The organism is Geodermatophilus sp. SYSU D00663, from assembly GCF_054050655.1.
Genome location: NZ_JBJGZT010000016.1, coordinates 1 through 57671, shown reverse-complemented (window position 1 = coordinate 57671; position 57671 = coordinate 1). Strand labels below are relative to the sequence as shown.

51 protein-coding genes (1 of these 51 running past the window's edge) are annotated in these 57671 nt (G+C 75.4%); 13 read left to right on the top strand and 38 right to left on the bottom strand.

Features of this window, described 5'->3' with window-relative positions; all coding sequences use genetic code 11:
* From ACI79Z_RS13975 to ACI79Z_RS13965, 3 genes are all read right to left on the bottom strand, one after another.
* On the bottom strand, positions 1-110 hold the 5' end (the start) of the coding sequence (locus ACI79Z_RS13975; RefSeq protein ID WP_387992902.1) for a helix-turn-helix domain-containing protein. 118 nt of this gene lie to the left of the window's left edge; 110 of the gene's 228 nt are visible here — the first part of the coding sequence; it begins with the start codon at positions 108-110; its stop codon lies beyond the left edge, outside the window.
* A gap of 194 nt (positions 111-304) precedes the next feature.
* Entirely contained in the window at positions 305-487 is a 183-nt protein-coding gene (locus ACI79Z_RS13970) for a hypothetical protein (protein WP_387992904.1), read from the bottom strand.
* A gap of 56 nt (positions 488-543) precedes the next feature.
* Positions 544-2145 (bottom strand): ABC-F family ATP-binding cassette domain-containing protein, encoded by a 1602-nt coding sequence (locus tag ACI79Z_RS13965; protein ID WP_456902961.1) that lies wholly within the window; start codon positions 2143-2145, stop codon positions 544-546.
* Positions 2146-2275: 130 nt separating this feature from the next.
* Between ACI79Z_RS13965 and ACI79Z_RS13960 the strand changes: the two genes are divergently transcribed.
* Together ACI79Z_RS13960 and ACI79Z_RS13955 are read left to right on the top strand one after the other, a co-directional pair.
* Positions 2276-4417, top strand: a complete 2142-nt coding sequence (locus ACI79Z_RS13960) for an SCO7613 C-terminal domain-containing membrane protein (RefSeq protein ID WP_456902960.1) — start codon at positions 2276-2278, stop codon at positions 4415-4417.
* A 47-nt stretch (positions 4418-4464) separates the two neighbouring features.
* Positions 4465-6297 (top strand): SCO7613 C-terminal domain-containing membrane protein, encoded by a 1833-nt coding sequence (locus tag ACI79Z_RS13955; protein WP_456902959.1) that lies wholly within the window; start codon positions 4465-4467, stop codon positions 6295-6297.
* 14 nt (positions 6298-6311) lie between these two features.
* On the opposite strand, the gene ACI79Z_RS13950 is transcribed toward ACI79Z_RS13955, so the two are convergent.
* The 10 genes from ACI79Z_RS13950 to ACI79Z_RS13905 form a co-directional block, all read right to left on the bottom strand.
* Positions 6312-7502: a site-2 protease family protein gene (locus ACI79Z_RS13950; protein WP_387992915.1), complete on the bottom strand. Its 1191-nt coding sequence runs from the start codon at positions 7500-7502 to the stop codon at positions 6312-6314.
* Positions 7503-7939: 437 nt separating this feature from the next.
* Positions 7940-8320 (bottom strand): metal-sulfur cluster assembly factor, encoded by a 381-nt coding sequence (locus ACI79Z_RS13945; RefSeq protein ID WP_387992918.1) that lies wholly within the window; start codon positions 8318-8320, stop codon positions 7940-7942.
* Positions 8317-8784 carry a Fe-S cluster assembly sulfur transfer protein SufU gene (sufU, locus tag ACI79Z_RS13940; RefSeq protein WP_387992921.1) on the bottom strand — a complete coding sequence of 156 codons (468 nt, stop codon included), beginning with the start codon at positions 8782-8784 and terminating at the stop codon, positions 8317-8319. The genes ACI79Z_RS13945 and sufU overlap by 4 nt, the downstream gene beginning before the upstream one ends.
* On the bottom strand, positions 8784-10109 hold the full coding sequence (locus ACI79Z_RS13935; RefSeq protein ID WP_456902958.1) for a cysteine desulfurase: 1326 nt from the start codon (positions 10107-10109) through the stop codon (positions 8784-8786). The genes sufU and ACI79Z_RS13935 overlap by 1 nt, the downstream gene beginning before the upstream one ends.
* Positions 10106-10879 carry a Fe-S cluster assembly ATPase SufC gene (gene sufC / locus ACI79Z_RS13930; protein ID WP_387992927.1) on the bottom strand — a complete coding sequence of 258 codons (774 nt, stop codon included), beginning with the start codon at positions 10877-10879 and terminating at the stop codon, positions 10106-10108. The genes ACI79Z_RS13935 and sufC overlap by 4 nt, the downstream gene beginning before the upstream one ends.
* Positions 10880-10894: 15 nt before the next feature.
* Positions 10895-11248: a non-heme iron oxygenase ferredoxin subunit gene (locus ACI79Z_RS13925; RefSeq protein WP_387992930.1), complete on the bottom strand. Its 354-nt coding sequence runs from the start codon at positions 11246-11248 to the stop codon at positions 10895-10897.
* A gap of 3 nt (positions 11249-11251) precedes the next feature.
* A complete protein-coding gene (gene sufD, locus ACI79Z_RS13920) occupies positions 11252-12571 on the bottom strand; it encodes a Fe-S cluster assembly protein SufD (RefSeq protein WP_387992932.1) in 1320 nt (439 codons plus the stop codon).
* A complete protein-coding gene (gene sufB, locus ACI79Z_RS13915) occupies positions 12571-14013 on the bottom strand; it encodes a Fe-S cluster assembly protein SufB (protein WP_387992934.1) in 1443 nt (480 codons plus the stop codon). Before sufB ends, sufD begins: the two co-directional genes overlap by 1 nt.
* Positions 14010-14840: a helix-turn-helix transcriptional regulator gene (locus ACI79Z_RS13910; RefSeq protein ID WP_387992936.1), complete on the bottom strand. Its 831-nt coding sequence runs from the start codon at positions 14838-14840 to the stop codon at positions 14010-14012. Before ACI79Z_RS13910 ends, sufB begins: the two co-directional genes overlap by 4 nt.
* A gap of 106 nt (positions 14841-14946) precedes the next feature.
* Positions 14947-17475, bottom strand: coding sequence for an ATP-dependent Clp protease ATP-binding subunit (locus ACI79Z_RS13905; protein WP_456902957.1), 2529 nt, complete (start codon positions 17473-17475; stop codon positions 14947-14949).
* Positions 17476-17685: 210 nt separating this feature from the next.
* Between ACI79Z_RS13905 and ACI79Z_RS13900 the strand changes: the two genes are divergently transcribed.
* Positions 17686-18630 (top strand): COX15/CtaA family protein, encoded by a 945-nt coding sequence (locus tag ACI79Z_RS13900; protein ID WP_387992942.1) that lies wholly within the window; start codon positions 17686-17688, stop codon positions 18628-18630.
* 120 nt (positions 18631-18750) lie between these two features.
* Here ACI79Z_RS13900 and ACI79Z_RS13895 read toward each other — a convergent pair whose 3' ends face one another.
* Together ACI79Z_RS13895 and ACI79Z_RS13890 are read right to left on the bottom strand one after the other, a co-directional pair.
* Complete coding sequence (locus tag ACI79Z_RS13895) at positions 18751-19740, bottom strand: ScyD/ScyE family protein (protein WP_387992945.1); 990 nt, start codon at positions 19738-19740, stop codon at positions 18751-18753.
* Between the two features lie 332 nt (positions 19741-20072).
* Complete coding sequence (locus ACI79Z_RS13890; protein WP_387992948.1) at positions 20073-20987, bottom strand: heme o synthase; 915 nt, start codon at positions 20985-20987, stop codon at positions 20073-20075.
* 329 nt (positions 20988-21316) lie between these two features.
* Between ACI79Z_RS13890 and tkt the strand changes: the two genes are divergently transcribed.
* Genes tkt through pgl form a run of 6 tightly spaced genes read left to right on the top strand, consistent with a single transcriptional unit; the run spans position 21317 to position 29847 of the window.
* Positions 21317-23542, top strand: coding sequence for a transketolase (tkt, locus tag ACI79Z_RS13885; RefSeq protein WP_456902956.1), 2226 nt, complete (start codon positions 21317-21319; stop codon positions 23540-23542).
* Between the two features lie 32 nt (positions 23543-23574).
* Positions 23575-24678 (top strand): transaldolase, encoded by a 1104-nt coding sequence (gene tal / locus ACI79Z_RS13880; RefSeq protein WP_387992953.1) that lies wholly within the window; start codon positions 23575-23577, stop codon positions 24676-24678.
* Positions 24675-26285, top strand: a complete 1611-nt coding sequence (locus ACI79Z_RS13875; RefSeq protein WP_456902955.1) for a glucose-6-phosphate isomerase — start codon at positions 24675-24677, stop codon at positions 26283-26285. The genes tal and ACI79Z_RS13875 overlap by 4 nt, the downstream gene beginning before the upstream one ends.
* Positions 26286-26310: 25 nt before the next feature.
* A complete protein-coding gene (zwf, locus tag ACI79Z_RS13870) occupies positions 26311-27828 on the top strand; it encodes a glucose-6-phosphate dehydrogenase (protein ID WP_387992959.1) in 1518 nt (505 codons plus the stop codon).
* A 25-nt stretch (positions 27829-27853) separates the two neighbouring features.
* Positions 27854-29023 carry a glucose-6-phosphate dehydrogenase assembly protein OpcA gene (locus ACI79Z_RS13865; RefSeq protein ID WP_456902954.1) on the top strand — a complete coding sequence of 390 codons (1170 nt, stop codon included), beginning with the start codon at positions 27854-27856 and terminating at the stop codon, positions 29021-29023.
* Positions 29020-29847: a 6-phosphogluconolactonase gene (gene pgl / locus ACI79Z_RS13860; protein ID WP_456902953.1), complete on the top strand. Its 828-nt coding sequence runs from the start codon at positions 29020-29022 to the stop codon at positions 29845-29847. The genes ACI79Z_RS13865 and pgl overlap by 4 nt, the downstream gene beginning before the upstream one ends.
* 244 nt (positions 29848-30091) lie before the next feature.
* On the opposite strand, the gene ACI79Z_RS13855 is transcribed toward pgl, so the two are convergent.
* From ACI79Z_RS13855 to ACI79Z_RS13760, 20 genes are all read right to left on the bottom strand, one after another.
* Entirely contained in the window at positions 30092-30472 is a 381-nt protein-coding gene (locus ACI79Z_RS13855) for an RNA polymerase-binding protein RbpA (protein WP_456902952.1), read from the bottom strand.
* Between the two features lie 86 nt (positions 30473-30558).
* Complete coding sequence (secG, locus tag ACI79Z_RS13850) at positions 30559-30792, bottom strand: preprotein translocase subunit SecG (RefSeq protein WP_387992967.1); 234 nt, start codon at positions 30790-30792, stop codon at positions 30559-30561.
* A gap of 35 nt (positions 30793-30827) precedes the next feature.
* Complete coding sequence (locus ACI79Z_RS13845) at positions 30828-32636, bottom strand: ABC transporter substrate-binding protein (RefSeq protein WP_456902951.1); 1809 nt, start codon at positions 32634-32636, stop codon at positions 30828-30830.
* A 25-nt stretch (positions 32637-32661) separates the two neighbouring features.
* The gene (gene tpiA / locus ACI79Z_RS13840) at positions 32662-33471 is read right to left on the bottom strand and encodes a triose-phosphate isomerase (protein WP_387992973.1); all 810 of its coding nucleotides are present in this window, start codon (positions 33469-33471) and stop codon (positions 32662-32664) included.
* A gap of 11 nt (positions 33472-33482) precedes the next feature.
* Positions 33483-34676 carry a phosphoglycerate kinase gene (locus ACI79Z_RS13835; RefSeq protein ID WP_387992976.1) on the bottom strand — a complete coding sequence of 398 codons (1194 nt, stop codon included), beginning with the start codon at positions 34674-34676 and terminating at the stop codon, positions 33483-33485.
* Positions 34676-35683, bottom strand: a complete 1008-nt coding sequence (gene gap / locus ACI79Z_RS13830; protein WP_456902950.1) for a type I glyceraldehyde-3-phosphate dehydrogenase — start codon at positions 35681-35683, stop codon at positions 34676-34678. Before gap ends, ACI79Z_RS13835 begins: the two co-directional genes overlap by 1 nt.
* Positions 35684-35794: 111 nt before the next feature.
* Positions 35795-37468, bottom strand: a complete 1674-nt coding sequence (locus ACI79Z_RS13825; RefSeq protein WP_456902949.1) for a histidine kinase N-terminal 7TM domain-containing diguanylate cyclase — start codon at positions 37466-37468, stop codon at positions 35795-35797.
* Positions 37469-37641: 173 nt separating this feature from the next.
* Positions 37642-38631 (bottom strand): DNA-binding protein WhiA, encoded by a 990-nt coding sequence (gene whiA, locus ACI79Z_RS13820; protein WP_456902948.1) that lies wholly within the window; start codon positions 38629-38631, stop codon positions 37642-37644.
* 97 nt (positions 38632-38728) lie between these two features.
* Positions 38729-39703, bottom strand: a complete 975-nt coding sequence (locus tag ACI79Z_RS13815; protein ID WP_387992984.1) for a gluconeogenesis factor YvcK family protein — start codon at positions 39701-39703, stop codon at positions 38729-38731.
* Positions 39703-40668 (bottom strand): RNase adapter RapZ, encoded by a 966-nt coding sequence (gene rapZ, locus ACI79Z_RS13810; protein WP_387992987.1) that lies wholly within the window; start codon positions 40666-40668, stop codon positions 39703-39705. Before rapZ ends, ACI79Z_RS13815 begins: the two co-directional genes overlap by 1 nt.
* Positions 40665-42773 carry an excinuclease ABC subunit UvrC gene (gene uvrC / locus ACI79Z_RS13805; protein ID WP_456902947.1) on the bottom strand — a complete coding sequence of 703 codons (2109 nt, stop codon included), beginning with the start codon at positions 42771-42773 and terminating at the stop codon, positions 40665-40667. Before uvrC ends, rapZ begins: the two co-directional genes overlap by 4 nt.
* A 69-nt stretch (positions 42774-42842) precedes the next feature.
* Positions 42843-43772: an alpha/beta fold hydrolase gene (locus tag ACI79Z_RS13800; RefSeq protein ID WP_456902946.1), complete on the bottom strand. Its 930-nt coding sequence runs from the start codon at positions 43770-43772 to the stop codon at positions 42843-42845.
* Positions 43773-43847: 75 nt separating this feature from the next.
* Positions 43848-44126, bottom strand: coding sequence for a hypothetical protein (locus ACI79Z_RS13795; RefSeq protein WP_387992996.1), 279 nt, complete (start codon positions 44124-44126; stop codon positions 43848-43850).
* A gap of 89 nt (positions 44127-44215) precedes the next feature.
* The gene (locus ACI79Z_RS13790; RefSeq protein WP_387992998.1) at positions 44216-44632 is read right to left on the bottom strand and encodes a universal stress protein; all 417 of its coding nucleotides are present in this window, start codon (positions 44630-44632) and stop codon (positions 44216-44218) included.
* Positions 44629-46212 carry a tripartite tricarboxylate transporter permease gene (locus tag ACI79Z_RS13785; protein ID WP_456902945.1) on the bottom strand — a complete coding sequence of 528 codons (1584 nt, stop codon included), beginning with the start codon at positions 46210-46212 and terminating at the stop codon, positions 44629-44631. Before ACI79Z_RS13785 ends, ACI79Z_RS13790 begins: the two co-directional genes overlap by 4 nt.
* Positions 46212-46772, bottom strand: coding sequence for a tripartite tricarboxylate transporter TctB family protein (locus ACI79Z_RS13780; protein WP_387993003.1), 561 nt, complete (start codon positions 46770-46772; stop codon positions 46212-46214). The genes ACI79Z_RS13785 and ACI79Z_RS13780 overlap by 1 nt, the downstream gene beginning before the upstream one ends.
* A 23-nt stretch (positions 46773-46795) precedes the next feature.
* Positions 46796-47791, bottom strand: coding sequence for a Bug family tripartite tricarboxylate transporter substrate binding protein (locus ACI79Z_RS13775; protein WP_456902944.1), 996 nt, complete (start codon positions 47789-47791; stop codon positions 46796-46798).
* Positions 47792-47963: 172 nt separating this feature from the next.
* Complete coding sequence (locus ACI79Z_RS13770) at positions 47964-48386, bottom strand: VOC family protein (protein WP_387993008.1); 423 nt, start codon at positions 48384-48386, stop codon at positions 47964-47966.
* A 10-nt stretch (positions 48387-48396) separates the two neighbouring features.
* Complete coding sequence (locus ACI79Z_RS13765; protein ID WP_387993011.1) at positions 48397-48831, bottom strand: helix-turn-helix domain-containing protein; 435 nt, start codon at positions 48829-48831, stop codon at positions 48397-48399.
* A gap of 101 nt (positions 48832-48932) precedes the next feature.
* A complete protein-coding gene (locus tag ACI79Z_RS13760; protein WP_387993014.1) occupies positions 48933-49079 on the bottom strand; it encodes a hypothetical protein in 147 nt (48 codons plus the stop codon).
* A gap of 624 nt (positions 49080-49703) precedes the next feature.
* Between ACI79Z_RS13760 and ACI79Z_RS13755 the strand changes: the two genes are divergently transcribed.
* Both ACI79Z_RS13755 and ACI79Z_RS13750 read left to right on the top strand, forming a co-directional pair.
* A complete protein-coding gene (locus ACI79Z_RS13755; RefSeq protein WP_387993017.1) occupies positions 49704-50591 on the top strand; it encodes an alpha/beta fold hydrolase in 888 nt (295 codons plus the stop codon).
* 25 nt (positions 50592-50616) lie between these two features.
* A complete protein-coding gene (locus ACI79Z_RS13750; protein WP_387993020.1) occupies positions 50617-51186 on the top strand; it encodes a copper resistance CopC family protein in 570 nt (189 codons plus the stop codon).
* Between the two features lie 18 nt (positions 51187-51204).
* On the opposite strand, the gene ACI79Z_RS13745 is transcribed toward ACI79Z_RS13750, so the two are convergent.
* The 3 genes from ACI79Z_RS13745 to ACI79Z_RS13735 all read right to left on the bottom strand — a co-directional run bounded on the left by ACI79Z_RS13745 (position 51205) and on the right by ACI79Z_RS13735 (position 56481).
* Complete coding sequence (locus ACI79Z_RS13745; RefSeq protein ID WP_456902943.1) at positions 51205-52011, bottom strand: MBL fold metallo-hydrolase; 807 nt, start codon at positions 52009-52011, stop codon at positions 51205-51207.
* A 10-nt stretch (positions 52012-52021) separates the two neighbouring features.
* Positions 52022-54919 (bottom strand): excinuclease ABC subunit UvrA, encoded by a 2898-nt coding sequence (gene uvrA / locus ACI79Z_RS13740; RefSeq protein ID WP_456902942.1) that lies wholly within the window; start codon positions 54917-54919, stop codon positions 52022-52024.
* A gap of 137 nt (positions 54920-55056) precedes the next feature.
* Positions 55057-56481 (bottom strand): amidase, encoded by a 1425-nt coding sequence (locus ACI79Z_RS13735; RefSeq protein ID WP_456902941.1) that lies wholly within the window; start codon positions 56479-56481, stop codon positions 55057-55059.
* Between the two features lie 48 nt (positions 56482-56529).
* Between ACI79Z_RS13735 and ACI79Z_RS13730 the strand changes: the two genes are divergently transcribed.
* Both ACI79Z_RS13730 and ACI79Z_RS13725 read left to right on the top strand, forming a co-directional pair.
* The gene (locus ACI79Z_RS13730; RefSeq protein ID WP_387993032.1) at positions 56530-57189 is read left to right on the top strand and encodes an MBL fold metallo-hydrolase; all 660 of its coding nucleotides are present in this window, start codon (positions 56530-56532) and stop codon (positions 57187-57189) included.
* A gap of 77 nt (positions 57190-57266) precedes the next feature.
* The gene (locus tag ACI79Z_RS13725) at positions 57267-57509 is read left to right on the top strand and encodes a hypothetical protein (RefSeq protein ID WP_387993035.1); all 243 of its coding nucleotides are present in this window, start codon (positions 57267-57269) and stop codon (positions 57507-57509) included.
* Positions 57510-57671 lie beyond the last annotated feature (162 nt).

The following is a 57671-nucleotide window of genomic DNA, read 5'->3' as shown; positions in this document are numbered from 1 at the left end:
CGGATGCTCTCCCCGCCGTCGTACCGCTTCTTCAGCTCGTCCGCCAGGGTGGTGCGGTCCCCACCGGTGATGCGCTTGCCCTTGCCGAGGTCCGTGCTCGAGTCGGCCATGACTCCCCTCCGTCGCAGCCGCCGGGACCGGCGAGGGGTGCCGGCCCGGTCGGGTGCTGGCTCGCGTGGTGCCGCCGTCCCCGTGACGCCGGCCTCCCGCACCGATGATCACCCAGCCCGCGCGGCTCGGCCACGCGAATGACAACTTCCCGGCGAGCCGTCCCGCGGCGGGCGCGGAGGGCCGGCCCGGACGGTCACCCGCCGGGCAGGTGCCCGCGCAGCCGGCGCGGGGCGCGGCTCGGCCACGCCCCGGTGAGCGCCTCCTCGAGGTCCTCGACCGACGCCGCCTCGACGTCCGCGAGCACCCTCGGGTGGGTGCCGTGGCCGGCGACGGTGGTGGACGCCCGCGGCTGCGCCGCGACGAGGACGTCCACCACGCCGGCACCGGGCAGGTCCAGCGCTGCGCCGCCCGTCGTCCCGGCCGCCAGGAGCGCTACGCGAGCTCCACGAGGTCGGCGAGGTCCTCGCTCCAGGCGTCCTCGGTGCCGTCGGGCAGCAGGATGACCTTGTCCGGGTCGAGCGCGCGGACCGCGCCCTCGTCGTGTGTGACCAGCACGATGGCGCCGGTGTAGGTGCGCAGCGCGTCGAGCACCTGCTCGCGGCTGGCCGGGTCGAGGTTGTTGGTCGGCTCGTCGAGCAGCAGCACGTTGGCGCCGGAGACGACGAGCGTGGCCATCGCCAGCCGGGTCTTCTCCCCGCCGGACAGCGTGCCGGCGCGCTGGTCGGCGGCGTCGCCGGAGAAGAGGAAGGCGCCGAGGATGCGCCGCAGCTCGGTGTCGGTGCTCTGCGGCGCGGCCGCGCGCATGTTCTCCAGCAGCGAGCGGTCGTGGTCGAGCGTCTCGTGCTCCTGCGCGTAGTAGCCGATCCGCAGCCCGTGGCCCGGCAGCACCTCGCCGGTGTCGGGGACCTCGGTGCCGGCCAGCATCCGCAGCAGCGTCGTCTTCCCCGCCCCGTTCAGCCCGAGGACGACGACCCGCGCGCCCCGGTCGACGGCGAGGTCGACGTCGGTGAACACCTCGAGCGAGCCGTAGCTCTTGGACAGCCCCTCCGCGGTGAGCGGGGTCCGCCCGCACGGCGCCGGCGTCGGGAACCGCAGCTTGGCCACCCGGTCCTGGACGCGGACCTCCTCCAGCCCGGCGGCCAGCCGCGCGGCGCGCTTGTCCATGCTCTGCGCGGCCCTGGCCTTGGTGGCCTTGGCGCGCATCTTGTCCGCCTGCGCGGTCAGCGCGTCGATCTTGCGCTCGGTGTTGGCCCGCTCCTGCTTGCGGCGCCGCTCGTCGGTCTCCCGCTGGGCGAGGTAGGGCTTCCAGCCGAGGTTGTAGACGTCGACGGTGGCCCGGTTGGCGTCCAGGTGCCACACCTTGTTGACGACGGCGTCGAGCAGCTCGACGTCGTGGCTGATGACGATCAGCCCGCCCTTGTGCGCGGCGAGGAACGTCTTGAGCCAGGCGATCGAGTCGGCGTCGAGGTGGTTGGTGGGCTCGTCGAGCAGCAGCGTCTCGGCGTCCGAGAACAGGATGCGGGCGAGCTCCACGCGCCGCCGCTGGCCGCCCGACAGGGTGCGCAGCGGCTGGCCCATGACCCGGTCGGGCAGGCCGAGGGCGGTGCAGATGCGCGCGGCGTCGCTCTCGGCGGCGTACCCGCCCAGCGCGGCGAACTGGTCCTCGAGCCGCCCGTACCGGCGGACGGCGCGGTCGCGCTCGGCGTCGTCGGCGGGCTCGGCCATGGCGACCTGCGCCTTGACCAGCTGGGCCTTGAGGACGTCGAGGCCGCGGCCGGACAGCACGCGGTCGCTGGCGGTGATGTCGAGGTCGCCGCTGCGCGGGTCCTGCGGGAGGTAGCCGATCTCGCCGGTCACCTCGACCTTGCCGGCGTGCGGCAGGCGCTCACCCGCGAGCGTGGTGAGCGTGGTGGTCTTGCCGGCGCCGTTGCGCCCGACCAGACCGATGCGGTCGCCCGGCTGCACGCGCAGGCTGACGTCGCTGAGGAGGATGCGGGCGCCGGCGCGCAGTTCGAGGCCGGTCGTCGTGATCACTGATCCCAGGGTAGGCCCTCTCGTCCCGGAACCGGAGCGGATTGCCGGGTGACGTCCACGGCACCCCCGTCCGTCCACAGTCCGGGCGAGATCGCTACCGCCGGCGCCCGCGGCGCGTCACCATCCGCCCGTGACCGATCCCTCCTGGTCCGGGCCCTCCTGGGGTCTGCCCTGTCCCGTCTGCGGCACGCCGGCCGCGCCCGCCCCGGCGCCCTGCGGGACGTGCGGCCTGCCCGCCGTCGCGCAGGCGGCCACGGTGGTGGCCCGGCTCGGCGCGACCATCGACGAGTTCGCCCGCGAGCGGGACGCCCTGGTGGCCACCCTGCGCGCCGCGGCCCCGGGCCCGGCCCCCGCCCCTCCGCCCGCTCCGGCCCCGGCCTGGGCGCCCGCGCCCGCGCCCGCTCCGGCCCCCGCCTGGGCGCCGCCGCCCGCGCCCGTGGCGCCGCCCGGTACGCCACCGCTCCCGCAGCCACCGTCCCCGCGGCGGCGGCTGAGCCCGCAGCAGGTGCTGCTGGGCCTGGGCGCGCTGCTCGTGGTCGCCGCGGCCATCGCGTTCGTGGCGGTGGCCTGGAGCCGGCTGGGCGTGACCTTCCAGGCCGCGGTCATGGCCACGGTCACCGCCGCCGCCTGCGCGGCCTCGGCGTGGAGCGCCCGCCGCGGCCTGCGGGCCACCGAGGAGGCGCTGGCCGGCGCCGGGGCCGCGCTGCTGGCGGTCGACCTCGCCGCCGCGCACGCGCTCGGCCTCTGGGGTGCCGACGCCGTGCCGCCCCGGCTGTGGGGCGGGCTGTCCTGCGTCGCGGTCGCGGCCGTGGCCCTGGCCCTCGGCCGCGGCACGCGCAGCACGGTCACCTGGCCGCTGGTCGCCCTGCTCGCCGCCCAGCCGGCCGGCTGGCTGCTGCTGCCCCTCGGGGTGGCCGACGGCGGCGCGGGGGTCGCGGTCCTGCTCGCCACCGCGCTGGTCGACGTCCTGGCGCTGCTCCTGCTGCGCCCGGCCCTGCAGCGGGTCGCGCTCGGGCTGGGCGCCCTGACCGGAGGCGCCGGGGTGCTCCTCGGCGTCCCGCTGGCCTGGGACGGCGGTGCGGTCGACGGGTGGGTCGCCACCGGCGTCCTCGTGGTGGCCGCGGCCGTCGCCGGCGCCCTGCTGCGGGAGCCGCGGCTGGCGCCGTTCCTGCCGGAGCCGCGCGCCGCCGCGGCCGGCGCGGCGGGGGTCGCGGCCCTGGCCCTGGCCGGGTCGCTGAGCGGGCTCGGTGTGGCGGGGACCGTCGCGGCGGGCGGGCTGGGCCTGGTCCTGCTCACCACCGCCGCGCCGCCGTCGGTCGCCGGGTCCGCGCCGGCGGCGCTGCTCGCCGGCGGGGGCGCGCTGACCGCCGCCGGCGCCGGCGTCCTCGCCGACGGCGACCACCCCGCGCCGCTGGCCCTGCTGGTGCTGGCCGCCGCCGTCCCGGCCGTCCTCGCCGCGGTGCTGCGCCCCGGGGTCCGCGCCGCGGCGACCGGGACCGCGCTGGCCGCACCCGGCGGTGCCGTCCTGATCGCCTCGGGGGGTGGCCTGCTCTCCCCCGGGGTCGCGGGCCTCCTGCTCGCGCTCGTCGCCGCCGCCGCGTTCGCCGTCGCCACGGCCCGCGCCGCGCGGCCCGAGGAGGTCGCCGCCGCAGGCACCGGCGCGGTCCTCGCCGTGGCCGCCGGGATCACCGCCGGCAGCGCCGGGGCGTGGGGGCAGGTCGCGGTCGACCTCGCCGTGGCCGGGGCGGCCGCCGGCTGCTACGCCGTCGTCGCCCGGCGCCGCCTCGCCGCCGTCCTCGCGGTGGCCGACCTCGTGCTCGCCGGGTGGATCGCCGCGGCGGGTGCGGAGATCCGCACGCCGGAGGTCTACACGCTGCCGGCCGCGGCGGGGCTGCTGCTGCTCGCGCTCCCGGCGCTGCGCACGGGAGCAGCCTCCTGGGCCGCCGAGGGCGCCGCGGTGGCCGTCGCGCTGCTGCCGTCGGCGGTCGTCGCCGTGGCCGACCCGGCGCCGCTGCGGCTGGTCGGGGTGGTCGCCGCGGCGGCCGGGCTGACCGTCGCGGGGGCGCTCACCCACCGGCAGGCGCCGTTCGTCCTCGGGGCCGGTGCCCTGCTGGTGGTGACGCTCGGCCGGCTGGCGCCCTACGCGCCGCTCGTGCCGCGCTGGGTCACGCTGGCCACCGCGGGCCTGCTCCTGCTGGTCGTCGGGGCCACCTACGAGCGGCGCCGGCAGCAGGCACGGGAGGCGGTGGCCTGGGTCGCGCAGATGCGCTGACCGCCCCTAGCGTGAGGCCCGACGGCCGGGCGCGAGGGGGGACGGCGATGACGGGCGCGCCGCTGCCACCCCTGCCCTACGCGGGCCCGCCGGGAGCGGCCCGCGTCGATCCCGGCCCGCCCCTGCCCTCGCTGCCCGCCCGGCTGCGGCCGCCGCAGGTGATCCTCGGCGTCGGGGTGGTCCTGCTGGTGGCCACGGCGCTGGCCGGGCCGTCGCTGGCGGGCGGGGTCGCCCGGATCGGCGTCCTGCTGCTGGCGCTGGTCGCCGCGTGCGCCGCGGCGTGGGCCGCCCGGGCCCGGCTGCGCAGCACCGAGGAGGCGTGCGCCGCGGCCGCGGTCGCACTCGCGCTGACCGGAGCCGCCGGCGGGGAGCGCACCGCCGACGGCGGGCCGCTGCCGGCGCTGGGCCTGGCCGTCCTGCTGCTCAGCCTGCGGGTGCTGCTCCCCCGGCCGCTGAGCTGGCCGCTCGGCGCCTGGCTGGCGCTGCAGGTGGCGGCCCTGCGGTCGCTCGCCCTGGTGCCCGCGGGCCTGCCGCGCACCGCGCTGCTGCTCGGCGTCGCGCTGGCCGGGCTCGCGGTCACCCTGACGGCGCGGCGCCCGCTGGCCCGCGTCGCCCTGGTGACCACCGCGCCCTGGTTCGTCGCCGGGGCAGCCGGCGGGCTGGTCGGCGCCGCCACCGGTGCCGGCGCCGCCCGCTGGGTCGCGGCCGGCCTGACCGTCGCCGCGGCGGCCGGGCTGCTGCTCGTGCGGCTGGAGCGCGCGGTCGAGCCGCTGCTCGGGCCGCCGCGGCTGGTCCCCGGGGTCGCGGGCCTGGTCGCCGGCGGGGCGGTGGGTGCGGCGCTGTCCACCGACGGGCCGGTCCCGCTCCCGCTCGCGGGCTGGCTCGGCGTGCTGCTCGCGAGCGTGGCCGCGGCCACGCTGACCGGCTGGCGCCGGGGGCTGCTGCTGCCCGCCGCGACCGCCGCGGGGCTCGTCCTGGTGGTGCCGGCGGTGGCCCAGCTGGTCGCGGCCGCGCGCTGGCCGGCCCTGGTCGCGCTGCTGGTGCTGATCGCGCTGCCCGCGGCCGGTGTCGCGGCGGCCCGCCGGGACGAGCGGGCCCGGGCGCTGCCCGCGGCCGTCGGCTGCCTCGCGGCCGCGGCGCTGCTCGCGGTGCCGGCGGGGCTGCTCTCCGCCGGCGCGGCCGCCGCGGCGCTCACCGGGCTGTTCGCCGGAACGCTGGCCGCCCGGCCCGCGCTGGCCGCCGACGTCCGCGGTGCGACCGGCACGGTCGGCGCCGTCTGCGCGGGTGCGGCGCTGGTGGTCCTGGCCGTCTCCGCCGCGTGGGGTCCGCTCGCGGCGCAGCTGGCCGTGCAGGGCGTGCTGGTCTGCGCCTGGGCGGCGCCGGCGGCCCGAGGGGGCGAGGCCGAGGCGGCCTGGCGCACCGGCGCGCTGGAGCTGGGCGCTGCGGGGTGGACGCTGGCCGCGCTGACCGGCACGGCCGTGGTCGAGGCCTGGAGCCTGCCGGCCGCCGCGGCGCTGCTGGTGGCGGCCGGGCCGCGCCTGTTCGACGGCCCGTCCTGGCCGGTGTGGGGTCCGGGTCTGGTGGCCGCGGCGGCGCCGTCGACGGTGGCCGCGGTGGTGCAGCCCGGCGCGCTGCGCCCGCTGCTGGTGCTGCTCGCCGCGGCCGCGGTCATGGCGCTCGGTGCGCGCGCCGCGGTGCGGGCGCCGCTGGTCGTCGGCGCGGCCACGGCGGTCGCGCTCGGCGTGGGGCTGGCGGTGGAGGCCCTGCCGCTGCCGCTGGCCGGGGTCCTCGTCGCCGGCGCGGGCCTGCTGGCCCTCGGCGCCCGCCGCGAGCTGCGCCCGGTCGCGGGCTTCGGCGCGCGGCTGTCGGAGATGCGCTGACCCCCGGCCGGTGGTCAGCCGGGTCCGGGGCCCGGCACCCGGGCGACGTCGGCTCCCCCACCGGCGCCGGGGTACCGGCCGGCCGCGGCCAGGTCGGCCAGCTGCAGGGTCCGCGTGACGTCGCTCGGGGACACGACGCCGACCACGCGGCCGCCGTCGAGCACCACGGCTCGCCCGTCGCTGCAGCCCTCCATGCGCCCCAGCAGGTCCAGCAGTGGCTCCTCCGGGCGGGCGGTCGGGACCTCCGACGGCGGGCAGGCGACGTCACGCAGCCGCGTCGTCGCCCGGGCGGATGCCGGTACCGACCGCAGCCGGTTGAGGGTCACGAGACCGACCAGCGCCCCGCCGGGGCCGACCAGCGGGTAGGTGCTGAACCGGTGCGCCAGGGCCACCTCGTACAGGAATCGGTCGACCGGCTGGTCGGGGTCGGCGGTCAGCACCGGGCCGCTCATCACCCGGCCCACCGGCAGCCCGCCCAGCCGTGCGGACGCGCGGGCCTGCTGCTCCTCGGCGGTCGCGGCGTTGACGAGGAACAGGCCGATCAGACCCAGCCACAGCCCGCCCAGGCCGCGGCCGGTGACCAGCTGCAGGGCGCCGAGGGCGACGAGCGCGAACCCGAAGAACCGCCCCGCCCGGGACGCCGTCACCGCCGAGGACCACGGGTCCCCGCGCCGCCACCACAGCAGCGCCCGCAGCAGCCGCCCGCCGTCGAGCGGGGCCGCCGGGACGAGGTTGAACAGGGCCAGCGAGACGTTGATGACCGCGAGGTAGTCCAGGACGGCCACGGGCAGCCCGCCGGCGCCGGCGACCCGCGCCAGGACGGCGGCCGCCATGGCCAGCCCGCCGAGGACGAGGCTGGTCAGCGGGCCGACGCCGGCGATGCGGAACTCCGCCCCGGGGGTCCGTGCGCCGCCGCGCAGCCGGGCCACCCCACCCAGCAGCCACAGCGTGATGCCCTCGACCTCCACGCCGTTGCGCCGGGCGACCACCGCGTGGGCCAGCTCGTGCGCGAGGAGCGAGGCGAGGAAGGCGGCCGCGGCCACCAGGGCGGCGGCCGCGTACGCGAGGCCGCTGCGGCCGGGCAGCACCAGGGGGAAGCGCCCCAGTGCCAGGCCGGCGGCGATGATCGCCACGATCACCAGGACGCTGGCGTTGACGCCGACCCGGATGCCGGCGATGCGGCCCAGCCGGAAGGTCTCGTTCATGCCGTCCTCCTCGGGCGGAGTGCGCAGCCCGCTGGCGCCCTACCCGATGGTGCGCCACGGACAACCCGCGCCCGGCTCGGGAGCCGGACAGCGACTCCGCGCACACCGCCCGGTGGCCCGGGCTCGGGAACGCGCGCAGCGGCGAGAGGAGCGGGCGCCCAGCGGCAGGGCCGGCCGGTCCGGGGCCACCGGCGGGCGACCCGGTCCGGGTCGACGTCGGCGGCGACGACGTGCCGGACGGTCCCCCCGACGAGGACTGCCCGCGCCCCGAGGGGCGCGGGCAGTGTCACGACGCTCGCGTGGGCCGCCGGGTCGTCCCCGGGGGCCCATCGAGGAGTCCGGCGAGGGGATCGCGGACCCTCAGTCGGGCTGGTCCGGCGCGGCCGCGGGGTCCCGCGGCACGCGGAGCGTGTCGTGCGGGGCAGACGGTCCCTCGATCAGACCCGGAAGCCGAGGGCGCGCAGCTGCTCGCGCCCGTCGTCGGTGATCTTGTCCGGACCCCACGGCGGCATCCAGACCCAGTTGATCCGGACGTCGTCGACCAGGCCGGGGCCGGGGCCGCCGGTCAGCGCGGCGCGCGCCTGGTCCTCGATGACGTCGGTCAGCGGGCAGGCCGCCGAGGTGAGCGTCATGTCCAGGACGGCGACCTGCGAGTCGCCGTCCTCGGCGACGTCGATGCCGTAGACCAGGCCCAGGTCGACGACGTTGACCCCCAGCTCGGGGTCGACGACGTCGCGCATGGCCTCCTCGACGTCCTCGAGCAGCGCCGACTTGTAGGCCGGGAGCTCGGGGGCGGTGTTCTCGGTGGTCTCGCTCATGCCTGTCCTCCAGTGGGGGTGGCGGCCAGCGCGCGGGCGGAGGCGTCCTTGAGGGCCATCCAGCTCATCAGCGCGCACTTGATGCGGGCGGGGTACTTCGACACCCCGGCGAAGGCGACGGCGTCCTCGAGCTCGTCCTCGAGCTGCTCGGCCACCGTGGAGTCGCCCTTGGACTGCATGAGCGTCATGAACGAGTCGCCGGTGGCCAGCGCGTCGGTGACCGGGCGGCCGACGACGAGGTCGTACATCGCCGAGACCGAGGCCTGGCTGATCGAGCAGCCCATGCCCTCGTAGGACACGTCGGCGATCGTCTCGCCGTCCAGGTGCACCCGCAGGGTCACCTCGTCCCCGCAGGTCGGGTTGACGTGGTGCACCTCGGCGTCGAACGGGTCGCGCAGTCCGCGGCCGTGGGGGTTGCGGTAGTGGTCCAGGATGATGTCCTGGTACATCGACTCGAGCTGCATCAGGCGGTTGCCTCCTCCGGCGTCACACCGAAGAAACGCTGCGCGGCCCGCACGCCTTCCACGAGCGCGTCGACGTCGTCGTACCCGGTGTGCACGTAGAAGGTGGCCCGGGTGGTGGCCGGGACGCCGTAGCGCCGGACCACCGGCCACGCGCAGTGGTGCCCCACCCGGACGGCGATGCCGACGTCGTCGAGGACCTGGCCGACGTCGTGCGGGTGGATGCCCTCGACGGTGAAGGACACCGCGCCGCCGCGGGCGACGGTGTCCGGCGGGCCGATCACGGTGACGCCGGGGACCGCCTGCAGCTGCTCGAGCGCGTAGGCGGTCAGCGCCTCCTCGTGCGCCTGCACGTTCGCCATGCCGAGCGCCTGCAGGTAGTCGACGGCGGCGCCGAGGCCGATGGCCTGGGCGGTCATCGGCACGCCGGCCTCGAACCGCTGCGGCGGCGGCATGAAGGTGCTGCCCTCCATCCGCACGACCTCGATCATCGACCCGCCGGTGAGGAACGGCGGCAGCGCGTCGAGGACGTCGTAGCGGCCCCACAGCACGCCGATGCCGGTGGGCCCGAGCATCTTGTGGCCGGAGAACACCAGGAAGTCCGCGCCGAGCGCCGCGACGTCGACCGGCTGGTGCGGCACCGACTGCGCGCCGTCGACCAGCACCAGCGCGCCGACCTCCCGCGCCCGCGCCGTGATCGGCCCGAGCGGGTTGATCGTGCCCAGGATGTTCGACTGCTGGGTGACCGCGACGAGCTTGGTCCGCTCGTTGACCACGGTGTCCAGGTCGGACAGGTCCAGCCGGCCGTCGTCGGTGAGCCCGAGCCAGCGCAGGGTCGCCCCGGTGCGCTCGCACAGCTGCTGCCAGGGCACCAGGTTGGCGTGGTGCTCCATCTCGGTCACGACGATCTCGTCGCCCTGGCCGACGGCGTACCGGCGGTGCGCCGGGTCCTTGGCGGTCACCGCGTTGGACAGCGAGTACGCCACGAGGTTGATCGCCTCGGTGGAGTTGCGGGTGAAGACGACCTCCTCGGCGGAGGCGCCGATGAAGGCCGCGATCCGCGCCCGCGCCGACTCGTACGCGCCGGTGGCCTCCTCGGCCAGCTGGTGCGCGCCGCGGTGCGGGGCGGCGTTGATCCGCTCGTAGAAGTCGCGCTCGGCGTCGAGGACGCTGCGGGGCTTCTGCGCGGTGGCGCCGGAGTCGAGGTAGACCAGCCGTTTCCCGTCGCGCACGGTGCGCGACAGGATCGGGAAGTCCGCCCGGATCGCCTCGACGTCCAGGGGCAGCGGGACACGCGTCCCCGTGGGACGCGAGGCGGTCGAGGTCATGCCTTCGCGGTCTCCTTCGAGCCCTTGACGTAGGCGGCGTAGCCCTCTGCCTCGAGCTTGTCGGCGAGCTCCTTGCCGCCCTCGTCGACGACCTTGCCGTTGACGAACACGTGCACGAAGTCGGGTGTGATGTAGCGGAGGATCCGCGTGTAGTGGGTGATCAGCAGGACGCCGACGTCACCCTCCTCGCGGGTGCGGTTGACGCCCTCGGAGACGACCCGCAGCGCGTCGACGTCGAGGCCGGAGTCGGTCTCGTCGAGGATTGCGATCTTCGGCTTGAGCAGCCGCATCTGCAGGATCTCGTGGCGCTTCTTCTCACCGCCGGAGAAGCCCTCGTTGACGTTGCGCTCGGCGAACGCCGGGTCCATCTCCAGCGCCGACATCTCGTCGCGGACGTCCTTGACCCAGGTGCGCAGCTTCGGGGCCTCGCCCTTGACCGCGGTGGCGGCGGTGCGCAGGAAGTTCGACACCGAGACGCCGGGGACCTCGACCGGGTACTGCATGGCGAGGAACAGGCCGGCGCGGGCGCGCTCGTCGACGCTCATCGCGAGGACGTCCTCGCCGTCGAGGGTCACCGTGCCGCCGGTGATCGTGTACTTCGGGTGCCCGGCGATCGAGTACGCCAAGGTCGACTTGCCCGAGCCGTTGGGGCCCATGATCGCGTGCGTCTCGCCCGACCGGACGGTCAGGTCGACGCCGCGGAGGATCTCCTTGGTCTCGTCGCCCTCACCGACCGTGACGTGCAGGTCGCGGATCTCCAGAACCGACACTTCTTCTCTCGCTCCTCAGTTGCCGGCCGCGAGCGGGAGGCGCCCGTCGGACTCGGTGTCGACGTAGACGTCATCCCCCTCCACGCGGACCGGGTAGACGTCGACCGGCTCGGTGGCCGGCAGGTTGGTGGGCTCGCCGGTGCGCAGGTCGAAGCACGACCCGTGCAGCCAGCACTCGATGGTGGGTGCGCCGTCGAACTCCTCGACGTCGCCCTCCGACAGCGGGACCTCGGCGTGCGAGCACACGTCCTGCACCGCGTAGACGTCGCCGTCGTACCGGACGACGGCGACGTCGACGTCGGCGAGCTCCACCCGCAGCGCCCCGTTCTCGGGGACGTCGGAGAGCCCGCAGACCCGCTCGAAGGCCATGGGTCAGGCCACCTCGACCGGCTGCTCGTCGAGGCCGGGCAGGGCGCCCAGGCGCGTCTCGATGGAGCGCATCAGGCGGTCCTGCAGCTCGTCCACCCCGATGTGCTGGACGACGTCGGCGAAGAAGCCGCGCACGACCAGGCGGCGGGCGGTCTCCGCGTCGATGCCGCGCGAGCAGAGGTAGAACAGCTGCTCGTCGTCGAACCGGCCGGTGGCGCTGGCGTGACCGGCGCCGACGATCTCGCCGGTCTCGATCTCCAGGTTGGGCACCGAGTCGGCGCGGGCGCCGTCGGTGAGCACCAGGTTGCGGTTGAGCTCGTAGGTGTCGGTGCCGGTGGCCGCGGGGCGGATGCGGACGTCGCCGATCCACACCGTGCGCGCGCCCTCGCCCTGCAGCGCACCCTTGTAGAGCACGTTGCTGGTGCAGTTGGGCACCGCGTGGTCCACCCAGAGCCGGTGCTCCTGGTGCTGCGTCTCGTCGGAGAAGTAGACGCCGAACAGCTCCGCGGTGCCGCCGGGGCCGGCGTACTGCACGTTGCTGACCAGCCGGACGAGGTCGCCGCCGAGGGTGACCACGACCTGCTTGAAGCTGGCGTCCCGGCCGACGACGGCGTCGTACTGCCCGCCGTGCACCGCGCCGGGCGCCCACTCCTGCACCGAGACGACGGTGACCTGCGCGCCGTCACCGACGAGCACGGCCACGCCGCCGGAGTACCGGGCGAGGCCCGCGTGGTCGAGGACGACGGTCACCTCCGCGAACGCGCCGACCTCGACGACGAGCTGGCCCCACACGACGTCGTCCGAGCCGGTGCCCGACAGCCGCAGCGTGACCGGGCGGTCGGGCCGGGCCTCCGCCGGCACGCGGACGACGGCCGCGCCGCCGCTGCGCTGCCGGGTGAGCGCCGCCAGCCGGTCGACCGGCTCAGGCAGGCCCTTGATCAGCGGGTCGTCGGCCTCCACGCGGGTCAGCTCGACGCCCTCGGGCAGGTCGGTGTCCCACTCCAGGTGCGCGTCCGAGGGGGCGCCGTCGAGCAGCGGGCGGATCCGGCGCATCGGGGTGAAGCGCCAGTCCTCCTCGCGGCCGGTGACCGCGCCGAAGGCCTCGGGGTCGGTCGAGGTGAACCGCTCGGCCGGCGAGCCGGTCGGGGCGGTGCCGCCGTGCGAGTGGGCGCCCGGCGCGGCCTGGCCGGCCGTGCCGGTGCCCGCCGCCGGGACGGCCGGCGGGCCCGCCTGGGTGCCCACCCCCTCGCCGAACAGCTCGCCGGCGAGGGTGGCGGACTCCGTGGTGAGACCGGTGGTGCTGGGGGCGTTCTGGTCCGGCATCAGCCGACGGCACCTTCCATCTGCAGCTCGATGAGCCGGTTGAGCTCGAGGGCGTACTCCATGGGCAGCTCGCGGGCGATCGGCTCGACGAACCCGCGGACCACCATCGCCATGGCCTCGTCCTCGGACAGGCCGCGGCTCATCAGGTAGAAGAGCTGGTCCTCGCTGACCCGGGAGACGGTCGCCTCGTGGCCCATGGCGACGTCGTCCTCGCGGACGTCGACGTAGGGGTAGGTGTCCGACCGGCTGATCGTGTCGACCAGCAGGGCGTCGCACTTGACCGTCGACTTCGAGCCGGACGCGCCCTCGTCGATCTGCACCAGGCCGCGGTAGGAGGTGCGGCCACCGCCGCGGGCCACCGACTTCGACACGATGGTCGAGGAGGTGTTCGGGGCGGCGTGCACCATCTTGGCGCCGGCGTCCTGGTGCTGGCCCTCGCCCGCGAAGGCGATGGACAGGACCTCGCCCTTGGCGTGCTCGCCGGTCATCCAGACCGCCGGGTACTTCATGGTGACCTTGGAGCCGAGGTTGCCGTCGATCCACTCCATGGTCGCGCCCTCGTGGGCGATCGCCCGCTTGGTGACCAGGTTGTAGACGTTGTTCGACCAGTTCTGGATGGTCGTGTACCGGCAGCGCGCGTTCTTCTTGACGATGATCTCGACGACCGCGGAGTGCAGCGAGTCCGACTTGTAGATCGGCGCGGTGCAGCCCTCGACGTAGTGCACGTAGGCGCCCTCGTCGACGATGATCAGCGTCCGCTCGAACTGGCCCATGTTCTCGGTGTTGATCCGGAAGTAGGCCTGCAGCGGGATCTCGACGTGCACGCCCTTCGGCACGTAGATGAACGAGCCGCCCGACCACACCGCGGTGTTCAGCGCGGCGAACTTGTTGTCGCCGGACGGGATGACCGAGCCGAAGTACTCGCGGAACAGGTCCGGGTGCTCCTTGAGGGCGGTGTCGGTGTCGAGGAAGACGACGCCCTGCTCCTCGAGGTCCTCGCGGATCTTGTGGTAGACGACCTCGGACTCGTACTGGGCCGCGACGCCGGCGATCAGCCGCTGCTTCTCCGCCTCGGGGATGCCCAGCTTGTCGTAGGTGTTCTTGATGTCCTCGGGCAGCTCGTCCCACGAGGCGGCCTGGGCCTCGGTCGAGCGCACGAAGTACTTGATGTTCTGGAAGTCGATGCCGGAGAGGTCCGACCCCCAGTCGGGCATCGGCTTGCGCTCGAAGAGCTTGAGCGCCTTGAGGCGGCGCTCGAGCATCCACTCGGGCTCGTCCTTGCGCGCCGAGATGTCCCGGACGACGTCCTCGTCGAGACCGCGTCGGGCGGAGGCCCCGGCGACGTCGGCGTCGGCCCAGCCGTACTGGTAGCGGCCGAGCTGCTCGATCTGCTCGTCCTGCGTCAGCGGCGTGCCGGTCACCGGCTGCTGGGTGCTGGTCATGCGGGCGTCCTCTCCCGGTCGTTCGTGGGGGTGCTGGTGGACGGTGCGGGGCCGGGTCGTGGGGGGACGACTCGCGCTGCTCGCTCACCGGGTACAGGGCGTGCGGGGGTCGTTCTGTTCCCCGCACCGGTGTGAGCCCGGGCGCCTCCGCTGCTGCGAGGCGGCCCGGGGATGTGGGTGGTGCAGACGCCGTCGCCGTGGGCGATCGTGGCCAGCCGCTGGACGTGGGTGCCCACCAGCCGGCCGATGACCGCCGTCTCGACCTCGCACAGCTGCGGGAACTCCGCCGCCACGTGCGCGACCGGGCAGTGGTGCTGGCACAGCTGCCCGCCGCTGGAGATCGCCGAGGCCGTGGCAGCGTAGCCCTCGGCCGTCAGCGCCTCGGCCAGCGCCCGGGCCCGCTCGACCGGCGCACCGGCCGCGCGGGCGACGGCGTCGGAGGCCCGCTGCTCGAGACCGGCCAGCTGCGCCTCGGCGACGGCGCGGACGGCGTCGGGACCACCGGAGGCCGCGACGTACCGCAGCGCGGTCAGCGCCAGGTCGTCGTAGGCGTGGGCGAACCCGGACCGGCCGGCGTCGGTGAGGTGGAAGTGCCGGGCGGGCCGGCCCCTCCCCCGGTGCGCGCCCGCGGCCGCGCGCTCCTCGACCCGGCCCTGGGCGGCCAGCGCGTCGAGGTGGCGCCGGACGGCGGCGGGGCTGACGCCCAGCCGGCCGGCCAGCTCGCTGGCGGTCTGCGGACCGTGCTCGAGCAGCAGCGCGAGCACGCGGTCACGGGTGCGGACGTCGTCGGCCCGCACCGTCCCCGCCTGCGTCGCGCTGCTTTCCACAACACGATTGTGTCCTATTTCGGGAGGCCTGCAAGCAAGGTCCCCCTAAGTCACCCGGCCCCCGACCGTGCAGGTCAGGGGCCGGGTGGCGCAGGTCACGACGGGCTCAGGCCCGGGCGGCCGCCGCCGGCTCGCGGTCCTCGACGCGCAGGTCGAGGGCGCCGTCCCGGACGTCGGCGACGACGTGCCGGCCGGCCCCGGCGCGGCCGTCGAGCAGCAGCCGGGCCAGCGGGTTGTCGACCTCCCGCTGGATCGCCCGGCGCAGCGGGCGCGCCCCGAACGAGGGCTCGAAGCCCCGCTCGGCGATCCAGGCGACCGCCTCGTCGGTGAAGGTCACCTCGATGCCCTGCGCCGACAGCCGCCGGCGGGTCTCGTCGAGCAGGAGCCGGGTGATCTGCTGCAGCTGCTCGCTCTCCAGCTGCTGGAACACCACGATCTCGTCGATCCGGTTGAGGAACTCCGGCCGGAACGACTCCCGCAGCCGCCGCATGAGCCGGTCCCGCAGGCCGGCGTCGGCCGCGGCGCCGTCACCGGTGCCGAAGCCGAGCGGGGTGTTGCGCCCCTGGATCAGCTCCGACCCCAGGTTGCTGGTCATGATCAGCACGGTGTTCGTGAAGTCGACCGTGCGGCCCTGCGAGTCGGTGAGCCGGCCGTCGTCGAGCACCTGCAGCAGCGTGTTGAAGACGTCGGGGTGCGCCTTCTCGATCTCGTCGAGCAGCACCACCGAGTAGGGCCGGCGGCGGACCGCCTCGGTCAGCTGACCGGCGTCCTCGTAGCCGACGTAACCGGGCGGGGACCCGACCAGGCGGCTGACGGTGTGCCGCTCCTGGAACTCGCTCATGTCCAGCCGGATCATCCGGTCGGAGTCGCCGAACATCGCGTCGGCCAGGGCCCGGGCCAGCTCGGTCTTGCCGACGCCGGTCGGGCCGAGGAACAGGAAGCTGCCGATCGGCCGGTCCGGGTCGCCCAGGCCCACGCGGGACCGGCGGATGGCCTCGGAGACCACGCGGACGGCGTCGTCCTGGCCGACCACCCGCTCGTGCAGGCGCTCCTCGAGCTGCAGCAGCCGCGCCATCTCCTCCTGGGTCAGCTGGGCCACCGGGATGCCGGTCTGCCGCGAGACCACCTCGGCGACGTCCTCGACGCCGACCTCGGGCACGCCCGGCTGGCCGCCGCCGGTGCGGGCCTCCTCCAGGCGGCGCTGCGCCGTGGCGAGCTCGTCGCGCAGCTCGGATGCGCGCTCGTACTGCTCGGCGGCGACCGCCTGGTCCTTCTCCCGCTGCAGCCGCTCGACCTCCTGCTCGAGGCCGCGCAGGTCCGTCGGCGGGGTCTTCACCCGGCGGCGGACGCGGGCGCCGGCCTGGTCGATGAGGTCGATGGCCTTGTCCGGCAGGTGCCGGTCGGTCACGTAGCGGTCGGAGAGCTCGACGGCGGCGCGGACGGCGTCGTCGGTGAAGCGCACCTGGTGGTGGGCCTCGTAGCGGTCGCGCAGGCCGCAGAGGATCTGCACGGTGTCCTCGACGCTGGGCTCCGACACCAGGATCGGCTGGAACCGGCGCTCGAGAGCGGCGTCCTTCTCGATGTTCCGGCGGTACTCGTCGAGCGTCGTCGCGCCGATGACGTGCAGCTCGCCGCGGGCCAGGGCGGGCTTGAGCATGTTGCCCGCGCCGCCGGAGCCCTCGGACGCGCCCGCGCCGACGACGGTGTGCAGCTCGTCGATGAAGACGACCACCTCGTCGGAGTGCTCGCGGATCTCGTCCACGATCTTCTTGAGCCGCTCCTCGAAGTCCCCGCGGTAGCGGGTGCCGGCCACCAGGCCGGTGAGGTCGAGCTCGACCAGGCGCTTGCCGCGCAGCGTCTCCGGGACGTCGCCCTCGACGATCTGGGCGGCGATGCCCTCGACGATCGCGGTCTTGCCGACGCCGGCCTCGCCGATGAGCACCGGGTTGTTCTTGCGGCGCCGCGAGAGGACCTCGACGGTCTGCTCGATCTCGGACTCGCGGCCGATGACCGGGTCGATCTGGCCGTTGCGGGCCATCTCGGTGAGGTCGCGGCCGAACTCGTCGAGCGTCGGGGTGCTCGAGGCCGGCCGCCCGGGACGGCCGCCGCCCGGCGTGCCGCCGCCGGTGGCCGCCTGCTGCAGCGCCTCGGGGGTGACCCCGTGCTCGCGCAGCACCCGCCCGCCCGGGGACTCGGCGTCGACCGCGAGGGCGAACAGCAGGTGCTCGGGGCCGATGTAGGTGGAGCCCAGGGCCCGCGACACCTGGTGGGCGTCGAGCAGGACCCGCTTGGCGGCCGGGGTGAGGGCGGCCCGCTCGGCCTGCGGCGTCCCCTGCGGCATCCGCTCCTCGAGCTCGGTGCGCAGCCGGTCGGGGTCGGTGCCCGTGCGGGACAGGAAGGCGCGCGCGGTCTCGTCGCCGGTCATCGCCCACAGCAGGTGCTCGGTGTCGAGGTCGGCGCTGCCGGTGGCCAGGGCCTGCGCGGCCGCGGCGTTCACCAGCTCGCGGGCCTGCTGGCTGAGGAACTGCACGGGGCTCACCCGCTGCCGCGGCGTGCGCTGCTCGCCGCCCAGGTAGCGGGCGAAGAAGTCGTCGAACGGGCTCCCGTAGGGGCCCGGGAAGAAGGGGTTGGTCATACCTCACGTCCAAGGGGAAGTCGGGGCGTCGGCGGGGCTCGCTCGGAGGTCGCCCGGATGGGGCACCCGTACCCGGGAGGGCGCACCGACACCAGGTCGGCGCGTCGGCCGCCTGCGCCTCCTACAGCGCGGTCGGGCGCCCCGTCCTTCCCCGTCCGTGATCGCCCTGGGCGAACCGGGGAGGTGGCCGGCCGCGACTAGCATCGGGCCGTGCCGGTCCTGCCCACCGCCTTCTCCCCCGCCGTCATCACGCGCCTGGCGCTGGCCAACGTGGTCGCCAACGGCGCCATCGTGGTCACCGGCGGCGTGGTCCGGCTGACCGGCTCGGGTCTGGGCTGCCCCACCTGGCCGCGGTGCACCGCCGACAGCTTCGTGACGACGCCGGAGATGGCCGGGCACGGCCTGATCGAGTTCGGCAACCGGCTGCTCACCTTCGTGCTCACCGCGGTGGCGGTCGCGGTGCTGGTGGCGGTCTGGCGCTCCCCGCGCCGGGACCTGCGGCCGCTGGCGGTGCTGACGTTCCTCGGCATCCCGGTCCAGGCGGCGATCGGCGGCGTCACGGTGCTCACCGGCCTGAACCCGTGGACCGTCGCCGTCCACTTCCTCGTCTCCACGCTGCTGGTCGCCGTCTCGACCGTGCTGTGGCTGCGGTCCCGCGAGCCCGGCGTCGGCCGGCCGGTGGTCCGCCGCCCGATCGCGCTGCTGGCCGGCGGGATCGCCGCGGTCACCGCGGTGGTGCTCGCGCTGGGGACGGTCGTCACCGGCAGCGGCCCGCACAGCGGCGACCTCGACGACGCCGGCGTCCCCACCGGCGACCGCATGGGCTTCGACCCCGAGACGGTGAGCCGGCTGCACGCCGACGCGGTGTTCCTGCTCGTCGGCCTGACGATCGCGCTGCTCGTGGCGCTGTACGCCACCGACGCCCCCGACCGCGTCCGCCGGGCCGCGCGCGACGTGCTCGTCGTCCAGCTCCTGCAGGGCGTCGTCGGCTTCGTCCAGTACTTCACGCACCTGCCGGTCGTGCTGGTGCTGCTGCACATGCTCGGCGCGGTGCTGGTGACCGCGTACACCGCGCGGCTGGTGTGGTCGGTCCGCGGCCCGGCGACCGGGCAGCCTCTCGACGCCGCCGCCGTCCCCGCCACCGCCGCCCGCTGAGCCGCCGGGCCGGGCCTCACTCCCGACCGCGCCGGCCTCACCACGCGGTGCCCGACCTCGCGCTGCAGGGTGAGGTCGGGCACCGGAGAGCGAGGTGGAGCCCCTCGTGCGGGGCCGGGCTCAGCCGCGCAGGCCGACCGTCCAGATCTCGCCGTCGAGCGTGACGACGTAGGCGGTCCGGCCCACCACCTCCATGGAGGTCGGCCGGTCGAGCGGCTCGGCCACCAGTTCGAAGCCGCCGTCCCGGGTCGCCCGGAGCAGCTGCCCGGTGTCCGGGTCCGCCGGCGACCCCTCCGGGTTGCCGGGCGTGAAGACGCCCTGCGACAGGGCGTAGACGCCACCCGGACCGCGCTCGACGTCCACGAGCAGCCGGCCACCCGAGGCGACCTCGCGGACGTCCTCGTCACCAGGCCGGAAGGCCAGCACCCGGCCGGTCGCCGGCTCGTGCGGGACCGGCCCGGCCAGGGCGACCAGCACGCTGCGGCCGTGGGCCGCCAGGCCGGTCGGGACGACGTTCCCCAGGGTCAGGACCTCGGTGATCCCGCCGTCGGAGGTCACGTGCAGGACGCGGTTGTGGTGTCCGTCGGTGACCAGGAAGCCGCCGTGCACTGCCTCCAACGCGTACTGCACGCCGGTGGGCACGAAGAAGTCCGTCTCCGGGGGGTTCTCGAGCGACCAGGCGCCGATGTCCGCGACGACCGTGCAGGTGTCCGGAGCGTCGACGCGATAGAGCCCGACGACGTCGTCCCCGCCGACATCGGGGCCGACCAGCGTCACCAGCACATAGGCGGTCCGACCCTGGAAGGCGACGTCCATGGCACCGCCCGTGTCGTCCGGGGGGAGCACCCGCTCCGGCAGGCAGTCCGCGACCGTCGTCGCCTCCCCCGTGCGGCGGTCCACGCGGGTCAGGTCGCCGGAGACCGGCTCGGTGACGTAGAGGTCCCCACCGGGACCGACGGTGCTCCCGGAACCGCCGGCGAGCCCCTCCACCAGCAGCTGCGGCTCCGCGGTCCCGGCGGCTGGTGCGGCACTCGCCGTCGCAGGTGCGGCCAGAGCCAGCAGCAGCGCGGCGGCGGCAACCGCCGGAGCCCTTCCTGGAGTGCTCCCCACGGTCCTCCCCTTCCTCGACGCGGTCCCCCCTTCACGCGGCCGGGACGGCGCGTCGCCGCGCCCCCGCCGCGGACCGGACGGCCGGTGTACTCCGTCGCCGCGTGGGCCGGGACCCCGTTCCGGCACCGCGGTTCTCGGCTCACGGCACGGCACCACCTGCCGTGACGGCGCCCGACACGGCGCGAGACGACACTGGATCGACACCGGGCACCCCGACCGGCGAGAGGCGCCGCGTGGCGGTCGGTCGCGTCGGACGTCGAGATCCCGTGATCTCGACCGGCGGCACCGGCCCGGACGGTCGAGATCACGGGATCTCGACCCAGCCGAGTGGGTCAGACGAGGACGTCGATGGCGATGGCGATCGACAGCAGCGTCATGTGGGTGATCGACACCGAGAACAGCTTCATCGGCCGGTCGGGGACGGCGGCGCGGATGCGGTCCAGCCACTGGTGGGTCTCGGCGACGTACCAGGCGCCGAGCAGGCCGCCGCCGATGGCGAAGGCCCAGTTCAGCACCGGGGTGATCGACCCCATGAGCAGGGTGGCGCCCAGGGTCGCCCACGCCCACGCGACCGACTGGCGGCCGACGCTCTCCGGGCCGGCGACGACGGTCAGCATGGGGACGTTCGCGCGGGCGTAGTCGTCGCGGTAGCGGCTGGCCAGCGCCCAGAAGTGCGGCATCTGCCAGCAGAAGACGACGGCGAAGAAGGCGAGCGCCGGCCAGTCGAGCGAGCCGGTCACCGCCGCCCACCCGATGAGCACCGGCGCCGCGCCGGGGAAGGCCCCGAAGACCGTGTTGTGCCGGGTCCGGCGCTTGAGCACCATCGTGTAGACGACGGAGTAGGCCAGGATCGCGACCGCGGCCAGCGCGGTGGCCAGCGGCGTGGTCTCGAACCACAGGATCGCCAGCGACGCCGTGGCGAGGGCCGCCCCGAAGACCAGGGCCGCCCGCGGGGACACCACCCCGGCGGGGATCGGCCGGTTGCGCGTGCGGGACATCAGCCGGTCGATGTCGCGGTCGTACCAGCAGTTGAACACGTTGGCCGCGCCGGCGGCGAACATCCCGCCGACCATCGTCGCGGCCACCAGCCGCCAGGACGGCCACCCGTCGGCCGCCATCATCATCGCCGGCAGCGTCGTCACCAGCAGCAGCTCGACGAGCTTCGGCTTGGTCAGCGCGACGTAGGCCCCGACCACGCCCGACAGCCGGCGGGCCGGGACGGCCGGCCGCTGGGTGAGCGCCGTCACCGGGCGGCCTCTGCCGCGCGCACGCACGGACGGCAGGGAGCCACCGGGCACGAAGACAGCACGATGGTCCCTTCGAACCGGGGTATGGAACGGGCCCACTGTAGCCCTCGGCCACCCCGCCCACCGGTGCGGATGACTAGGGTCTGATCACGTTGACGCCGCGGGAACTGCGGGTAGGGCCGTCGCCGACGACGGAGGGTCACGGGTCGAGGGAGACCAGGGACACGGCCGATCCGCTGCCCCGCACCCGACGTCGTCCGCCCGGGAGCACGGACCACCGCTCCCCGGACGGCCCCACGCACGGCCGACCTCGAGGAGTTCCGCCCGACATGACCCAGGCTGACGACACGAAGAGCACGGAGTCCGAGGCCCCCGCCGAGGCCGCGACCGACTCCCCCACCGGATCGCCCCGGCAGCCGCACCCCACGCTGCCGGAGGACTTCGGCGACCTCGACCGCCGGGCCATCGACACCGCCCGCGTGCTGGCGATGGACGCCGTCCAGAAGGTCGGCAACGGCCACCCCGGCACCGCGATGAGCATGGCGCCCACGGCCTACCTGCTGTTCCACAAGTGGCTGCGGCACGACCCCACGGACCCGAACTGGGTGGCCCGAGACCGCTTCGTCCTGTCGATGGGCCACTCGAGCCTGACGCTGTACGTCCAGCTCTACCTGTCCGGCTACGGCCTGGAGCTCGAGGACCTGCAGGCCCTGCGCACCTGGGGCTCGAAGACCCCCGGCCACCCCGAGGTCAACCACACGCCCGGCGTGGAGACGACGACCGGCCCGCTCGGCCAGGGCGTCGGCAACGCCGTCGGCATGGCCATGGCCGCCCGCCGCGAGCGCGGCCTGCTGGACCCCGACGCCCCCGAGGGCGAGAGCCTCTTCGACCACACCGTCTGGGTCTTCGCCTCCGACGGCGACCTGGAGGAGGGCGTCAGCGGCGAGGCGTCGTCGCTGGCCGGCACCCAGCAGCTGGGCAACCTGGTCCTGGTCTACGACGACAACCGGATCTCCATCGAGGACGACACGAACGTCGCCTTCACCGAGGACGTCGGCAAGCGCTACGAGGCCTACGGCTGGCACGTGCAGCACGTCGACGACGGCGAGGACCTGGCCGCGGTCGACGCCGCGTTCGCCGCCGCCAAGGCCGAGACCCGCCGCCCGTCGATCATCGTGCTGCGGACGATCATCGCCTGGCCCGCGCCGAACAAGCAGAACACCGGCGCCGCGCACGGCTCGGCGCTCGGCGAGGACGAGGTCCGCGCCACCAAGGAGGTCCTGGGCTTCGACCCGGGGAAGACCTTCGAGGTCGACGACGAGGTGCTCGCGCACGCCCGCTCGGTGGTCGACGCCGGCGAGAAGGCCCACGCCGAGTGGCAGGAGCGCTTCGACGCCTGGGCGCAGGAGAACCCCGAGCGCGCCGCCCTGCTGGAGCGGATGCGCGAGCGCCGGCTGCCCGAGGGCTTCGCCGACGGCCTGCCGACCTTCGACGCCGACCCCAAGGGCGTGGCCACCCGCAAGGCCTCGGGCAAGGTCCTCGCCGCCCTCTACCCGGCGCTGCCCGAGCTGTGGGGCGGGTCGGCCGACCTCGCGGAGAGCAACAACACCGCCGTCGAGGGGGAACCGTCCTTCCTGCCGGCCGACCGCCAGACGAAGATGTGGAGCGGTGGCCCCTACGGCCGCACGCTGCACTTCGGCGTCCGCGAGCACGGCATGGGCGCGGTCATGAACGGCATCGCGCTGCACGGCGGCACCCGCGTCTACGGCGGCACGTTCCTCACGTTCTCCGACTACATGCGCGGGGCGGTCCGCCTGGCCGCGCTCATGCAGCTGCCGGTGACCTACGTGTGGACGCACGACTCGATCGGCCTGGGCGAGGACGGCCCCACGCACCAGCCGATCGAGCACTTCGCCGCGCTGCGGGCCATCCCCGGCCTCGACGTCGTCCGCCCGGCCGACGCCAACGAGGTCACCGTCGCCTGGCGCACGATCCTCGAGAACAACGACCGCCCGGCCGGCCTGCTGCTGTCCCGGCAGAACCTGCCGGTGTTCGACCGCTCGGAGTTCGGCTCCGCCGAGGGCGTCGCGCGCGGCGCCTACGTGCTGGCCGACGCCTCGAACGGGCAGCCCGAGGTGATCCTGCTGGGCACCGGCTCGGAGGTGCAGATCGCCGTCGCCGCCCGCGAGCGGCTGGAGGCCGACGGCGTCCCGACCCGCGTGGTGTCGGTGCCCTGCGTCGAGTGGTTCGCCGACCAGGACCAGGCCTACAAGGACGAGGTGCTGCCGCCCTCGGTCCGCGCGCGGGTGAGCGTCGAGGCCGGCGTGCCCATGGGCTGGCGCGAGTTCGTCGGCGACGCCGGCCGGATCGTGGGGCTCACCCACTACGGCGCGAGCGCCGCCTACTCGGTGCTCTACGAGGAGTTCGGGCTGACCGACGAGGCCGTCGTCGCCGCCGCCCGCGAGTCGATCGAGGCCGCCGCCGCGGGGAACGCCGTCCCGGCCGGCCCGGTTGCAGCCACCGGGGGCCTCCCCCACCCCACCGGCGACCGCTGAACCCACGCGGCCTCACCACGAAGGGCAGAGACATGGCACAGAACGAGAAGCTGGCCGAGCTGTCACAGGCGGGCGTCGCCGTCTGGCTCGACGACCTGTCGCGGGACCGCATCCGCAGCGGCAACCTGCAGTCGCTGGTCGACGAGCGCTCCGTCGTCGGCGTCACCACCAACCCGACGATCTTCGCCGCCGCGATCAGCGGGTCGGAGTCCTACGACGACCAGCTGCACGCCCTCGCGGTGCGCCAGGTGAGCGTCGAGGAGGCGCTGCGCACCATCACTGCCTCCGACGTGCGCGACGCCTGCGACCTGCTGGCCCCCGTGGCCGAGCGGCAGCCCGGCGACGGCCGGGTGTCGCTGGAGGTCGCGCCGGGCCTGGCGCACGACACCGACGCCACCGCCGCCGAGGCCGCGCACCTGTGGTGGCTGGTGGACCGGCCGAACCTCTACATCAAGATCCCGGCCACCGTGGAGGGCCTGCCGGCCATCACGACGTCGATCGCCCGCGGGATCAGCGTCAACGTCACCCTGATCTTCAGCCTCGAGCGGTACCGCGCCGTCATGGACGCCTACCTGTCCGGGCTGGAGCAGCGCCTCGAGCAGGACCCCGACGCCGACCTCAGCGGGATCGCCTCCGTCGCCTCGTTCTTCGTGTCCCGCGTGGACAGCGAGATCGACAAGCGGCTGGAGAAGGCCGGCGCCGACCAGCTCAAGGGCAAGGCCGCGCTGGCCAACGCGCAGCTGGCCTACCAGGCCTACGAGGAGGTCTTCTCCTCCGACCGCTGGAAGGCGCTGGAGGCCAAGGGCGCGAGGCCGCAGCGGCCGCTGTGGGCCTCGACCGGGGTGAAGAACCCGGAGTACTCCGACACGCTCTACGTCAGCGAGCTCATCGCCCCCGGCACCGTGAACACGATGCCGGAGAAGACGCTGCAGGCCTACGCCGACCACGGCGCGGCGGGCACGCCGGTGCAGAAGACCTACGACGACGCCGCGGCGACGATGAAGGCCATCGCCGACGCCGGCGTCGACCTCGACGACGTGTTCCGCGTCCTCGAGGAGGAGGGCGTGCGGAAGTTCGTCGACTCGTGGGACGAGCTCACCGAGTCCGTGCGCGGCCAGCTCGAGGACAAGGCATGACGCTGGAGTTCTCCTGCTCCGGCCTCGACGTCCCGGAGGTCGTCCGCACCCAGCTCGCCGACGACGACGTCGCCGCGCGCCTGGTGGCCAAGGACGCCACCCTCTGGGGCCCCGAGGCCGAGAGCGAGGCCTCGATCCGGCTCGGCTGGCTGGACCTGCCCGCGTCCTCGCGCGAGCTGGTGTCCCGGCTGGCCGAGCTGCGGGCCGAGCTCGCCGGCGAGGGGATCGACCGCGTCGTCCTGTGCGGCATGGGCGGTTCCTCGCTGGCGCCGGAGGTCATCTGCCGCACCGCGGGCGCGCCGCTGGTCGTCCTCGACACCACCGACCCCGGGCAGGTCGCCGCGGCGATGACCGACCTCGACCGCACCGTGGTCGTGGTCAGCTCCAAGTCCGGCGGCACGATCGAGACCGACAGCCACCGGCGGGCGTTCGTCGCCGCGTTCGCCGAGGCGGGGCTGGACGAGAAGGAGGTCGGCCGGCGGTTCGTCGTCGTCACCGACCCCGGCTCCCCGCTGGCCGACACCGCCGCCGCCATGGGCGCCCGCGCGGTGTTCCTCGCCGACCCGAACGTCGGCGGCCGCTACAGCGCCCTGTCGGCGTTCGGGCTGGTGCCCGCGGCGCTGGCCGGGGTGGACGTCGGCACCCTGCTGGACGAGGCCGCCGACCTCGCCGAGCACCTCGCCGAGCCGGACAACCCGGCGCTGGAGCTCGGCGTCGCCATGGGCGCGGGCTTCCGCACCGGCCGGGACAAGGTCGCCCTCGCCGAGGGCACCGGCGGCAGCGGCCCGCGCATCGAGGGCTTCGGCGACTGGGCCGAGCAGCTCATCGCCGAGTCCACCGGCAAGGAGGGCCGGGGGCTGCTGCCCGTGGTCCTGGAGTCGGTGGACGCGCCCGGGTCGCAGGCGCCGGACGCGCTGCTGGCCGTCGTCGACGGGGACCCGGTCGACGGCCGGCCCTCGGTCGGCGTCACCGGCCCGCTGGGCGCGCAGTTCCTCGGCTGGGAGTACGCGACGGCGGTGGCCGGGCGGGTGCTGGGGATCAACCCCTTCGACCAGCCCAACGTCACCGAGTCCAAGCAGAACACCTCGCGGATCCTCGAGTCCGGCCTGCCCGAGGAGCGGCCGGCCGCCACGATCGGCGCGGTCGAGCTGTACGCCTCCGGCGGCGTGCTCGACGGCGTCGACCTGACCCAGGCCGACGGGCTGCGGCTGGCGCTGGACGCCCTGCTGGGCGCCGTCCCGCCGCGTGGCTACCTCGCCGTCATGGCGTACCTGGACCGCGACGCCGACGCCCGGGCCGGCGAGCTGCGTGCGGCGCTGGCCCGCCGCACGGAGCACGCGGTCACCTTCGGGTGGGGTCCGCGCTTCCTGCACTCGACCGGCCAGTACCACAAGGGTGGCCCGCAGGTCGGCGCGTTCCTGCAGCTCACCGGCGCGGTGACGCAGGACCTCCCGGTGCCCGACCGGCCGTACTCCTTCGGCACGCTGCAGGCCGCCCAGGCCGCCGGCGACCGGCAGGCGCTGGCCGACCGGCAGCGCCCGCTGCTGCACCTGCACCTGACCGACCGGTCCGCCGGCATCGACCAGGTCCTCGCTGCCCTCGACTGACCCTGCACCCCCTCGAGGAGGGCACGTGATCCCCAACCCGCTGCGCGACCCGCGGGACCGGCGGCTGCCGCGGGTCCCCGAGCCCTGCGCCCTGGTCGTCTTCGGCATCACCGGCGACCTGGCCCGCAAGAAGCTGCTCCCGGCCGTGTACGACCTGGCCAACCGCGGGCTGCTGCCGACGAACTTCGCGCTGCTGGGCTTCGCCCGGCGGGACTGGGGTGACCAGGACTTCGCCGAGCTGGCACGGGACGCGGCCCGCAACGCGGCCCGCACGCCGTGGCGGGAGGAGGTGTGGGAGCGGCTGGCCAACAGCGTCCGGTTCGTCCAGGGCTCCTTCGACGACGACAACGCCTTCGACGAGCTCGCCCACGCCCTCGCCGACCTGGAGAGCAGCCACGGCATCGGCGGCAACGCGGCGTTCTACCTGTCGATCCCGCCGGCGATGTTCCCCGTCGTGCTCAAGCAGATGCAGCGCACCGGCATGGCCGAGAGCACGCCGGACCGGTGGCGGCGGGTCGTCGTCGAGAAGCCCTTCGGCACCGACCTCGCCTCCAGCCGGGAGCTCAACGAGCTGGTCGACTCGGTGTTCAGCGCCGAGGACGTCTTCCGCATCGACCACTACCTGGGCAAGGAGACCGTCCAGAACCTCATGGCGCTGCGGTTCGCCAACGAGCTGTTCGAGCCGGTCTGGAACGGCCACCACGTCGACTCGGTGCAGATCACCATGGCCGAGGACGTCGGCATCGGCGGGCGGGCGGGCTTCTACGAGAAGACCGGGGCGGCGCGCGACGTGCTGCAGAACCACCTGCTGCAGCTGCTCGCGCTCACCGCGATGGAGGAGCCGGTCGAGTTCTCGGCCGACGAGATCCGCACCGAGAAGCTCAAGGTGCTGCGTGCGATCTCGCTGCCCGAGGACCTGCACACCTTCGCCGTCCGCGGCCAGTACGAGCAGGGCTGGCTGGCGGGTCAGCGGGCCAGGGGCTACCGGCAGGAGGAGGGCGTCGACGCGCACTCGACCACCGAGACCTACGCCGCGGTCCGGCTCGGGGTGGAGACCCGCCGGTGGGCCGGCGTGCCGTTCTACCTGCGCACCGGCAAGCGGCTGCCGCGGCGGGTCACCGAGATCGCGCTGGTGTTCAACCGGGCGCCGCACCTGCCCTTCGCCGACACCGACACCGAGGAGCTGGGCAACAACCAGCTGGTGGTGCGCGTGCAGCCCGACGAGGGGGTCACCCTCAAGTTCGGGTCGAAGGTGCCCGGCAGCGTCATGGAGGTCCGGGACGTGTCCATGGACTTCCTCTACGGCGAGCAGTTCACCGAGGCCAGCCCCGAGGCCTACGAGCGGCTGCTGCTGGACGTGCTGCTCGGCGACGCCACGCTGTTCCCGCGCAACGCCGAGGTCGAGGCCTCCTGGGCCGTCATCGACCCGCTCGAGGAGTTCTGGGCCGGCAGCACGCCGCACGCCTACCGGGCCGGCGAGTGGGGGCCGCGCGCGGCCGACGAGATGCTGGCCGCCGAGGGCCGCCGGTGGCGGCGTCCGTGAGGCGCCCCCGCGGAGAGGAGACGCGATGACGACGCTCTGGGACACCACCGGCTCGGCCGTGGTCAAGGAGCTCGCCGCCCAGCGGCGGACCGGCGGAGCGGTGCTGTCGGGGGTGGCGCTGACCCTGGTGGTCGTGGCCGACGAGGGCCGGGTGGCCGAGGCCGAGGAGGCCGCGACGGCGGCCGCCGAGCAGCACCCCTGCCGGATCCTCGTCGTCGTCCGCCGGCAGATCGAGGCCCCGGTGCCGCGGCTGGACGCCGAGGTGTCCATCGGCGGGCGGCTGGGCCCCGGCGAGGCGGTCGTCATGCGCATGTACGGGCGCCTGGCGCTGCACGCGGAGTCGGTCGTGCTGCCGCTGCTGGCCGCCGACGCGCCGGTGGTCACCTGGTGGCACACCGAGCCGCCGCGGCAGCTGAGCACCGACGCGCTCGCGGTCATCGCCGACCGGCGGATCACCGACAGCACGTCGGCGTCGGACCAGCTGGCCTCGCTGCGGACCCGGGCGCACGACTACTCCCCCGGCGACACCGACCTGGCCTGGACCCGCGCCACCGGCTGGCGGGCGACGCTCACCTCCGCGCTGGACTCGGTGTCCGGCCGCCGCGGGGACGCGGTGAAGGTGCTCGGCGCCCGCGTCGAGGGCGACCCCGGGGCGGCCACCGCCCAGCTGCTGCGCGGCTGGCTCGCGTCCCGCACCGGCAGCGCGGTCGAGGTCGTGCAGGCCACCCGGCACCCCGGGCCCAGCGGCATCGACTCGGTGTCCCTGACGCTGGACCAGGACGAGGAGGTGCGCGTGCACGCCGACCGCCGCGGCGGCGCGGTGATCAGCCAGCCGTACCGGCCCGACGCCACGATGGCGCTGCCCGACCGGTCGCTGGGCGACCTGCTCGGCGAGGAGCTGCGCCGGCTGGACCCCGACGAGCCGTACGCCGAGGCGCTGGAGGCCACCACCGGGGTGACCGGCCTGGCCGGCCGGGCGCCGGTGCGCGCGCACGTGTGGGTGGACCCGGCCGAGCACGCGGGCGCGCCGTTCGCGAGGGACGACGTCGGCACCAACAGCCCGCACGGGGAGGCGCCGACGGTGCCGCCGGACTCCGAGGGCACCGACGAGGTGGCCGAGCACGGCGAGCACGACACCCCGGACCCGACGGCGCCCGAGACCCCGTCCGAGGCCGGCTCCGGAGCGGCGCGGTGACGCTGCCTCCCGGGGACCGGATCGCCGAGGCGCTCGCGGAGCAGATCGAGGGCCCCACGCCCGGGATCGTCGTCGAGCCCGACGCCGAGCTGCTGGCGCGGGCGGTGGCCTCCGCGCTGGTCGCGCGGCTGGCCGCGGCCCAGGCGGTGCACGGGACGGCGTCGGTGGTGCTCACCGGCGGCGGGATCGGGACGGCGGTGCTGCGGCACGCCGCGGAGCTGGCCGAGGAGCCGGCGCCCGGTCAGGCGGTCGACTGGACCGCCGTCGACGTCTGGTGGGGCGACGAGCGGTTCGTCCCGGCCGACGACGACGAGCGCAACGAGAAGGGCGCCCGCGAGGCGCTGCTGGACCGGGTCGGGGCGCCGCCGGAGCGGGTGCACCCGATCCCGGCGTCCGACGCCGGCTTCGACACCCCGGAGGAGGCCGCGGACTGGTACGCCGGGGCCCTGGCCGACGCCGCCCGCGACGCCGGGACCGACGGCCCGCTCCCCCGGTTCGACGTCCTGCTGCTCGGGATGGGCCCCGAGGGCCACGTGGCGTCGATCTTCCCGGACTCCCCCGCGGTCTCCGACGAACGGACCGTGGTGCCGGTGCGGGACTGCCCGAAGCCGCCGCCGACGCGGGTGAGCCTCGGCTTCGCCGCGATCACCGCCGCCGAGGAGGTCTGGCTGCTGGTGTCCGGGGAGGGCAAGGCCGAGGCCGTGGCACGGGCGCTGGGTGGTGCCGACCGCGCCGAGGTCCCGGCCGCCGGGGCCCGCGGCCGCCGGGCGACCCGCTGGCTGCTCGACGCCGCCGCCGCGAGCCGCCTGCCCGGGGCGGGGTGACCGCCGTCGACGGCTGCCTGCCGTGCGCCGTCGACGGAGGCCGACGCGTCCTCCTCCCGCACGCGGGTGCGGGAGGACGAGCCGTGGCGGCTGTCGGTCGTGCTCCGCGGGGTGCTGCCCGTCGACCCGGCGCCGCACCGCGAGGGCGGCCGCTGGCCGACGGCCGCGGGCTGCCGGCGCCCGGCACGCCCGGTGCCCCGGCGGAGGCCCACGGGGCCGCCGCCGGGGCGGTCAGACGGGAGCTCTAGGCGCCGCGGCGGGCCCGCAGCTTGGCGAGGGCCTCCTCGAGGAGGGCGTCACCGTCGGCGTCGCTGCGCCGCTCACGCACGTAGGCGAGGTGCGTCTTGTACGGCTCGGTCCGTGGCGCCGGCGGCGGCGCCTGCGGGTCCTGACCGGCCGGGAGACCGCAGCGCGGGCAGTCCCAGGTCTCGGGGACCTCCGCGTCGGTGGCGAAGGCCACCCGCGTCTCGTGACCCGAGCTGCACCAGTAGCCGACCCGGTGCCGCGGGACCGCCTCTCCGCGCTCGGCCTCACCCATCGGACCCGCGCCGACCCGGGTCCCCCGGATCGCGTTGCCACCAGCCACGAGCGCCCCCTCGTCCTGACCTGCCTGCTGGATCGTCACGGCGCGTGATCACGCCGCCCGGGCAGTCTAGGGCCTGAGGGTGTCTCCCCGGTCACGATTTCGCCGCGACCAGGGGCGGGGCGGGGCTACACCTTGAGCAGGATGCCCAGCGCCACGATGCACACGGTCCAGATCAGGCCGGTGAACACGGTGAGCCGGTTGAGGTTCTTCTCGACGACCGAGGAGCCGGACAGCTGGGAGGAGACCGCGCCGCCGAACATCGAGGACAGGCCACCGCCCTTGCCCCGGTGCAGCAGGATCAGCACCACGAGCAGCACGCTGGTGAGGACCAGCAGCACGTTGAGGACGAGCTCGACCATGGCCCCAGCGTAACCGGTGCCCGCAGGCGTCCCGGTCAGCGCACGCCCGCGGTGGCCAGGTCGTGCCCCGCGTAGGGCTCCATGACCAGCCCGTTGCGCAGCCGCTGCCCGGCCAGGAGCTGCACGCGCGTCTCCACCAGCGGCACGTAGGCGCCGGTCCCGCCGGCCGCCGTCGCGACCTCCCGCCAGGCGCCCCGGGCCGCCTCCGGGTCGGCGGCGGCGCGGGCGGCGTCGACCAGCCCGGAGATCGCCGGGTCGGTGAGCCGGGCGTAGTTGGTGTTGCCGACCAGGCTCACCGAGCGGCCGTCGACCAGCGGCACGAGGAACGAGCCCGGCGTCGGGAAGTCGGCGGTCCAGGTGGCCAGCACGATGCCGAAGCCGTTGCGCGCCACGTTGTCCGGACTGCCGACGTCGGTGGCGTAGAAGCTGGTCGCCGGCAGCGGGCGCAGCTCCGCGGTGATCCCGACCTCCGCGAGCTGCGCGACGACCTCCTCGGCCACCGCGACGCTGGCCTGGGCGTCCGGCACGGCGAGGACCGTGCGGAACCCGTCGGGCTGCCCGCAGGCGGCCAGCGCCTCCCGGGCGGCGTCGGGGTCGGGGCCCGGGTCGGGGTCCTCCGGCCCGCCGCCCAGGGACCGCGGCCACAGCCGCGAGGTGCGGACGGCGTTGTCCGCGCCGCCGGCGACCTCCTGGACGGCGCCGCGGTCGATCGCGGCGGCCACCGCGGCCCGGCAGTTCGGGTCGTTCATCGGCGCGACGTCGGTGGGCAGCGCGAGCAGCCGCACCGCGCCGGTGGTCAGGTCGTCGACCCGGTCGGTCAGCGGCACGTCGCCGCCCGCACCCTCGGCGAGCCGGGCGGCGGTGGCCGCGTGCAGGCCGGCGCCGGAGACGTCGACGTCGGCCGAGCCGGCGAGCAGCTCCTGGTCCCGCTCCAGGGTGGACAGCCCGGTGCGGACGACGACGCGGTCGGGCAGCGCCGTCCGGACCTCGTCGGTGGCCGGGTCCCACTGCGGGTTGCGGTCGAGGACGATGCCGGTCGCGGCGTCGACGGTGGTGACCGCGTAGGGGCCGGAGGAGACCGGGTCGCTGCCGTAGGCGGCGCCGGTGTCGTTCTCGATCGGCACCGGGCTGCTCGAGGGGAGCGCCAGCACGTAGGGGAAGTCGGGCTGGGCCGAGCGCAGCCGGAAGGTGATCGTGGCGTCGTCGGGCGTCTCGATCGCGGCCAGCCCCAGCCTGCCCGGGGTCTCGTCCTGGTACGGCCCGGCGTAGGGGTTCTCGGGGTCGTCGAGCAGGTCCACGACGTAGGTGGGCCCGCCGACCACGACGTCGGAGGCGAAGGACCGCTCGATGCCGTACTTGACGTCGCGCGAGGTGATCGCCCGGCCGTTCTCGAAGCGGGCGCCCTGCTCGAGGGTGAACGTCCAGCTCAGGCCGCCGTCGGGGGTGGTGCCGAGGTCGGTGGCGAGGTCGGGCACCAGCTCGCCGGTGCGGCCGGGCTCGCTGGCGTAGGTCACCAGGGTGCGGGTGTAGAGCCGCATGAGGTTCCACACGCCGGGCTGGTAGGACCGCTGCGGGTCGAGGCTGTCGACCTCGCTGGTGACCACGCGCAGCGTGCCGCCGGTCGCGTCGGAGGGCGCGCGGACGCCGTCGACGCCGGCGTCGGGCCCGTCGCCGAGCACCGGGACGCCGCTGTCGCCGTCCCCGCCGCCGCTGCAGCTCACGGCCACCGCGACGACCAGCAGGACGACGAGGGCGAGCCCGAGGACGCGCCCGGGCGTGCCGCGCAGCCACTCGGGCAGGCGGCGGCCCCGGGAGCGGGCGGGTTCCTGCAGCGTGCTGTCCACCCACCCGCTCCCGTGCGGCCGCGGGCTAGCTGCCGCCTGCGGCGATCCGACAGATCTGCGCGAACTCGTCGGCGTCCAGGCTCGCGCCACCGACCAGTGCACCGTCGACGTCCGGCCCGGCCAGGATCCCGGCCGTGTTCGCGGCCTTCACCGACCCGCCGTAGAGGATACGGACCGCCGAGGCCGTCTCCGGGCCGAAACGCCCGTCGAGGCGGGACCGTAGTGCGCCGCACACCTCCTGGGCGTCCTCGGGGGTGGCCACCTCGCCGGTGCCGATCGCCCACACCGGCTCGTAGGCCAGCACGACCCCGCGCACCTGGTCGGCCGACAGCCCCTCGAGCGCGGCGTCGAGCTGGTCGGTGCAGTGCGGGACGTGCTGCCCCGCGCGGCGGACGTCGAGGCCCTCGCCCACGCACAGGATCGGCGTGAGCCCGTGCCGCAGCGCGGCCTGCACCTTGGCGGCCACCGTCGCGTCGTCCTCGCCGTGCAGCGCGCGCCGCTCGGAGTGGCCGACGACGACGAAGCCGCAGGCCAGCGCGGCGAGCATCGCGCCGCTGACCTCGCCGGTGTAGGCGCCGGAGTCGTGCGCCGACAGGTCCTGCGCGCCGTAGCCGACCGGCAGCTTGTCGCCGGTGACCAGCGTCTGCACGCTGCGCAGCGCGGTGAACGGCGGGAGCACGACGACCTCGGCGTCGTCGAGCTCCCTCTCCTTGAGGCTGAAGACGAGCTTCTGCACCAGGCCGATGGCCTCCAGGTGCGTCATGTGCATCTTCCAGTTGCCCGCGATCAGCGGGCGGCGGCCCTCGCGCGGGGCGCGCGGCGCGGTGCGTGCCATCCCCGGCCCCCTCAGTCCGCGAGCACCGCGAGGCCCGGCAGCTCCCGGCCCTCGAGGTACTCCAGCGACGCGCCGCCGCCGGTGCTGATGTGCCCGTAGGCCGCCTCGTCGAGGCCGAGCTGCCGGACCGCGGCCGCGGAGTCGCCGCCGCCGACCACCGACAGCCCATCGACGGCGGCCACGGCCTCGGCCACGCCGCGGGTGCCGGCCTGGAAGGGCGCCAGCTCGAACACGCCCATCGGGCCGTTCCAGAAGACCGTGCGGGCGCCGGCCAGCTCGCGGCCGAACGCCTCGACGGTGCGCGGGCCGACGTCGAGACCCATCTGCCCGTCGGGGATCTGCTCGGCCGCGACGACGGCGGTCTCCACGTCGGCGCTGAACTCCGGCGCGACGACGACGTCGACCGGCAGCACGATCCGCTCCCCCGCCTCGGCCAGCAGCCGGCGGCAGGTGTCGACCTGGTCGGCCTCCAGCAGGGACCTGCCGACGCCGTGGCCCTGCGCGGCGAGGAAGGTGAAGCACATCCCGCCGCCGACGAGCAGCCGGTCCACCTTGGGCAGCAGCGCCTCGATGACGGCGAGCTTGTCGCTGACCTTCGAGCCGCCGAGCACCACGACGTAGGGCCGGTCGGGGTCGGTGGTCAGCCGCTGCAGCACGTCGAGCTCGGTGGCCACGAGCCGGCCGGCCACGTGCGGCAGCCGCTGCGCGACGTCGAACACCGACGCGTGCTTGCGGTGCACGGCGCCGAACGCGTCGTCGACGTAGACGTCGGCCAGCGCGGCGAGCCGGTCGGCGAGCTCGCCGCGCTCGGCGTCGTCCTTGCTGGTCTCGGCGGCCTCGAAGCGGACGTTCTCCAGCAGCAGGACGTCGCCGTCGCCGAGCGCGTCCGCCCGGGCGCGGGCGTCCTCGCCGGCGACGTCGGCGGCCAGCGGGACCTCCGCGCCGAGCAGCTCCCCCAGCCGCGCGGCGACCGGGGCCAGCGAGTACTGCGGGTCGGGCGCGCCCTTGGGCCGGCCCAGGTGCGCCGCGACGACGACGCGGGCGCCGGCGTCGCGCAGCGCCGCGATCGTCGGCAGGCTCGCCCGGATCCGGCCGTCGTCGGTGATGGCCCGGGTCTGCTTGTCGAGGGGGACGTTCAGGTCGGCGCGCAGCAGCACGCGCCGACCCGACACCCCCTCGGCGAGCAGGTCGTCGAGGGACCGCATCAGAGCGAGTCGCCGACGAGCTCGACCGAGTCGACCAGCCGGTTGGAGTAGCCCCACTCGTTGTCGTACCAGCCGAGCACCTTGGCCATCGGCCCGAAGACCTTGGTCAGCTTCGCGTCGTAGATGCACGAGGCCGGGTCGGTGACGATGTCGGAGGAGACGATCGGCGCCGAGGTGTACTTGAGGATCCCGGCCAGCGGGCCGGACTCGGCGGCCTCGCGGTAGGCGGCGTCGATGTCGTCGGCCGAGGCCTCGCGGCTCAGCTGGACGGTGAGGTCGGTGGCCGAGCCGGTGGGCACCGGGACGCGGACGGCGTAGCCGTCGAGCTTGCCCTGCAGCTCCGGCAGCACCAGGCCGATCGCCTTCGCGGCGCCGGTCGAGGTGGGGACCATGTTGAGCGCGGCGGCGCGGGCGCGGCGCAGGTCCTTGTGCGGGCCGTCCTGCAGGTTCTGGTCGGCGGTGTAGGCGTGGATCGTCGTCATCAGGCCGCGCTCGATGCCGAAGGCGTCGTTGAGCACCTTGGCCAGCGGGGCCAGGCAGTTCGTGGTGCAGGACGCGTTGCTGATGATCGTCTGGGTGCCGTCGTACTTCTCGTGGTTGACGCCCATGACGATGGTCAGGTCGTCGCCGGTGGCCGGCGCCGAGATGACGACCTTCTTCGCGCCGCCCTTGTCCACGTGCTTGCGGGCGTCGTCGGCCTTGGTGAAGAAGCCGGTGGACTCGACGACCACGTCGACGCCGAGGTCGCCCCACGGCAGCGCCGCCGGGTCGCGCTCGGACAGGACCTTCATGGTCTTGCCGGCGATGTCGATGCCGCCGTCGGAGGCGGCGACGTCCTCGCCCAGCACCCCCAGGATGCTGTCGTACTTGAGCAGGTGGGCCAGGACCTCGGGGCTGGTCAGGTCGTTGACCGCCACGATCTCGATGTCCTTGCCGCTGGCCGCGGCGGCACGCCAGAAGTTGCGCCCGATCCGGCCGAACCCGTTGATGCCCACGCGTACGGTCACGACTGACCTCCATGTGTCCCCGGCGACGCCCGTCGCCCCGGTCGGCCGCACGGCGCGCGGCCTCGATCGGCGACGACCCTATCGGCCGGGGCGGGGTCCGTCCGGATGAGGTCAGGCCCCGGCCACGAGCTCCGGGAGGTCGCCGGGCGGGGCCGGCACGGGCAGCGCCGGACCGGCGGCCGGCGCGGCGGCGACGACGCGGTCGCGGCCGGTCGCCTTGGCGGTGTAGAGCGCGCGGTCGGCCGCCTCGAGCAGGGCGGCCGCCGAGGTGCCGTCGGCCGGGCAGACGGCGACGCCGACGCTCACGGTGACGGCGACGTCCTCGCCGTCGAGCAGGTGGCGGACGGCGGCGACCTCGCGGCGGACCCGCTCGGCGCGGGCCAGCGCCTGCTCCCGCCCGGCGCCGGGCAGGACCACGACGAACTCCTCGCCGCCCAGCCGCGCGGCCGTGTCGCCCTCGCGGACGGCGGCGGCGAGCGTGCCGGCGACGCCGAGGAGCACCCGGTCGCCGGAGGCGTGGCCGAAGCGGTCGTTGACGGCCTTGAAGTGGTCGACGTCGACGACGAGCAGCGACAGCTGCCCGGTGCGCGGCCGGCGGGCGAGGTCGGCCTCCAGCACCCGGTCGAGGTGCCGGCGGTTGTGCAGGCCGGTCAGCGGGTCGCGGACGGCCTCCTCGGCGACGACCGCGCGCAGCCGCTCGATGACCTCGACCTGCTCGGCCAGCTGCCGGTTGAGCCGCTCGACGGCGAGCTGCCGCTCCTGCTGCTCGCTCACGTCGCGGACGACGAGGATGCGGCCCAGCGCGCGGCCGCGGGGGTCGGCGACGGCGGAGTCGCGCACGTCGAGCCACACGCCGGGCCGGACCTGGGCGACGCGGTGGCCGTCGCGGCGCTCGGTGCTGAGCAGCACCCCGACCGCCCGGGGCCCGGCGACGTCGTGCAGGGCACGGCCGACGAGGTCGCCGTCGAGGTCGGGGCGCAGCTCCCGCAGCATCCGGGTGGCGGCGGGGTTGCAGTCGATGAGCACGCCGTCGGGGTCGACGACCAGCACGGCGTCGGGGACGGTCTCGACGACCTGCTCGCGGGCGACCGGGACCAGCCGCAGCAGGCCGCCGCGGAAGATGGCCCAGCAGTCGAGGAGCCCGGTGAGCAGGAAGAACAGCGGGGTGACGTCGGTGCCGTGCCCGTCGAGCTGGGAGCCGACCGCGACCACGTTGCCGACCGTGGACAGGCACGCCGAGCCGAGCAGGATGCCGATCTGGCGGCGGAAGACGCCGGCGACGCGCAGCCATCGGCGCGCGAGGACGGCGTAGGCCACGCCGATCAGCGCGTAGGAGTAGGCGGTGTGGGCCAGGAACAGGGGCCCGAACGTCACCCGGGACTCGGCGCCGGCGGTGCCGGTGACCATGTCGGTCATCACCAGGTCGCGGGTCGCGGGCAGCGCCCCGGTCAGGACGAGCAGGACCGGCTCGACCGCCAGCAGCGCCGCGGCGCGCGGCGCGAGCCGCCACGAGGGGTCGGCGACGGTGCGGGCCAGCACCCAGGTGCCCACGACCACCAGACCGACGGCGGCCATGAGCAGGGGGACGTAGACGCGCTGGACCGGCTCGCTGCCGGCCAGGTAGACGACGCCGTCGGCGGCCGACCAGGTGGCGACGCCGGCCATGGTGACCGCGAGCGCGGTGGCCGCGGGGGTGCGCCGCCGCCGGCGCCAGGCCAGGACGCCGGTGCCGACGGCGACCAGCGCGGCACAGCCGAAGACGACGGCCCAGTTCCCCGCGGTCATGCCGCCTCCGCTCCGCACCGGGGCGGGCCCGGGCGGCCGCCTCCAGCTCGCCCATCGGCGGCACCGGGCGCGGGGTACAGCGGCCCGGCCGGGCGCTCACCCCCGGGGGTGACGACGACGGGGCGCCCTCCGCGTGAGCGGAGGGCGCCCCGTCGTCGTCGGTGCAGCGAGCGCTACTGAGCCAGCATGTCCTCGGTGACCACCGACTCGGTGTCGGGGATGCCGAGGTCCTTGGCCCGCTTGTCGGCCATCGCCAGCAGACGCCTTATCCGGCCTGCGACGGCGTCCTTGGTCATCGGCGGGTCGGCGCGCTGGCCGAGCTCCTCCAGCGAGGCCTGGCCGTGCTCCAGGCGGAGCCGGCCGGCGACGAGCAGGTGCTCGGGGGCGTCGCCCGCGAGGATCTCCAGCGCCCGCTCGACGCGCGCGCTGGCCGCGACCGCGGCGCGGGCCGAGCGGCGCAGGTTGGCGTCGTCGAAGTTGGCCAGCCGGTTGGCGGTGGCCCGGACCTCGCGGCGCATCCGCCGCTCCTCCCAGGCCAGGACCGCGTCGTGGGCACCCATGCGGGTGAGCAGCGCGCTGATCGCGTCGCCGTCGCGGACGACGACCCGGTCGGCGCCGCGGACCTCGCGGGCCTTGGCGGCGATGCCCAGCCGGCGGGCCGCGCCGACCAGGGCCATGGCCGCCTCCGGCCCCGGGCAGGTCACCTCGAGCGACGAGGAGCGGCCGGGCTCGGTGAGCGAGCCGTGCGCGAGGAAGGCGCCCCGCCAGGCGGCCTCGGCGTCGTTGATGCTGCCGGAGACCACCGACGGCGGCAGCCCGCGCACCGGGCGCCCGCGCTGGTCGACCAGCCCGGTCTGGCGGGCCAGGCCCTCGCCGTGCTTGGCGATCCGGACGAGGTACCGCACGCCACGGCGGATGTTGCCGCCGGCGAGCACGCTGACCCCGCTCGTGTAGCCGTAGACCTCGCTGATGTCCCGGCGCAGCCGGCGTGCGACCGAGCCGGTGTCCAGCTCGGCCTCGATGACCACCCGGCCGCCCACGATGTGCAGGCCGCCGGAGAAGCGCAGCAGCGCCGTCACCTCGGCCTTGCGCTCGGAGGTGCGCGTGCACTCCACCCGCGACAGCTCGTCCTTGACCATGGCCGTCATCGCCACGACGACCACCCCCTGCTCTGCTGCGGCGCCATCCTCGGCGTCACCTCTCCCCCTCGTACCGTCTGGGCACCCCCGCTCCCGGTGCTCCGGCCGGGACCGTTCCCGCTCACCGTGCCCCGACCACCGAGCTCAGCGCGGCCCCCAGGCGCGCGGGGTCGTGGCGCGGTGATCCGTCGGGCGCGGCGACCGGAGCCAGGACCAGCTCGGCGCCACACTCGCGCACCGCTGACAGGAGACCACAGCGGTCAACCACCGATTCCGCATCCGCGACCACGGTGTGCAGCGCCACACCGCCCAGGTGCGCCTGCAGCACCCGCAGGTGCTCCTCCGGCGAGAAGCCGTCGGTCTCCCCCGGCTGCGGCTCCAGGTTGAGGACGACGACCACCCGGGCGCGGGTGGCGGCCAGCGCGGCGCGCAGCCGCGGCACCAGCAGGTGCGGCAGCACCGACGTGTACCAGGAGCCGGGGCCCAGCGACACGACGTCGGCCCTGGCGATCGCCTCGAGCACGTCGGGGTGCACCGGCGGGTCCGGCGGCGACACGAGGATGTCGCGCACCCGCCCCGGGGTGGACGCGATGGCGACCTGCCCGCGGATGGTGCGGGTGCGCGCGGGGTCGTCGGGGTCGACGGTCTCCACGCGGGCGACGAGGTCCAGCGGCACGTCGGCCATCGGCAGCACCCGGCCGCACGCGCCGACCAGCTCGCAGACCGCGTCGAGGGCGCGGACGGTGTCGCCGCCGTGCAGCTCGACCAGCCCGGTGAGCAGCAGGTTGCCCACCGGGTGCCCGGCCAGCACGCCGGTGCCGCCGAGGCGGTGCTGCAGCAGCCGGGCCATCTCCTGCCGGCCGTCGTCCTCGCCGGCCAGCGCGGCCAGCGCCATCCGCAGGTCGCCGGGCGGCAGCACCGGCATCTCCCGGCGGATGCGGCCGGACGAGCCGCCGTCGTCGGCGACCGTGACGACGGCGGTGAGGTCGGGCGTGATCCGCCGCCAGGCGCCCAGCGCCGCTGCCAGCCCGTGGCCGCCGCCGAGGGCGACGACCCGGGGGCCGCCGGACCCGGGCGCCGTGTCGTCGCCGCCCACTACTCGCGGCCCAGGTCACGGTGGCGCGCGACCGCGTCGGTGCCCTCGGCGCGCAGCCGGCGGGCGAACTCCTCGGCGATGGCGACGCTGCGGTGCTTGCCGCCGGTGCAGCCGACCGCGAGCGTCAGGTAGCGCTTGCCCTCCCGCCGGTAGCCGGGGATGAGCAGCCGCAGGACCTCGGTGTAGCGGTCGAGGAACGGCCCGGCGTCGGCCTGGCCGAGCACGTAGTCGCGGACGTCGGCGTCCTGCCCGGTGTGCGGGCGCAGCTCCGGCAGCCAGTGCGGGTTGGGCAGGAACCGGGCGTCGACGACGAGGTCGGCGTCCAGCGGCAGCCCGTACTTGAAGCCGAAGCTGAGCACGGTCGCCGTCAGCGGCGGCGTGCGGCCCTCGCGGGCGAAGGCGTTCTCCAGCGTGGCGCGCAACTGGTGCACGTTGAGGTCGCTGGTGTCCACCCACAGGTCGGCCTCGCCGGCGATGCCGGTGAGCAGCGTGCGCTCGGCGGTGATGCCGTCGAGGGGGCGCCCGGAGCCCTGCAGCGGGTGCTCGCGCCGGTTGGACTCGTAGCGGCGCACCAGCACCTCGTCGCGGGCGTGCACGAACACCACCCGGGGACGGTGGCCGGCCTCGGCGAGCACCCGGATGGCCTCCTGCAGGTCGCTGGAGAAGGCCCGGCTGCGGACGTCGACGACGGCGGCGAAGCGGCGCACGTCGCCGCGGGCGCCGAGCTCCACCATCGGCAGCAGCAACGCCGGCGGCAGGTTCTCGACGACGTACCAGCCGAGGTCCTCGAGCACCCGCCCGGCGGTGTTCTTGCCCGCGCCGGACAGCCCGGTGACGACGACGACCTCGACCGGCGGGGTCTCGGTGCCGGCCGGGTCGAGCCCGGCGGGGACGTCGGCGTGCGGCCCGTGCTGGCCCTCCGGGGACGGCACCGGCGCCGTCCCCGCGTCCTGCCCGGCGCTCACGAGGCGACCCGGCCGACCTCGGCGGTCTCCCCGGCCCCGGGGCGGGGGGTGCCCCGCTCCGCCGGTCCGCTGGGTGCCGTGGTGCTCTCCACGACGGTCCCCACGCCGGCCTCCACGCCGGCCTCCACGCCGGTCTCCGCGCCGGTCACCGGCGCCCCGTCCTCCTCGGCGGGACGGCCCGCGTCGTCCCCGGTGGCGGGCTCGGCGACGGCGGCCATGACCGCCTCCGCCGTCCGGCGGCCGATGCCGGGGACGGCCGTGAGCTCCTCCACCGTGGCCGCGCGCAGCCGCTTGAGGGACCCGAACTGCTTCATCAGCGCCTTCCGCCGCGTCTCCCCGAGACCGGGGACGTCGTCCAACAGGGAGACCAGCATGCTGACCGAACGCTTCTGCCGGTGGTAGGTGATCGCGAACCGGTGGGCCTCGTCCCGCACCCGCTGCAGCAGGTACAGCGCCTCGGAGGTGCGCGGCAGGATCACCGGGTCGCTCTCCCCGGGCAGCCACACCTCCTCCATGCGCTTGGCCAGCCCGCAGACGGCGACGTCGACGATGCCCAGCTCGTCCAGCGACCGCGCCGCCGCGGCCACCTGCGGGGCGCCGCCGTCGACGACCAGCAGGTTCGGCGGGTAGGCGAACCGGCGCGGCCGGCCCTCCTCCGCGGCGACGCCCTGCTCGTCGCGCCGGTCGGCCTCCTCCTTGAGGTGCCGGGCGAAGCGGCGGCGGACCACCTCGGCCATCGCCGCGGTGTCGTCGGTGCCCTCGTGCACGGCGAAGCGCCGGTAGTCGGACTTCTTCGCCAGCCCGTCCTCGAACACCACCATCGAGGCGACGACGTTCGTCTGCTGCACGTGGCTGATGTCGATGCACTCGATGCGCAGCGGCGCCTCGGGCAGCTCGAGCGCCTCCTGCAGCTCCGCCAGGGCCAGCGAGCGGGCGGTCAGGTCGCTGGAGCGCTTGACCCGGTGCCGGGCGAAGGCCTCCTTCGCGTTGCGCTCGACGGTCTCCAGCAGGCTGCGCTTGTCGCCGCGCTGCGGCACGCGCAGCGACACCTTCGACCCGCGCAGCTCGCTGAGCAGCTCCTCGTAGACGTCGGCGTCGTCGGGGAGCTCGGGGACGAGCACCTCCTTGGGCACCGACTCGCCCGCCTCGAAGGAGCCGGTCTGCTCGTCGACGCCGCCGTAGACCTGCAGGAGGAACTGCTCCACCAGCTCGCCGGTGGTGACCTCCTCGACCTTGTCGATGATCCAGCCGCGCTGGCCGCGCACCCGGCCGCCGCGGACGTGGAAGACCTGGACGGCGGCCTCGAGCTCGTCCTGCGCGAACGCGACGACGTCGGCGTCGGTGCCGTCCCCCAGGACGACGGCCTGCTTCTCCATCGCCCGCCGCAGCGCGCCGAGGTCGTCGCGCAGCCGGGCGGCCTTCTCGTACTCCATCGCCTCGGCGGCCTCGGCCATCTCCCGCTCGAGGCGCTTGACCATGAGGTCGGTGCGGCCGGCCATGAAGTCGCAGAAGTCGTCGACGATCGCCCGGTGCTCCTCGGCGCTGACCCGGCCCACGCAGGGGGCGGCGCACTTGCCGATGTAGCCGAGCAGACAGGGCCGGCCGATCTGCCCGGCGCGCTTGAAGACGCCGTTGGAGCAGGTGCGGGCCGGGAAGACGCGGGTGAGCGTGTCGAGGGTCTCGCGGATGGCCCAGGCGTGCGCGTAGGGGCCGAAGTAGCGGACGCCCTTCTTCTTCGGCCCGCGCATCACCTGCAGCCGCGGGTACTCCTCGTTGAGGGTCACGGCCAGCGACGGGTAGCTCTTGTCGTCGCGGTACCGGACGTTGAACCGCGGGTCGAACTCCTTGATCCAGTTGTACTCGAGCTGGAGGGCCTCGACCTCGGTGCCGACGACGGTCCACTCGACGCTCGCCGCCGTCGTGACCATCTGCCGGGTGCGCGGGTGCAGGCCCGCGACGTCGGCGAAGTAGCTGTTGAGCCGCTGGCGCAGGCTCTTGGCCTTGCCGACGTAGACGACGCGGCCCGTGGGGTCGCGGAACTTGTAGACCCCCGGCGACTCGGGGATGGAGCCGACCGCCGGGCGGTACGTGGACGGGTCGGGCACGCATCCACAGTAGGTGGCGCGGCCGACGGTCTGCTCACCCTCGGTCGCGGGGAAGCACATCCGTGTGGTTCAGCCCACCCGCGACTCCAGCCAGGCGAGCAGGTCGGCGGTCACCTCGTCCCGGTTGGTCTCGTTGAACACCTCGTGGCGGGCGTCGGGGTAGACGTGCTGCTCCACCGGCAGACCACGCTCGCGCAGCAGGCCGGCGAGTGCGGTCACCTGGGCGGCGTCCTCGCCGCCGACCGGGTCGCACCGCCCGGACAGCAGCAACACCGGCAGGCCGTCCGGCAGCCCGGCGACGGCCTCGGGGGTCGCGGCGCGGGCGGCGAGGGCGAACATGCCGGCGCCGTACCGGTGGGTGGGCGGGACGTCGTCGCCGCACAGCGGGTCGGCGAGGTAGGCGTCGACCTCGGCCGGGTCGCGGGTCAGCCAGTCGTAGGGCGTGCGCGCCGGCTCGAACGGCGCGTTGAAGGCGGCGAGGGCCTCCATCGGCTCGTCGCCCGCCCCGCCGGCCACCGCGGCCTCGAGCTGCTCCGCCGTCGCGGCGAGGTGCGGCGCCACGCCGATCGGCCCGGACAGCACCAGCCCGGCCAGCCCGTCGCCGTCCCGCTCGGCCGAGGCCAGCGCGACCGCCGAGCCGAGCGAGTGGCCGAGCAGCACGGAGGGGACGCCGGGGTGGTCGGCGGCCAGCCGGCGGCCCAGCTCGCGGACGTCGTCGAGGACGGCGTCGCTGCCCGCGCCGCTGCCCGCGCCGTCGCCGAACCGGCCGGGGCCGGTCGACCGCGCGGTGAGCCCGTGGCCGCGCTGGTCCTGCGCGGCGACGGCGAACCCGCGGGCGGTGAGCGCGGCGGCCAGGCGGCCGTAGCGGCCGGCGTGCTCGGACAGCCCGTGCACGACCTGCACGACCGCGCGCACCTCGCCGTCGGGGGTCCAGCGGCGCTCGGCGAGCCGCGTGCCGTCGGCGGCGGGGACGAGGGTGGGGTCGGCGGGCAGGGTCACGGGGCTGGCCTCCTCGGACGTCGTCGTCGGAGGTCAGCCTGCCGGTCCGCCCGTCCCGCCGCAGGGCGGGCGGGGTCAGCCGGCCGGGCGGGAGCGGTGCAGCGCCGGCAGGTGCACCGCCGCGACGGCGCGCCGGCCCAGGCGGACCGCGCGGCTCCCCAGCAGGAGCGCCGCGACCAGCCCGACCCCGCCGGCGAGGAAGGCCGTCACGCCGGAGACGGTCCCGGTGCCCACGGCGGACGCCACCACGGCCACGAGCCCCACGAGGACCAGCGTGGAGCGGATCCCGTCACTGGGCCGGGGCTGACCGCAGTGCGCCAGGTCGGGATCGCAGTCGGGCGTGAGCGCGCTCATGGGCGACTCCATCCATCGAGGACCCCGCCACGCCGGTCCGACGGCGTGACGTCCGTCACACAGAAGATAAGCGCAGTGACGCCCGGCGTTCAAGCCGTCGCCGCGGGCGGACCCTTCACGGCGAGGATCGGGCAGTCGACGGTGAGCAGGATCCGCTGGGCCGCGCTGCCCATGAGCAGCTTGCCGACGGCGCTGCGCCGGCGCAGGCCGATGACCAGCAGCTCCGCGCCGGTCTCGGACACCGCGTCGGCGAGCTCCTCGGCGACGTCGCGGCCGATCGGCTGGCGCAGCTCGACGGGCAGGCCGGAGACGGTGAGCTCGTCCTGCAGCCGGCGCAGCGGGGCGCCCTGCAGGTACTCCTCGTCGACCAGCGCGTCGCCGCGGCTGCTGTTGACCACGACCAGCCGGGCGCCGCGGCGGTGCGCCTCGGCCAGGGCGTGCTCGAGCGCCGCCTGCCCGCGCGGGGTGGGCACGTGCCCGACGACGACCACCGGTTGCCGGCTCACCGCTCCTCCTCCCCGTCGGCGCGCGCACCGACGCGCTCCTCCTGCCCGTGCTCGTGGTGCCGCAGCCCCTCCCCCGCCTGCAGCTCCTCCGGGGTGGAGCGGCGGCCGCGCACGGCCCGCAGCACCACCGGCAGCACCAGGGCCAGCAGCGCCAGGAACAGCACGACCCGGCTGAACCAGGTCTCGACCAGCACCCCGAGGTCGCCGCTGCTGATCGCCAGCGCGCGTCGCAGGTTGGTCTCGGCGACCGGGCCGAGGATCAGCCCGATGACCGCGGGGGCCACCGGCCAGCCGTAGCGGCGCATCACGAACCCGAGCAGGCCGAGGACCAGCAGCAGGACCAGGTCCAGCGGGTCGGCGTTGACCGCGTAGCAGCCCAGCGAGGCGAACAGCAGGATCCCGGCGTAGAGGTAGGGCCGCGGGACGCGCAGCAGCTGCACCCACACCCGGGCCAGCGGCAGGTTGAGCACCAGCAGCATGACGTTGCCGACGAGCAGCGCGGCGATCAGCGTCCAGACCAGCGAGGACTCGGTGGACAGCAGCGTCGGGCCGGGCTGGATGCCGTAGCCCTGGAAGGCGGCCAGGATGATCGCCGCGGTGGCCGAGGTGGGCAGGCCGAGGGTGAGCAGCGGGACGAGGACGCCCGCGGCCGCGGCGTTGTTGGCCGCCTCCGGTCCGGCGACGCCCTCGATCGCCCCGCGGCCGAACTCCTCCGGGTGCTTCGTGAGCTTCCGTTCCGCGGCGTAGGACAGGAACGTCGGGATCTCCGCGCCGCCGGCCGGCAGCGCGCCGAGCGGGAAGCCCAGCGCCGTCCCGCGCAGCCACGGGCCGACCGAGCGGCGCAGGTCGCGGCGGGTGAGCCAGGGCCCGGAGGCGGCCATCACCTGCACCGGCCCGCGGCGCAGCCGGGAGGCGACGTACAGCGCCTCCCCCACGGCGAACAGCGCCACCGCCACCACGACGACGTCGATGCCGTCGGCCAGCTGCGGGACGCCGAGGGTGAACCGCTCCTGCCCGGTGAGCACGTCGGTGCCGACCAGCCCGAGGTAGAGACCGACGCCGAGGGACGCCAGCCCGCGCAGCGGCGAGGCGCCCAGGACGGTGGCGACCGCGACGAAGGCCAGCACGGCGAGGGCGAAGTAGTCGGCCGGGGTGATGCCGATGGCCAGGTCGACGACGGTCGGGGCGACCAGCGCCAGCAGCAGCGTGGCGATGGTGCCGGCGACGAACGACCCGATCGCCGCGGTGGCCAGCGCGGCGGCGCCGCGGCCGGCCTTGGCCATCCGGTTGCCCTCGAGCGCGGTCATGATCGAGCTGGACTCGCCGGGGGTGTTGAGCAGGATCGACGTCGTCGACCCGCCGTACATGCCGCCGTAGTAGATGCCGGCGAACATGATGAACGCCGTCGTCGGCTCCAGCGCGTAGGTGACCGGCAGCAGCAGCGCGACGGTCATCGCCGGGCCGATGCCCGGGAGCACGCCGACGGCGGTGCCCAGCAGCACGCCGAGCAGCGCGAAGAGCAGGTTGACCGGGGTGAGCGCGTCGACGAAGCCGCCGGCCAGGTCCGCGAGGGCGCCCATCAGAACCAGCTCGTCGCCAGCTCGAGGAGGGTGCCGCCGGGCAGCGCGACGCCGAGGCCCTTGACGAACACGATCCAGACGACGACCGAGAGCACCCCGCCGGCCAGCAGCGGCCGCACGATGCCGCGGGCGCCGAGGGCCCAGGCGACGAGCGCGAACATCAGCGTGACCGCCAGCGGCCAGCCGATGACGTTGATGAGCAGCGCGTGGCCGAGGAACGCGACGGCGATGACCCCGACCGCAGCCCACGACGTCGGGGCGTCGGGGTCGACGTCCTCGCTCTCGTCGGAGGGCCCGCGGTCCCCCTTGAGCACGCGGAAGCCCAGCCCGAGCGCGGTGGCCAGGACCACCCCGCCGACCAGGTACGGGAAGAAGCGCGGGCCGATGGCGTTCGCCGAGCCGGGGACGGCGATGTTCGCGGCGTCGAGGACGAGGTAGAGCCCGAGCGCGCCGAGCAGGACCACCATCGCCAGCTCGCCGCGGCTGACCCCGGCCGGCGGCGGGGCGGGGTGCCGGGACTCCGCGGCGTCGTGCGTGCCGGTGGCGTCGGCGGTGGACACGTCCGGGTCCGGCGACGCGCCGCTCACTGCACGAGCCCGATCTGCTCCAGGATCGCGCGCACCCGCGCCTCCTCGTCGGCCAGGAAGTCGCCGTACTCGTCGCCGGTGAGGAGCAGGTCGTCCCAGCCGTTGGTCTCGACCGCCTCGGCCCACTCGGGGGTGTCGTGGACGTCCACGACGAGCTGCGTGAGGTCCTCGCGCGCCTCCTGCGACATCCCCGGCCGGGCCATGAGGCCGCGCCAGTTGGAGACCTCGACGTCGAAGCCGGACTCGACCAGGGTCGGGACGTCGGGCACCTGGTCGGACCGCTCGGCCGTGGAGACCGCGAGGCCGATCAGGTCGCCGGTGCGGACCTGCTCGCCGTAGTCGGTGGGGCCGGAGATGCCGGCGGCGACCTGGTTGCCGAGCAGCGCGGCGAGCGACTCACCGCCGCCGGAGTAGGCGATGTAGTTGACCTGCCCGGGGTCGATGCCGGCGGCCTCGGCCAGCAGCCCGGCGAGGATCTGGTCGGTGCCGCCGGCCGAGCCGCCGGCGATGGGGGTGCCGGCCGGGTCGGCGGCCCACGCCTCCACGAAGCCCCGGATGTCGGTGTAGGGCGCCTCGGCCGGGGCGACGATGAGCTCGGTCTCGCCGATCAGCCGGGCGATCGGCGTGACGTCGGACAGCCGGGTGGCGGAGTCGTTGGTGTCGACGGCGCCGACCATGACCAGGCCCATCATCATGAGCAGCGCGTCGTCGGTCTCCCGGGCGAGCTGGCCGAGGCCGATCGTGCCGCCGGCGCCCTCGACGTTGAACACCTGCACGTTGCGGGCCAGGCCGCTGGTCTGGACGACCCGCTGGAAGACGCGCGCCGTGGTGTCCCACCCGCCGCCGGGGCTGGCCGGCGCCATCAGCCGCAGCCGGGAGAGGTCGCCGGGCTGGACGACGGTGCCGGCGCACCCGCCGAGTGCCCCGGCCGCGGCCGCCAGCGCCGGGGCGGCCACCGTCCCGGCGAGGAACGACCTCCGGCTGAGCGGCACGGACGGCCTCCCCTCGGTGGTGACGGCGGTCACACCGGACGCTAGACCCGGCCGGAGGCGCGGTCGAGCCGGCGGACCCGGACGTGCGGGTTCCGCGGCCGACCCCTGCCGGCTCCGTGACGGCCGGGCCCGGGGACCGCGACGCGGTCCCCGGCGGGCCCGGCCGGCGGGGTCACGCCGAGGGCGGCGGGGTCATCTGGGCGATGCGGACGGAGTTGCCGAACGGGTCGCGGAAGCCGAAGTCGATGCCGTAGGGCTGCACCACCGGCTCCTCGGGCAGGTCGACGCCCTTCTCCTTGAGCGCGGCGTGGGTCTTGTGCGCGTCGTCGGTGGTGAGGAACAGGTGGCCGCCGCCGGCGCCCTTGGTGACCAGGTCGCGCACCGTGTCGGCGATCTCCGGGCTCACCGACGGCGGGGCGGGCCGCTCCAGCAGCACCGCGTGGCCGGGGTCGCTGGGCAGGACGACGGTGAGGAAGCGCATCGGCCCGAACTGCTGGTCGGTCTGGACCTCGAAGCCCAGCTTGCCGACGTAGAAGTCCAGCGCCTGGTCCTGGTCGAGGACGTAGAGGGAGGTGATCGAGATGGAGGTCAACATGCCGACGACGCTAGGGGCGGGCGTCGGCGGCGGGCTTCTCCGGAACTGCTGTCTTCTCGCTGGGCCGCAGCCAGCGCATGCCGAAGCAGGAGGGCACCGGCGCCAACGGCCCGCGCCGCCGGTAGACGCTCGGAGGCTCCCCCACGACCTCGGCGAAGACCCGGCTGAAGGTGCCGAGGCTGGAGAAGCCGACGGCCATGCAGATGTCGGTGACCGTGCGGTCGGTGCTGCGCAGCAGGAACATCGCCCGCTCCACCCGCCGGCGCTGCAGGTACCGGTGCGGCGTCTCGCCGAAGGTCTCCTTGAAGGTGCGGATGAAGTGCGCCTCGGAGACGTGCGCGATGCGGGCGAGCGCCGGGACGTCCAGCGGTTCCCCGTAGGAGCGGTCCATCTCGTCCCGCGCCCGCAGCATGCGCCGGTTGGAGTCCTCGCTGGCCCGGCTCACGGGGGCAGCATCCCAGGGTCTCGACGGGATCCTGACCCACGACGGCGGCACGTCACTCCGCGGAGGGCCGTCCGGGGGCGCCGGGGGCTCGGGCTACCCGTTCACCCCACGAGCCGGCGGCACCGCGGGCACGGGTCGTCCGCCGCGCGCCAGGGGGCCTCCAGCACCTGCACGATCGCGCCGCAGAGCGCGACCTCGTTCTCCCCCGTCAACTCCTCCGCGCTGCGGTGCACCTCGACGGCGTGCACGAGCCCCGTCTCCCCGCCCGGACTCATCCGCGGCGGCCAGCAGGACCGCGGCCGGCCGCACAGGAGGCTCGCGCCGGCCGCACTGACTGTTCGGTCAGTAATCACAGTCCCAGCGTGCCCTGGATCACATCCGGCCGCGCCTCGGACGATGCCGTCTTGTTACCGTGGTGCCGTCCTTTCTGCTCAGCGGCTCGGGCGCCTCGTTCTTCGAACGCATGAGCGCTCACGTGGACGACGTGGTGACCGCCCCGGTGCCGGTGGCGCCGGCGGTCGGGCTGTCGTCCGGGCCGCTGGGTGCCGCGCAGGCCGCCGACCGGGAGATCGCCCGGTCGACCGCCCGACCGCCGCGCCCGACCTGGCCGGCTGCTGCGCCCGCCACCACCGCAGCGAGCACCGGGCCCCCGGCTGGCGGCACCGCCCGGCCGCCGACGGGGCCCTCACCGTCACCACCCCCACCGGCCTCACCGCGACGACCACCCCACCGCCCCGCCGAGGCGGGACCCCGGGGCGAGGCGCGTGTGCGACCCGGAGCGTTGACCGGTCCCGGACGCCGCGGACACGATGACGGGCGCACGCCCTGCATGGCCGACCTGCCGCGCGCCGGCCCGAGCGACGGGAGCGACCATGGCGGACACGGGAACGATCACGGTGCCCCACCTCGGCACGTCGACCATCGGCTACCGGTTCGGCCGGCCCTACGACCCCTCGCTCCCGACGCTGGTCCTGGTCAACTCCTTCAGCACGTCCGCCGACCTCTACCGGCCCCAGTTCGCCGACGAGGACCTCGCCGCCACCGCCAACCTGCTCGCGCTCGAGCCCTACGGCCACGGCCGCACCCGTGCCTCGTACGAGCAGTTCACCTACTGGGACTCGGCCGTCGCCGACCTGCAGGTCCTCGACGCGCTGGGCATCCCCGAGGCCTTCGTCCTGGGCACGTCACAGGGCGGGTGGGTGGCGGCCCGGATGGCGATGCTGGCGCCACGCGTCGTGACGGGCATCGTCCCCCTGGGCACCTCGATGGACCACGAGAGCCCGCGCAGCCGCGACCTGGGCTGCTGGGACGGCGTCGCCTTCTGCACCCCGGCCATCGACGCGCTCGCCGAGGAGGTCGGGCACGACTGGGCCGTCCCGGTGGAACTGGTCGACGCCGTCCTCGCCGAGGGGCTCGGCGAGGACGTGTCCCCGGCCGAGCGCTCGTTCTGGCACGAGACGCACCAGCAGAACTACAGCGGAGACGACGGCCGCCGCCGTCTCCGGCTCTCCAGCATCAACCTGCGCGACCGCGACGGCCTGCACGGGCGCCTGGACGACGTGCGGTGCCCGGTCCTGTGGATGCACGGCACCGAGGACACGGTGTACTCCGTCGCGAACGCCGAGCAGGAGATCGGGCTCTTCACGAGCAGTGCCGACGCCGAGCTGCGGGTCGTCGACGGCGGCCGGCACTTCCTGAGCGCCTCGCACCCCGCCGAGGTCGATCGGGCGACGATCGACTTCATCCGGCGCTGGACGTAGCGGCGCCGCCCTCCCCGAGGCCCTCGTGCCGACCGTCCGCGGACCCACGATCCCACCGCGCCTGCTCCTCACGGCGCTGCTGGCCCTCGGGCTCGCGCTCGCGGCGCCCGGCACCGCGTCGGCGCACCCGCTGCTGCTCGCCACCGAGCCGGTCGCCGACAGCACCGTGATGACGACCCCGCGGGCGGTCACCCTGACCTTCGCGGCCCGGCCGGCGGGCGGCGAGGTCACGGTCACGGGGCCGGACGGCGCATCCGCCGGTGCCGGCCCGGTCGTGCTCGACGGCGCCGTCCTGGTCGCGCCCGTCGCCCTCACCACGGCGGGCCGGCACACCGTCACCTGGTCGGCGGTCTCCGACGACGGCCACCGGCAGCGCGGCGTCTTCGTCTTCTACCACGCACCCGCGGCACCGCCGTCCCCGCTCGCGCCGGCCGCGAGCACCCCGACGCCCCCCGCCGGCGAGCCCGCCCGCACCGGCACGGCGTCCGGCGCCGACGACGGCGGCGCACCGGCCCGGGCGGTACCCGTCCTGGTGGCCGTCGGGCTCGCGACCGCCCTGGCCGCCGCGTTCCTCGTGCGGCGCGGACGCCGCTGAGGCGCGACGCGACCGGCCTCAGTCCGCCTGCTCCCACCGCCCACCCGAGCGGGTCACGCGGCCACGCGCCGGCTGCGGGGAGTGGGCGCCCACGCCGGACGTCCCCTCCTCCCCCAGCTCCCGCCACAGCCGCCGCCGGGTGCGGTGGGCCAGCGCGGCGTCGACGTCGCCCATCGACCGCCGGCCCGGCTCGGCCAGCTGCACCGGGCAGGTGACGGCGTCGCCGAGCAGCACCAGGCGCTCCCCGCCGGAGGTCACCGACACGGGCGGGTGCCCCGGCGTGTGCCCGGGCGTCAGCCGGGCGTCGATCCCGGGCGTCACGGTGGCGTCCTCCGCGAGCGGGCGCAGCCGCGCCGTCCCGGCCCAGCGGCGGAAACCGGTGCGGACGTGGCCGGCCATCTCCCCCGGCCCGTCGACGAAGTGGGTGCCGTCGGCGGCGACGAACCAGATCGTCGCCCCGGGGGACCCCGGCTCGCCGTCGGGCCCGAACAGCCAGCCGACGTGGTCGGCGTGCAGGTGCGTGCACACGACGTCGGTCACGTCGTCCTGGCGCACGCCGAGCGCCCGCAGGCCGGTCGGCAGCTGCCCGCCGGCGAGCAGCATCCGGTCCGGCAGGGACTGCGCCTCCGGCCCCGTGCCGGCGTCGACCAGGACGACCCGGCCGCCGGTGCGGACGACGAAGCAGCCGATCGGCAGCCACGCCGCGTCGTCCCGGTCGAACAGCTCCGGGTGCGCACCGGGCGGGACGTCCCCGCCGAAGCAGCTCCGGCGGGCGACGGACGTCCCGCCCGCGACGGCGTCGACCCGCACCGTCCCGACGCGCACCCGGTCGCGCTCAGCTCGCGCGCTTGCGCGTGGCCCGCTTCTTCGGCCCGGCCGCCGCGGCCTCGATCGCCGCGGGGTCGAGCAGCGGCACCAGGTACCGGCCGGTGTGCGACTCGGGCACCGACGCGACGAACTCCGGCGGCCCCTCGGCCACGACCGTGCCGCCGCGGAACCCGCCCTCGGGCCCCATGTCGATCAGCCAGTCGGCGCTCTTGATCACGTCGAGGTTGTGCTCGATGACGATGACCGAGTTGCCCTTCTCGACCAGGCCCTGCAGCACCTGCAGCAGCTTGCGGATGTCCTCGAAGTGCAGGCCGGTGGTCGGCTCGTCGAGGACGTACACGCTGCGGCCGTTGGACCGCTTCTGCAGCTCGCTCGCCAGCTTCACCCGCTGCGCCTCGCCGCCGGACAGCGTCGTCGCCGGCTGGCCGAGCCGCACGTAGCCCAGGCCGACGTCGGTCAGCGTGCGCAGGTACCGCGAGATCGAGGGGATCGCGGCGAAGAAGTCCGCGGCCTCCTCGATCGGCATGTCGAGGACCTCGGCGACCGTCCTGCCCTTGTAGTGCACCTCGAGCGTCTCCCGGTTGAACCGGGCGCCCTTGCACACCTCGCAGGGGACGTAGACGTCCGGCAGGAAGTTCATCTCGATCTTGAGGGTGCCGTCGCCGGAGCACGCCTCGCAGCGCCCGCCCTTGACGTTGAAGGAGAACCGCCCCGGCTGGTAGCCGCGGATCTTCGCCTCCGACGTCTGCGCGAACAGCTTGCGGATCTGGTCCCACACGCCGGTGTAGGTGGCCGGGTTGGACCGCGGCGTCCGCCCGATCGGCGACTGGTCGACGTGCACCACCTTGTCCAGGTGCTCGAGCCCGGTGACCGTGCGGTGCCGGCCCGGCACCATCCGCGCCCGGTTCAGCTCGTTGGCCAGGACCGTGTAGAGGATGTCGTTGACCAGGCTGGACTTGCCCGAGCCCGACACCCCGGTGACGGCGACCAGGCAGCCCAGCGGGAACGTGACGTCGACGCCCTTGAGGTTGTGCTCGCGGGCGCCCTTGACCACCAGCTCGCGCCCCGGCGTCGGCTGCCGCCGCACCTTCGGCACGGTGATCTCCATCCGGCCGGACAGGTACTGCCCCGTCAGCGACCGCTCGCTGGCCATCAGCTCCGACACCGGCCCGCTGACGATCACCTCGCCGCCGTGCTCACCGGCGCCCGGGCCGATGTCGACCACCCAGTCGGCGGTCTTGATCGTGTCCTCGTCGTGCTCGACGACGATGAGCGTGTTGCCCATGTCCCGCAGCCGGACCAGCGTCTCGATCAGCCGGGTGTTGTCCCGCTGGTGCAGGCCGATCGACGGCTCGTCGAGCACGTACAGGACGCCGACCAGCCCGGAGCCGATCTGCGTGGCCAGCCGGATCCGCTGCGCCTCGCCACCGGCCAGCGTGGCCGCCGGCCGGTCGAGGGACAGGTAGTCCAGGCCCACGTCGACGAGGAACGACAGCCGCGCCTGGATCTCCTTGAGCACGCGGTCGGCGATCGCCCGCTCGCGCTCACCCAGCTCCAGGGCACCGAGCCAGTCGGCCGCCTCGCCGATCGACAGGCCGGTCACCTCGGCGATCGAGCGGCCGTTGAGCTTCACCGCGAGGATCTCCGGCTTGAGCCGGGTGCCGTGGCACACGGGACAGGGCACGTCGCGCATGTAGCCCTCGTACTTGTCCCGCATGTAGTCGCTGTCGGTGTCCTCGTGCCGGCGCTCGATGAACGGCAGCACGCCCTCGAACGCGGCGTAGTAGCTGCGCTCGCGGCCGTAGCGGTTCTTGTAGCGGACGTGCACCTGGTCCGGGGAGCCGTGCAGGACGGCCTTCTGCACCCTCGCCGGGAGCGCCTCCCACGGGGTGTCCATGGAGAAGCCCAGCTGGTCGGCCAGCCCGGACAGCAGCCGCTGGAAGTACTCGTTGCTCATCGACCCGGCCCACGGGGCGATCGCGCCCTGCGCCAGGCTCTTCTCCGGGTCGGGGACGACGAGGTCGGGGTCGACCTCCTTGCGCGTCCCGATGCCGGTGCACTCCGGGCAGGCGCCGAACGGCGAGTTGAACGAGAACGAGCGCGGCTCGAGGGCCTCGAACGACAGGCCGTCGTCGACGCAGGCCAGGTGCTCGGAGAAGGTCCGCTCGCGCTCCGGGTCGTCCTCGGGGAGGTCGACGAAGTCCAGGACGACGAGGCCGCCGGCGAGGCCGAGCGCGGTCTCGACCGAGTCGGTGAGGCGGCGCTTGGCGCTCTCCTTCACCGTCAGCCGGTCCACGATCACCTCGATCGTGTGCTTCTCCTGCTTCTTGAGCTTCGGCGGCTCCGTCAGCGGGTGCACCACGCCGTCGACCCGGACGCGGGAGAAGCCCTGCGTCTGCAGCGAGCTGAACAGGTCGACGTACTCGCCCTTGCGTGCCCGCACGACCGGGGCCAGCACCTGGAACCGGGTGCCCTCCTCCATCGACAGCACCTGGTCGACGATCTGCTGCGGCGTCTGGCGGGCGATCGGCTTGCCGCAGTTGGGGCAGTGCGGCTGGCCGGCGCGGGCGTAGAGCAGCCGGAGGTAGTCGTAGACCTCGGTGATGGTGCCGACGGTCGACCGCGGGTTGCGGTTGGTCGACTTCTGGTCGATCGACACCGCGGGCGACAGGCCCTCGATGAAGTCGACGTCGGGCTTGTCCATCTGGCCGAGGAACTGGCGGGCGTAGGCCGACAGCGACTCGACGTAGCGCCGCTGGCCCTCGGCGAAGATCGTGTCGAAGGCCAGGCTCGACTTGCCCGACCCGGACAGCCCGGTGAAGACGATCAGGGCGTCGCGGGGCAGGTCGATGTGGACGTCCTTGAGGTTGTGCTCACGGGCGCCGCGGACGACGAGACGGTCCAAAGTGATCCCTGTCGGTCAGCCGGGCCGGCCGGTCTCGCCGGGCCGCGGTCAGTGTGTCGAGATGTCGATACGGACAACGCCGTCACTGTCCGCGCGCAATCCGTGACGACGGCGACGTTGCCGCCGGGTGGGGGTGCTCAGACGGAGGCCGGGGACGGCGCTCGGGCGGGGTCGAACACCGGGGCGTGACGGCGCCAGGGCGCGCGTCGCTCCAGCTCTCCGGCCAGCCAGAGTAGTCGCGTCTCGCTGCCCGGGGGGCCGACCAGCTGGACCGCCAGCGGCACCCCCTCCTCGCGCGTCCCGGCGGGCAGCACGACCGCCGGGACCCCGGCCAGGTTCCACGGCCAGGCCCACGGCGCCCACCGGTTGTCGGCGTCGAAGTTCGCCAGGAACCCCCGCTCGTGCCACGGCCGCGCCGGCAGCGGCGGGCCGTTGGTGATCGGGGTCAGCAGCACGTCGAGGTCGTCCTCGGCGAAGAACGCCGCCGTCCGCTCGCGGAACCGCTCGGCGGTCGCCGGCCGGACGAGACCGGCCCGCCGGGCCAGCCGGCCGAGCCGGGCGTGGGTGCGGCTGCGCGGCTGCAGCGCCGCCCGGTCCAGCCCGAGCGCCGTGGCGTCGTCCTCCGCGCCGGCCAGCCAGCGGGCGGTCGCACCGAAGACGGCCCCCCACGGGACCACCGGGGCGCGCTCGACGACGACGTGCCCGGCGCCGCGCAGCAGCCGCGCCGTCCGCTCGACCGCCCCCAGGGCGGTGGCGTCGGGCCGGGCCCACGGCAACGGGGAGCGGCGGCCGACGGCGATGCGCAGCGGCCGGCCCGGGTCGGCCGCCGACCAGTCCAGGTCGGCGTCCTCCCCCGCCAGGACCGCGGTGCCCAGCGCGACGTCCTCGACCGTCGTGGCCAGCACGCCGTTGACCGCCATGCCCGACCAGTCGTCGGCGCCGATGCCGCCGGGCAGCACGCCGCGGCCGGGCTTGAGGGTGACCAGGCCGCACGCGGCGGCCGGCAGCCGCAGCGAGCCCATCCCGTCGTTGCCGTGCGCCAGCGGGACCGCTCCCGCGGCGACCGCGGCGGCGCTGCCGCCGGAGCTCCCGGCCGGGGACAGCGCGGTGTCCCACGGGTTGCGGGTGACCGTGCCCGGCCCGTCGGTGGCGGCGTAGAGGCACAGCTCCGGGACCCGGGTGATCCCGACGACGACGGCGCCGGCGGCGCGCAGCCGGGCGACGACCTCGTGGTCGGCGTCCGCGGTGATGGCGTGGGCGGCGCAGCCGTCGGTCACGGTCTCCCCGGCGACGCCGACGTTGTCCTTCACCGCCACCGGGACGCCGGCCAGCGGCAGCGTGGCCCGGCGCGGGTCGGCGTCGACGGCTGCCGCCTCGGCCAGCGCCTCCTCGGCGCGGACCACGCGGAAGGCGCCGATCCGGGGCTCGACGTCGGCGAGGTGGGCCAGGTGCGCCCGCACCACCTCGACCGCGGACACCTCGCCCGCGCGCACGCGCCCGGCGAGGACGGAGGCGGGCAGGCCGACGAGCCGGGCGCCGCCCGGAGCTCCGCTAGCGTCCATGCGGGCGACCGTAACCGCGCTCGCCGACAGTTCTCGAACGGAGGCCCGATGACCTACACCGGCGACGTCGAGGTGGGTGGCCCGGCCGACGTGCGGGAGCTGCCCGGGCTCACGATCAGCAAGGTCGCCGTCAGCGAGATGGCCAACAACGCCTACCTGCTGCGGGACACCGCCACGGGCCAGGCGCTGCTCGTCGACGCCGCCGCCGAGCCCGACACGCTGCGCGCCCTGATCGGCGACGCCGACCTGCGCACCGTCGTCACCACGCACGGGCACTGGGACCACCACCGCGCCCTGCCCGACGTCGTCGCGGCCACCGGGGCGCAGACGGTGGCGCACGCCGCCGACGCCGGCGACCTGCCCGTGCCGGTCGACCGGACGGTCGCGCACGGGGACACCGTCGCCGTCGGCGAGCAGGTGCTGGAGGTGGTGCACCTGCGCGGGCACACGCCCGGCAGCATCGCGCTGGTCTGGCGGGGCCCGGAGGGCGCCGGCACGCACGCCTTCACCGGCGACAGCCTCTTCCCGGGCGGCGTCGGCAACACCTGGGAGGACCCCGAGCGGTTCGCCAGCCTGATCGACGACGTCGAGCAGCGGCTGTTCGCCGTCCTGCCGGACGACACGTGGGTCTACCCCGGCCACGGCAGGGACACGACGCTGGGCGCCGAGCGGCCGTCGCTGCCGGAGTGGCGCGCCCGCGGCTGGTGACCTGCTGCGGAGGCCCTCCCGGTGCGACCATCCGTGCAGGCCAGGACGGCCGGCAGCGGGTCACGAGGAGGCCTCCGATGCACTCCCAGGCGAAGCAAGAGGCACAGGACGCCCTGTTCACCGCGATCAGGGACCAGGCCGAGAAGAACATGCGGTCCGCGATGCGGCCCGCGGAGAAGGCCGCGCTCCTGCGCCGGCTGGCGGAGGCCTACCGGCTCACCGCCGGGGGCCCGATGCCCGACACCCCCACGCGCCGATCGGTCCCCGCACCGCGCAAGGCCGCGGACGACGGGGCGCCCGCGCGGACACGCACCGCCTGACCGGCGCCCGTCCCCGGCGTCGGCGCGCGACCTCGTCGAGGACGGCGGTCGGCGCCCGCCGCAGGGCGGCGACGGGGACGGTGACCGGCGCGGTCACCGCTGCCGCGTGCGGCTCCACCGGGGCGCTCCTCGTCCTCCGGGGGTCCCGCAGGACCCCCGGAG

Excerpts from the sequence above, each read along its gene's own strand:
- ACI79Z_RS13905 (WP_456902957.1), bottom strand. The coding sequence starts at position 17,475 with ATGACCAACCCCTTCTTCCCGGGCCCCTACGGGAGCCCGTTCGACGAC.
- ACI79Z_RS13825 (WP_456902949.1), bottom strand. The coding sequence starts at position 37,468 with ATGACCGCGGGGAACTGGGCCGTCGTCTTCGGCTGTGCCGCGCTGGTC.
- ACI79Z_RS13785 (WP_456902945.1), bottom strand. The coding sequence starts at position 46,212 with ATGGGCGCCCTCGCGGACCTGGCCGGCGGCTTCGTCGACGCGCTCACC.
- sufB (WP_387992934.1), bottom strand. The coding sequence starts at position 14,013 with ATGACCAGCACCCAGCAGCCGGTGACCGGCACGCCGCTGACGCAGGAC.
- ACI79Z_RS13935 (WP_456902958.1), bottom strand. The coding sequence starts at position 10,109 with ATGACCTCGACCGCCTCGCGTCCCACGGGGACGCGTGTCCCGCTGCCC.
- ACI79Z_RS13945 (WP_387992918.1), bottom strand. The coding sequence starts at position 8,320 with ATGAGCGAGACCACCGAGAACACCGCCCCCGAGCTCCCGGCCTACAAG.
- ACI79Z_RS13770 (WP_387993008.1), bottom strand. The coding sequence starts at position 48,386 with ATGTTGACCTCCATCTCGATCACCTCCCTCTACGTCCTCGACCAGGAC.
- ACI79Z_RS13955 (WP_456902959.1), top strand. The coding sequence starts at position 4,465 with ATGACGGGCGCGCCGCTGCCACCCCTGCCCTACGCGGGCCCGCCGGGA.
- secG (WP_387992967.1), bottom strand. The coding sequence starts at position 30,792 with ATGGTCGAGCTCGTCCTCAACGTGCTGCTGGTCCTCACCAGCGTGCTG.
- ACI79Z_RS13925 (WP_387992930.1), bottom strand. The coding sequence starts at position 11,248 with ATGGCCTTCGAGCGGGTCTGCGGGCTCTCCGACGTCCCCGAGAACGGG.
- ACI79Z_RS13795 (WP_387992996.1), bottom strand. The coding sequence starts at position 44,126 with ATGAGCGCGCTCACGCCCGACTGCGATCCCGACCTGGCGCACTGCGGT.
- ACI79Z_RS13875 (WP_456902955.1), top strand. The coding sequence starts at position 24,675 with ATGACGCTGGAGTTCTCCTGCTCCGGCCTCGACGTCCCGGAGGTCGTC.
- tpiA (WP_387992973.1), bottom strand. The coding sequence starts at position 33,471 with ATGGCACGCACCGCGCCGCGCGCCCCGCGCGAGGGCCGCCGCCCGCTG.
- sufU (WP_387992921.1), bottom strand. The coding sequence starts at position 8,784 with ATGCAGCTCGAGTCGATGTACCAGGACATCATCCTGGACCACTACCGC.
- ACI79Z_RS13865 (WP_456902954.1), top strand. The coding sequence starts at position 27,854 with ATGACGACGCTCTGGGACACCACCGGCTCGGCCGTGGTCAAGGAGCTC.
- ACI79Z_RS13735 (WP_456902941.1), bottom strand. The coding sequence starts at position 56,481 with ATGGACGCTAGCGGAGCTCCGGGCGGCGCCCGGCTCGTCGGCCTGCCC.
- ACI79Z_RS13950 (WP_387992915.1), bottom strand. The coding sequence starts at position 7,502 with ATGAACGAGACCTTCCGGCTGGGCCGCATCGCCGGCATCCGGGTCGGC.
- ACI79Z_RS13755 (WP_387993017.1), top strand. The coding sequence starts at position 49,704 with ATGGCGGACACGGGAACGATCACGGTGCCCCACCTCGGCACGTCGACC.
- ACI79Z_RS13730 (WP_387993032.1), top strand. The coding sequence starts at position 56,530 with ATGACCTACACCGGCGACGTCGAGGTGGGTGGCCCGGCCGACGTGCGG.
- tkt (WP_456902956.1), top strand. The coding sequence starts at position 21,317 with ATGACCCAGGCTGACGACACGAAGAGCACGGAGTCCGAGGCCCCCGCC.
- sufD (WP_387992932.1), bottom strand. The coding sequence starts at position 12,571 with ATGCCGGACCAGAACGCCCCCAGCACCACCGGTCTCACCACGGAGTCC.
- tal (WP_387992953.1), top strand. The coding sequence starts at position 23,575 with ATGGCACAGAACGAGAAGCTGGCCGAGCTGTCACAGGCGGGCGTCGCC.
- ACI79Z_RS13835 (WP_387992976.1), bottom strand. The coding sequence starts at position 34,676 with ATGCGGTCCCTCGACGACCTGCTCGCCGAGGGGGTGTCGGGTCGGCGC.
- ACI79Z_RS13725 (WP_387993035.1), top strand. The coding sequence starts at position 57,267 with ATGCACTCCCAGGCGAAGCAAGAGGCACAGGACGCCCTGTTCACCGCG.